The organism is Alkalihalobacillus alcalophilus ATCC 27647 = CGMCC 1.3604, from assembly GCF_000292245.2.
Classification (GTDB): domain Bacteria; phylum Bacillota; class Bacilli; order Bacillales; family Bacillaceae_D; genus Alkalihalobacillus; species Alkalihalobacillus alcalophilus.
On record NZ_ALPT02000013.1, the window covers coordinates 1 to 57,671 of the forward strand.

Sequence of the window (57,671 nt, forward strand, 5' to 3'; positions counted from 1 at the left end):
TAAAGCGGAGTCCGTTCGACCAGAAGCGAGAAAAAATACTGGGCGGCTTTTGAAGTCGCTCTTTGACTTCATAAAGACGAACCGATTTTTCTCGAGCTTCTAACGGACGCAGCTAGAATAATAATCCTACCTACTGCTCCAACAATAATTCAGTTAAAACATTCGCCAATATTTTCCCAGCTGTTTTAGGAGCGACAATTCCCGGAAGTCCTGGGACTAATTGAGCTCTTATTCCTCTTTTTTCAGCATAATCAAAATCGGTTCCACCCGGTTTTGAGGCTAAATCAATAATCAAGGAATGAGTTGGCATTTTGGCAATTACTTTTTCTGTTAAAACAAGGGCTGGGATCGTATTAACAAAAATATCAACATCCGAACATTGGTTTTCAAGTTCAGATATTGGAATTGGGGTTAACCCCATCTCTGTTACTCTCGCTAAAAGTTCAGTTTCTTTAGCCGCTACTTTTACCTTAGCTCCAATAGCTGAAAAAGTTCTAGCAATCGTCATCCCTGTTCGACCGAGTCCTAAAACGACGACATTTGCATTATGAAGCGTGATATCTGTATGCTGAATTGCAATCATTATCGCCCCTTCAGCTGTAGGAATCGAATTGTAAATCGCAACGTCATCTCGTTCCATCAGTTTAATTAATTTACGATTTGATTTTTTGATAATATCATTTAAATAGTCAGTGCTAATGCCACTATATACGACACAATGTTTAGGTGTTTGGTTTAAATGTTTGGCGCTAAGTATTACTTTTTCATTAGAAAAGATCGTTTCAACCGCTCCCTCATGATCGGTCCCACTAACAGGAAGAATAAGGGCATCTACTTTTTTCCAATCTAATTCATCCATAACTGCTTTGGAAGCACCGATAAAGCCATCATCTAGCTGTTCAAAACCGACTAATGAAATACGGGCATGAACTTGAGAAAGCTTTCTTATTATTTCAAGCTGCCGTGCATCACCGCCAATGATGACAATATGTTTTCCTTCAAGCATCTTAAATCGGTCTCCTTTCCTATCAATTTCTAATCTCTTTTTTCTATGAATAATGAAGCGATTAGGGATGAACGAAAGTGCTTCAACATAGCATATGTCTATAAATTCACGGTGGTGAATACAATAGCCTACTTCAAAAATTAGAAAAAAGCCTATTCCTCCTTAAGTTAAAGAAGAATAGGCTTTTACAATTATGGAACATTTTTTATGAATATAGAGTTCGCAATTACTCCATTCGTTCTAAATCAATAATAATCATATCTTGACCGATTTTTTTTATTTGCTGCCAATAAACGGTCACTTCATGTTCTTTTTTCCCAAAACCAAACCATTTCATCGTTGGAATCATAAAAGCATGAATGTCTCCTGTCTCTTCATCAATTAACAAATCCGTTTGACCTAAAATGCCTAATCGCTCCCCACGCTGAAAATCAATAATTTCTTTATTGCTCATTTCACTTAGACGCATAAGCTCACCCCGGTTGTCTAAATTAGTTGTCCTTAATTTACTTTATGAGAAAAAAACAAAAAAGACCTCCCACATTAAGTAGGAGGTTCAACTGACTAAAACATTATTATCCTTGTAAAGCTTCAGGCATCTCACCAGTTGCATTAATAAGAGAAATTGATGGATTGTTCGTCAAAATTAGTTTGGCAATCTTATTCACTTCATCTAACTGTACATCATTAATTTCTTGAATAATCTCATCTAAGCTACGATGTTGTTTTAATAATAGTTCATTTTTCCCATTACGGCTCATACGACTATTTGTGCTTTCAAGACTTAGCATTAAGTTTCCTTTTAATTGCTCTTTTCCATTTGCTAGTTCTTTTTCCGTCATCCCTTTTTCAGCAAGGTTAGCCGTTGTCATATGAACAGCCTCAATTAATTCATCCAGCTGCTTATGAGCCGTCCCTGCATATACCGTTAACATACCACTATCCTGATAGGAAGAATGATACGAGAAAACCGAATAACATAATCCTCTTTGCTCACGAATTTCTTGGAAAAGGCGACTACTCATACTACCTCCAAGCAAATTGTTTAATAGTACAAGACCGTAAACATCTTTATGCCCAATTTCTAGTCCCGGATAGCCTAAACATAAATGAGCTTGCTCGGTTTCTTTTTTTCGAATTATTTTTTCAGGAATAAAGACAGGTGCCTCACGCTTTAATTCATATGTTGTCGGTTTAACCGCCGAAAAAACTTCTTTAATTTGTTCAATAATTTCATCCGTAATATTACCGGCGATTGATACAACGACATAATCACCTGTATAAAAGCGGTCCATATAATCACGAAGATGCTCTTCGGTAAATGTTTCGAGTGTTTCAACCGTTCCTAAAATCGGATAACTTAAAGAGTGTTTGCCATAACTTGCCTCACTCAATAAATCATGAACGATATCATCTGGTGTATCGTCGACCATTTTGATTTCTTCTAATACAACATTTCTTTCTTTGGCTAGCTCTGTTTTTTCAAACAAAGAATTAAAAAACATATCCGATAAGACATCAATCGCTATTTTGCTATGATCATCTAACACTTTTGCATAATAACAAGTATACTCTTTTGACGTAAAGGCATTTACTTGACCACCAATACGATCAAATGTCTCGGCAATTTGAGCTGCCGACCTTGTTTTAGTCCCTTTAAAAAACATATGCTCTAAAAAGTGTGAAATTCCATTTTCCTCTTTATGTTCATTTCGTGAACCTGTTCCAATCCATACGCCCATTGAGACGGAACGCACATGTGGAATCGATTCTGCTAAAATTCTGACCCCATTATCTAATTCTATCTTTTGGATCACTCTTTTACCCCCTTAGTCCTGTTTAAGGGTTACACCAATATTTAATCGTTTTTCATCCATTAAGTCTGTCACCGTTCCAATTTGATAGTTCTTTTCTTTGATTCCGATGATCATTTGTTCCAAACCTTTTGTCGACGCCTCTGTTGGATGCATTAAAATCATCGCTCCATTATGAACTTTGCCGAGTACTCTTTCGCTCATTTCATTAGGGTTAGGGTTTCGCCAATCGATTGTATCCACCGACCATAAGATTGTCTGCATATCTAAATTAGCTGCACGGTCAACAACAGTTTGATTAAAACTTCCACTAGGAGGAGCAAACCATTTTGGTGTAACATTTAATGTTGCTTCAATCACATCATTTGTTTTCTGTAGTTCCTCATCAATCCTTTGTTGGGTTAATGAATTCATATCTGGGTGAGAATAAGCATGGCTTCCAATTTCATGTCCTTCTTCATAAATCATTAAAGCGATTTGTGGATTATTTTTCACCCAAGAGCCATCCAGAAAAAAGGTTGATTTGATCGAATGTTTATTTAGTGTTTTTAATATCTCTGGAATATATTCATTTCCCCATGCGACATTTATTAAAAAGGAAACCATTGGCTTCTCTTCATTACCACGATATATCGGCTGTGGCTCTAAATTCTCTAAATGAATGGATGGAGAGATTTCATTAAAAACGAGTCGATTTTCATCAAATAGGCCTACCTTCTTCATCTTATCATAGGACGCTTCTACGTCAACCTTTAAGCCATTATAACCAGGTACCGCCTTCCATACACGATCAACCCTTGCATCTATAGGTGCCACATTATATGACTCTGCCTTCGATTCTATTTCTTGCAACAGTGAATTAGACGGAGCCACGACCATTAAACTCTCCTCTTTCAAAGAATCAATATAATTCAATGAAAAAGGGTTGTGAACTACTGAAAATGATAAAAAAAGAATGCCAATAAAAAACATCGCGTGGATAATATACTTTTTCACGATCACTCCCCCTTACTCTCAACCTATGAAGATGAAGGACAGGTTAGAACTAAGGAGTGGACATGTTTTATATGTAGAGAAAGATTATCTTTCATTATTAGGTATGCATTTCTTCTTTTATGACGTTCTCGCTTTTCCTTTTTCATTTTTCACGTCGCTATTTGTAGTACTTAATGTAAAATGAAAAAAATGAGACTGGATTTCCCAGCCCCATTGTTATTTTTGATCTTGTTGCTCTTTTTGTTCTTTTAAAATCACTTTTCTTGATAAGTTAACTCTGCCTTGATTGTCGATTTCCGTTACACGGACTAAAATCTCATCGCCAATTTGAACGACATCTTCCACTTTGTTAATTCTCTCTTCTGCAAGTTGAGAAATGTGAACAAGTCCATCTTTCCCTTTAAATAACTCAACAAAAGCACCAAATTTTTCAATACGTTTAACTTTTCCAAGATAAGTTTGACCAATTTCAACTTCACGGACAATATCTTCAATAATGGAGCGTGCTTTTTTGTTCATTTCACTATCGACAGAGGAAATATACACAGTACCATCTTGTTCGATATCAATTTTAACACCTGTTTCTTCAATGATTTTATTAATCATTTTTCCACTTGGTCCAATGACATCACGAATCTTATCAGGGTTGATTTTCATTGTCATAATTTTTGGAGCAAATTCCGAAAGCTCTGTACGAGATTCGGCAATTGTAGCTAGCATACTATCTAGGATAATCATTCGACCTCTTTTGGCTTGCTCTAAGGCTTCTTCTAAAATTTCACGGTTAATACCAGAAATCTTAATATCCATTTGTAGTGCGGTTACTCCCTTTTTCGTTCCAGCGACTTTAAAGTCCATATCTCCAAGAGCATCTTCCATCCCTTGAATATCGGTTAACACACTAATATGCTCATCTTGTTTCACAAGACCCATTGCAATCCCAGCAACTGGTGCTTTAATTGGTACACCGGCATCCATCATTGCTAAAGTACTTGCACAAATACTCGCTTGTGAAGTTGAACCATTTGATTCTAATACTTCTGATACAAGTCGAATCGTATAAGGGAACGTATTCTCATCTGGAATAACTGGATCAAGTGCACGTTCACCTAACGCCCCGTGTCCAATCTCTCGACGACCTGGTCCACGAATTGGACCTGTTTCTCCTACACTAAATTGTGGGAAATTGTAATGATGCATAAAGCGTTTTGATTCTTCAATTCCTAAACCATCTAAGATTTGAACATCACCAAGAGCTCCTAATGTACAAATGCTTAATGCTTGTGTTTGACCACGGGTAAACAAACCAGAGCCATGTGTTCTTGGTAATAATTTTACTTGTGAAGAAAGCGGACGAATTTCATCAATAGCTCGCCCATCAGGTCTTACCTTTTCAACGGTAATTAAACGACGAACTTCTTCTTTTACAAGCTTTTGTAACATTTCTTTGACATCGCTGATTTTAATGCTCTCATCATCACGTTCCTCAAACTTTGCCAATGTTGCTTCAATAACGGAATCAATTGCTGCTTGTCTTGCATGTTTTTCTTGGACTTGAACAGCTTGTTTCATATCTGCTTCAGCGATTTCTCTTACTTCCTGATCAAGTTCAGGAGCAATTTGTTTTAAGATAACATCTTGTTTCTCTTTTCCAATTTGATGAACGATTTCTTCTTGGAAAGCGATAAGACGTTTAATCTCATCATGACCAAACATAATTGCTTCAAGCATGACTTCTTCTGGTACTTCATTTGCACCAGCTTCAACCATGTTAATGGCATCCTTAGTTCCTGCAACGACCAAGTTAAGGTCACTATTATCTAATTGCTCAGGTGTAGGATTAATGATAAATTGCCCTTCAGAATCACGACCAACTGTCACTCCAGCAATCGGACCATCAAATGGGATATTTGAGATAGAAAGAGCTAATGAAGAACCGAACATGGCAGCCATTTCAGATGAGCAATTTTGCTCAACACTCATCACGATGCTAATGACTTGCACTTCATTTCTAAATCCATCAGGGAATAAAGGGCGAATCGGTCTATCGATTAAACGACTTGCTAAAATCGCCTTTTCGCTTGGACGACCCTCTCTTTTAATAAAACCACCTGGAATCTTACCAGCTGCATATAAGCGCTCTTCGTAGTTAACGGTTAATGGGAAAAAGCTTACATCTTTCGGTTCCTTTGATGCTGTAGCTGTACTTAAAACAGCCGTGTCCCCATAACGAACAAGAACGGCACCGTTTGCTTGTTTAGCGAGTTGGCCTGTTTCAATCGAAAGCGTTCGACCGGCCCATTCCATTGTAAATACTTGTCTTTCCTGTTCCATTACGCGCGTACTCCTCTCGTACACAAAAATAATCAATCTGTTCTTATTATTGCCTATTTAACGAAAAAATAAAAGGATTAGTTCCTATTATGTATAAATCTTCTGCCTGAAAACATACCTTTTTAATCAATAAATGTCCTTAAAGAGCGAAAAAAGCGGGAATCCTCCCGCTTTCACTTAAAAACTATCGACGTAAGCCAAGCTTATCAACTAGATTACGGTAACGAGTTACATCTTTGTTACGTAAATAAGTTAACAAGTTACGACGTTGACCTACCATTTTTAAAAGACCACGACGTGAATGGTGATCCTTTTTATGAGTACGTAAATGCTCATTCAATGTGTTGATCTGCTCAGTAAGGATAGCGACTTGAACCTCTGGAGAACCAGTGTCCGTATCATGCACTTTAAACTCAGCGATTAATTCATTCTTGCGCTCTTGTGTTAATGCCATCCTGTTCACCTCCCTTTCATAATCTCCAATCCCTAGCAATCGTCGGTGAAATCGTATTGCCAAGAAAAGGATTAGTACTTAACGTACATTGTCTACTATACATGGGTTTTTATTAGAATGCAAGTTGATTCTCAGCAAAATACGTAATCGCTGTTTGTTTATCTGCTTCAATTTGAGTGACTAAGTCATTAAAGTCAGCAAATTTCTTTTCAGGTCGAATTCTGAAAATCCACTCCACTTCTAACTCCTCGCCATATAAATCGCCATCATATTGCAAGAGATGAACTTCGATACTCGGATCGGTTTTTTGTGTCTTATTAAAGGTTGGAGCATAACCTAGATTACAAACGCCAAAGTATTGAGATTGTCCATGGGTAACCCGTACCCCGTAAACCCCTATTCTCGGAGTAACATATCGTTTCTCCATTTGAATATTGGCTGTTGGAAACCCTAGCTTCCTCCCCCTTTTATCGCCATCAATCACGAGTCCTTTTAATTTATAATAACGATTTAGGTTGTTTGGAATTTCCTCAACCTCGCCACGCTCTAACAGCTCACGAATATGGCTTGAGCTAATTTTTAAATTTCCATATTCAAGCTTAGGAACAATCGTTTGTGAAAATTGACCTTTGGCGTGACCAGGTAAAGATTCCATATTCCCTCGGCCTAACGCACCGTATGTAAAATCAAAGCCCGCAACCGCATGTTTAACATTTAACCCGCTTAAATACTCGTCTACAAATTGTTCCGGTGATAATTTGGCAAACTCTTCGGTGAAAGAAATAATATAGATTCGCTCCACCCCTAACTTTTCCATATAAGTTAACTTATCTTCTAAAGGAGTAAGGTATCTCATCGGTTCTGATGATTTCCCAAGCACTTCTTTTGGGTGAGGGTGGAAGGTCATCACCGTTAATTGTAAATGATCCTCGATGGCAATAGCCGCGGCCGCTTTAATGACCTCTTGATGCCCTTTATGTACACCATCAAAATAACCTAATGCCATAACGTTAGGTTTTGTTTCGATTTTTTTTGGATCGATAGGGTGTCTTAAATAAATCGTTTCCATCTTCGGTCCCCCTTAAAACTATACTTTTATTCGTCAAGACTTGTCCAAATCATTTTTTCTGGTTTGATTAACCCAGCTTTTGTTGGATGTTGCTGATAGATCGCTAAACATTGACCTTCTTTATTATAGAACGTAAATCTATTTTCATCTATAAATTTATCTTGGGGTAAGACCGAGCCTACTTTTATTTTTGCTTCTAATTCTTCCGTAACCGTATACTTGGGAATATGGGCAATCGCTATTTCTAACGGCTTTAATTGCTGACATCTTTCTTCAATTGATTCCATTTGCTCAATTTCCTCAAAAGAAAGGCAATCTTCTAAAGTAAAAGGACCCGATGACACTCGTTGTAGCTTGGACATATGGGCTGGAAATCCGAGCTTTTTCCCAATATCAACGGCGAGCGTTCGAACATAAGTACCTTTAGAACATTTGACAAAAAGACGAAAACAAAGAGTCTGTTTGTCCTGATTCCATTGAACATCTCCGAGCCGATTGATTTCTTCAATTGTCACAATCCGACTTGGGCGATCGACTACTTCCCCTTTTCTAGCGTAATCGTACAATCGTCTCCCCTTTACTTTGACAGCTGAATACATCGGTGGTGTTTGGTTTATTTCTCCTAAAAAAGAGGCGAGAACCTCGTCAATCTTTTGTGAAGATATCGAGTTTGTGACCGCTTTTTCTTCAACGGTTTCTCCTGTTTGATCCTCTGTCGTTGTAGCAAAGCCTATCGTCACTTCTGCTTCATATGCTTTTGCATAATCGGACATATATTGAGCGACTTTTGTTGCTTTGCCAATACAAATCGGTAAAACTCCGGTTACAGCCGGATCAAGAGTACCTGTATGACCAATTTTTTTTGTTTGAAATAATCTTCTTAATTTCGCAACACAGTCATGAGACGTCATGCCAGCCGGTTTATATAATGATAAGACGCCAGCTTTATTCATAATATTCACTCACCTTAAAAACCAATTTTAATAAAGAAAGGATAGTGAACCCTTATGGCCCCTATCCTTTCCGATTTATTCTCCTGTTTTCGGCTCTTGATTGATTTTACTTAATAATGATTCAATTCGATTTCCGTATTCAATCGACTGATCAAATTCAAAAATGAGCTCAGGCGTTTTGCGTAACCGAATTCGTTTCCCAATTTCACTTCGCATAAAGCCTTTTGCTTTTGAAAGACCGAGTAGGGTTGCTTCCTTTTGCTCATCACTACCTAAAACTGTAATGTAGACTTTTGCTTGTTGCAAGTCACCTGTTACATCAACACCTGTTACTGTAACAAAACTTATTCTTGGGTCCTTTAATTCACGCATAATAATATCACTTAATTCTTTTTTCATTTGCTCACCAACACGGTGTGCACGAACATTACTCATAGTTGTTCACCTCTGGAAAATCTCTAAATTCTACTTATAACCATTCATAATCTGTTAACGTACGCTCTGCTCGCTCTTCACTATCGATGAGAGCTGTGGCACGCTGTAATTCCTTTTCACAAATGGTTCTTGTGTTTCCAACCGTGACAATAGACAATTCAGCCCGTTGCCAAACGTCTTGAAAATCGGTTTCCGCAACAGAAAGATTAAACCTTTGTTTCAAACGGGTTTGAACGCTTTTGAGAACAGAGCGCTTTTCTTTTAATGAGTGGACATTATAGATGAGGAGTTCACACCGAACGGAGCCGATGATCATTTACGCTCAATTTCCTCCATAATGTATGCTTCAATAATGTCGCCTTCTTTGACATCATTAAAGTTCTCAAGCGTAATTCCACACTCATAACCTGCTGCTACTTCTTTTGCATCATCTTTAAAGCGTTTCAGAGCATTAATCGCTCCTTCATAAATAACGACGCCATCACGAATTAAACGAACAGTCGAATCACGTGAAATCTTTCCTTCTGTTACATACGAACCAGCAATTGTACCAATTTTGGATACTTTAAATGTCGTACGGATTTCAACTTGACCGATGACCTTCTCTTCAAATTCAGGATCTAGCATCCCTTTCATTGCTGCTTCAATTTCGTCAATTGCATTATAAATAACACGGTGTAAACGAATGTCTACTTTTTCTGACTCAGCAACACGCTTTGCATTCACATCAGGACGGACACTAAAACCAATGACAATCGCATTTGAAGCAGATGCTAAAATAATGTCTGACTCTGTAATCGCCCCAACACCAGTATGAATGATATTAACCTTTACGCCAGCTACATCAATCTTCTCAAGTGAACCTCTCATCGCTTCCACAGAACCTTGAACATCAGCTTTAATAATGATGTTAATATCTTTGACATCACCTTGCTGGATTTGATTAAAGAGGTCATCTAAACTAACGCGAGAGTTTTCCGAACGATTCTCCTCACGTTGACGAGAAGAACGAGCCTCTCCAATTTGACGAGCTTTTTTCTCATCAGCAAATACTTGGAATTGATCACCTGCTAGTGGTACATCATTTAGCCCTGTAATTTCAACAGGTGTTGATGGACCTACTCGTTTCACACGACGTCCTAGGTCGTTAACCATGGCACGAACACGCCCAAATGAACTACCGACCACAATTGGGTCTCCAACATTTAATGAACCATTTTGGACAAGCAATGTCGCAACAGCTCCACGCCCTTTATCAAGCTCAGCTTCAATCACAGTCCCTTTTGCTTTAAGTGTTGGATCTGCTTTTAATTCAGCTACTTCAGAAACAAGAAGAACCATTTCTAATAGTTCATCAATTCCCGTACCTGATAACGCTGAAACATTAACAAAAATTGTGTCTCCTCCCCATGCTTCTGGAACGAGTTCAAATTCCGTTAACTCTTGCATAACTCGATCTGGATTGGCTGCTTCTTTATCGATTTTGTTAACTGCCACAATAATTGGTACTCCGGCTGCTTTTGCATGGCTAATCGCTTCTTTTGTTTGCGGCATAACACCATCATCAGCTGCGACAACTAAAATCGTAATATCCGTTACTTGAGCACCACGAGCACGCATTGTTGTAAAAGCTGCGTGTCCAGGAGTATCTAAGAACGTGATTTTTTTACCATCTGTTTCGATTTGGTAAGCACCAATATGTTGAGTGATACCACCTGCTTCACCCTCTGTCACCTTCGTTTGACGAATTGAATCAAGTAAAGTTGTTTTTCCGTGGTCAACGTGTCCCATAATCGTTACGACTGGTGGACGTTCAGCAAGATTTTCTTCATTGACAACTTCCACATACTCTTCAAAATCAATCTCATCAATGATGATCTCTTCTTCTACTTCAACACCATAATCACCAGCAATCAATTCAATCGTATCTTTGTCAAGTTCTTGATTAATTGTTGACATCACACCTAAGAACATCAACTTCTTGATTAGTTCAGATGGTTCCTTATGAAGAAGTTTCGCAAGCTCACCAACTGTTAAAGAGCCAGAGTACGTAATTTTTTCTGGTAATGGCTTTGGTTTAGGTGGTGTATGGTTTTGCTGAGTTTGATTTCGTTTATTTGGTCCTTTGTTTGAACGATTTTGCGGACCTTTGCCTTGCTTTGGTTTGTTCTTTTGATTTCTGTTTTGCGGTGCTTGGTTATTAGATTGGTTCGGTTTATTCGTACGGTTTTGTGCTTTGTTATCTTTTGATGCATCTGTTGCAGGTTTTTTCTGCTTAGAATCCCCATCTAATAAAGCGACCATCTTATCATCAATAACAGACATATGATTTGTTACATCCATATTTAATGACTTTAACTTATCAATCACTTCTTTGCTTGATACATTCTTTTCTTTTGCATATTCGTAGATTCTCATTTTTTTCATACACGTCCTCCACATTCATTGGTCAATGAATGCAGTCATTTTTTTGGCAAAACCGCTATCCTTAATCCCGATGACGACTCTTTCAGCCTTACCGATGGCACGACCGAGAGTTTCGCGATCCGCTACGAGACGGACCGTTACATTATAATGACTACATTTGTCCAAAATTTTTTTCTTTGTATTTTCTGAGGCATCTTGAGAAAGAAGTACAAGTTGCACTGACTGTGCCCGCACTTCCTTTGTGACAAGCTCCTCTCCAGTCACAATTTGTCTTGCTCTTGCTGCAAGTCCTAATAAGGATAACCACTTAGAATCGTTTAGGCTCATTTTTTGCTTCCACGCTCTCTTGCAAGCTCTAGTTCATCATATATTTCTGGACTAACTTGTACTTGTAATTGCTTTGAAAGAACATCCTTCTTTTTCGCCATTTCAAAACATTCTTTACTGTTGCTAAGATAAGCTCCTCGTCCATTCTTTTTCCCACTAAGATCTACTGATACTTCTCCTTCAGGGGAGCGAACAACGCGGATTAACTCTTGTTTTGGTTTCATTTCATTCGTGACAACACATTTACGAAGTGGAACTTTACGCTTTTTCATTTGGCCCCATCTCCCTTATTTTTAATCAAGTTTGGAATCTGAATCAACAGAATAAGCTGCTTCTTCATCATAAGATTCTTCGCTGATTAAATCATCGTTTTCAAGCAAGTCTGTTTCCGATAATAAGCCTAATTCTTTTGCTTCTGACTCACTCTTAATATCAATTTTCCAACCTGTTAACTTAGCCGCAAGTCTAGCGTTTTGGCCTCGTTTACCGATCGCTAATGAAAGTTGATAATCAGGGACGATGACTTGGGTCATCTTCTCTTCTTCATTGACATTCACTTGCACGACTTTTGAAGGGCTTAAAGCATTGGCTACATACTCAACTGGATCTTCTGACCAGCGAACGATATCAATTTTTTCCCCTTTTAATTCGTTGACAATCGTTTGAACACGTCCACCTTTTGGTCCAACACAGGCTCCTACTGGGTCTACTTCTGGATTATCTGCATGAACTGCAATTTTAGAACGATCACCAGCTTCACGAGAAACAGATTTAATCTCAACTGTCCCATCATAAATCTCTGGTACTTCAAGTTCAAATAAACGTTTAAGAAGACCAGGGTGTGTTCTAGAGATTAAAATTTGTGGACCTTTTGTCGTTTTTTCTACTTTTGTAATATACGCTTTTATTCGATCATTATGAGCATAGGTTTCATTTGGCATCTGTTCATTCACCGGTAATAAAGCCTCTACTTTTCCTAAGTCGACATAAATAAAACGGTGGTCTTGTCGTTGAACAATTCCTGTCATAATGTCTTCTTCACGATCGATAAAGTCAGCATAAATAATGCCACGTTCCGCTTCTCGAACACGTTGTGTAACAACTTGTTTAGCTGTTTGAGCTGCGATGCGCCCAAAGTCTTTTGGGGTTACTTCAATTTCAACAATGTCATCCACTTCATAACTTGGATGAATTTTCTTCGCTTCATCTAAAGCGATTTCTAATCTTGCATCAAAAACTTCCTCAACGACAGTTTTTCTCGCAAATACGCGGATACGCCCATTATCACGGTCAACATCAACACGAACATTTTGTGCAGAATTGAAGTTTCGCTTATAACCGGAAATTAATGCTGCTTCAATCGCTTCAATAATAACTTCCTTGCTAATCCCCTTTTCTTTTTCTAATGTTGTTAATGCATCCATAAATTCACTATTCATGGATTTCATTTCCCCCTTTCAAATAATCAGACTCTAACTTCTTCTTAAAATTTCTTTTCGAAAAAGACGTTCTTCATTTTTCATCTTGTCATTATAATTTGATTGCTAGCCTAACTTTTGCTACTTTTTCATAAGGAATTTCAATTTCTTTTTTACGTGTTTTAATTTTCATTTCAAGCAATAGGGTTCCCCCATCAAATGAAAGCAAATCACCTTCAAAAACTTTTTGGCCATCAAGCATTTCATAAGTTGAAACGTGAATGTATTTACCAATAGCTTTTTCAAGATCCTGTTTTGTTTTTAGTGGACGTTCAGCTCCGGGGGAAGACACTTCCAAAAAGTAAGCTTGTTCAATCGGATCCTTTTCGTCTAGAACTTCACTTAATTTTTCGCTTACAGCACTGCAATCCTCTAAATCAACACCTGTTTCAGAATCTATAAACACACGCAAAAACCAATTTGGTCCTTCTTTTTTAAACTCCACTTCAACTAACTCTAAATTTAAGTCTTCTAAAATAGGACTTACAAGTTCAGCAACAACATCTGTTACTTTGTTACTCACATCAAACCCTCCTTCTAAATCACAGTCAACATTCATAGCTCAAAAGGTGGGTTGCGTAACGCTAAAACATAACTTCCTCCGTAATAGAAACCCTACCTATTCTAACGTTTGGTTCTTTAATACTTAAAAATTGCCCCAACCAACAACGAAAGAGTGGGTTTCCCCACTCTTTCTCGGACCGTTATTCTAAGTATTACCATTATCAGAATATCATAATCCTTATCGCTTTGCAACTTGACACGACTAGTACCTCTTAGAATAAAGACAACTGATTAGAATCAGGTAAGCCTTCTAAACAACCATGATCGTCTAAACTCTCTAAAACAGTTTTTGTTAACTTACTTCGTTGTTGCAAATCTTCTTTTGATAAAAACTCTCGCTCTTGTCTCGCTTTGACAATATTAAGGGCCGCATTCGTACCAACACCTGTCATCGCATTAAAAGGTGGTAAAAGTTCCTTTCCATCGACGATAAATTCAGTTGCACTTGAACGATAAAGCTCTACCTTTTTAAAGGAATAACCTCGCTCGACCATTTCTAAAGCAAGTTCTAAGACAGTTAAAACGGCTTTTTCTTTTGGAGCGGCATCCAAACCTTTTTGATTAATTTCCTCAATTTTTGCTTTGATTGCGGCTGCACCTTTAATCATCGTATCCAAATCAAAATCATCGGCACGAACGGTAAAATAAGATGCATAGTATAAAATTGGATGATGAACTTTAAAATAAGCAATCCGAACAGCCATTAACACGTAGGCCGCGGCATGGGCTTTCGGGAACATATATTTAATCTTCAAACACGAACCAATATACCAATCTGGGACATTATTTTCTTTCATTGCTTCAATCCACTCAGGTTGAAGGCCTTTCCCTTTACGGACGGATTCCATAATTTTAAAAGCCAAAGAAGGTTCAAGCCCTTTATAAATTAAATAAACCATAATATCATCACGACAACCAATTACATCTTTCAATTCACATGTTCCATTATATATAAGCTCATTGGCATTATTTAACCAAACATCTGTCCCATGTGAAAGCCCTGAAATCTGCACGAGCTCTGAAAACGTACTAGGTTTCGTTTCTTCTAACATTTGTCGGACAAACCGTGTACCAAACTCTGGAATTCCGAGTGTTCCCGTTTTACATAAAATTTGCTCTTCTGTTACCCCTAACACTTCTGGACCGCTAAAAATCTTCATAACTTCAGGATCATCTGTTGGGATCGTTTTAGGATCGATGCCACTTAAATCTTGAAGCATTCGAATAACGGTCGGATCATCGTGTCCGAGAATATCAAGCTTTAATAAATTATCATGAATCGAATGGAAATCAAAATGAGTTGTTTTCCATTCTGCCTTTTGATCGTCAGCTGGGAATTGGATCGGGCAAAAATCATGAATATCCATATAATCCGGAACTACGATAATTCCACCAGGGTGTTGCCCAGTTGTTCTTTTCACCCCTGTACAACCTGAAACCAAGCGATCAATTTCAGCACCGCGCATATGGAGATCATGATCACCTTGATACCCCTTTACATAGCCGTAAGCGGTTTTTTCAGCGACCGTACCAATGGTCCCGGCACGATAAACATACTCTTCACCAAAAAGCTCTTTTGTATAATGATGAGCCCTTGGCTGGTACTCCCCCGAGAAGTTCAAATCAATATCCGGTACTTTATCCCCCTTAAAACCTAAAAATGTTTCAAATGGGATATCTTGTCCATCTTTGACATAGGCCGTCCCGCACTCAGGGCAATCTTTATCAGGTAAATCATATCCAGAACCTACTGACCCATCATTAAAAAAGTAAGAATGATGACAATTTGGACAGACATAATGTGGTGGTAGTGGATTAACCTCTGTTATTTCCGTCATCGTCGCAACAAAGGAGGAACCGACTGAACCACGAGAACCTACAAGATAGCCATCAATTAATGATTTTTTAACGAGCTTATGTGAAATTAAATAAATGACGGCAAATCCATGACCGATAATACTTTTTAATTCCTTTTCAATCCGTGCTTCAACGATTTCCGGCAACTCTTCCCCATAAATCATTCTCGCTCGATCATAACTCATTTGTCTAACTTCATCATCCGCCCCTTCAATTTTAGGTGTATATAATTCATCGGGAATCGGATGAATCTCTTCGATTTGCTCTGCCAATTGATTAGGTGTTTCAATCACAATTTTTTTGGCAATATCATTTCCTAAAAATTGAAATTCTTGAATCATTTCATCAGTTGTTCGGAAGTGAACCTGCGGCAAAGTTTGTTTATTAAGCGGATTGGCTCCACCTTGTGAAGCGATTAAAATTTTACGATAAATATAATCCTCTTCATCTAAATAATGAACATTTCCTGTGGCCACAACAGGTTTATTTAATTTCTCCCCGAGCTTTACGATGTTCTGTATGATTTCACGTAACGATGATTCATTTTTGACAAGTTCTCTCTCAATTAAATGCCGATAGTTTCCAAGAGGCTGTACTTCTAAATAATCATAAAATGCTGCAATCTCTTCAACCTCATCTGGAGATTTTTGCATCATCCCTTCAAAAACCTCACCTTTATCACAAGCTGATCCGATTAGTAAACCTTTTCTCAGCTTCTGCAATTGGGAACGAGGAATTCTAGGCGTTCGGAAATAATAGTTGACATGGGACATAGTAACGAGCTGATAGAGATTTTTTAAGCCTTCTTGCGTTTCTGCTAAAATAATACAATGAGAAGGACGTTGACGATGAAAATTCCCTTGCCCCATATGCTCATTAAGTTGGTTATGTTTAACAATCTCTTTCTCAACGGCATCACGAACCATTTTCCATAAAAGATATCCTGTCGCTTCCGCATCATAAATCGCACGGTGATGACTCACAAGTTCAATATCGAATTTTTTACATAACGTATTTAAGCGGTGATTTTTTAACTCTGGGTATAGGAATCGTCCAAGTTCAAGTGTATCGATGACCGGATTAGTTGCTTCCGGAAGTCCACTTTTTTGGTAACCGACATTTAAGAAGCCCATATCAAAGCTGGCGTTATGAGCGACGAGTACCGCCTCTCCAACCCATGCTTTAAACTTCTTTAGAACATCCTCTATTTCTGGTGCTCCTTTGACCATGTCATCCGTAATTCCTGTTAATTCAATGATCGTATTCGTTAACGGTTCATGTGGATCAGCAAATGATTCAAATCGATCAATAATCTCGCCATTTTTCACTTTAACGGCGGCTAGCTCAATAATTGTATTGTAAACAGCCGATAAACCCGTCGTTTCAACGTCAAACACGACATATTCAGCATCATACAACTCTAAATCATGTTCGTTATAAGCAATCGGTACTCCGTCATCAACAAGGTTTGCTTCTAATCCGTAGAGAATTTTAACCCCGTTCTTTTTTCCCGATGAATAAGCTTCTGGAAAAGATTGAACAACGCCATGATCGGTAATCGCGATCGCCTTATGACCCCATTTTGCTGCTTGCTCTACATAACGACCTGCTGAGACGATTCCATCCATTTGACTCATCGTCGTATGGACATGTAACTCCACTCGTTTTTGGCCATCTTCCCCTTGGTCGACTCTTTCAATCGGACTCACTTCGTTAATATCATTGGCGATCATAACTAAATCGCGAACGAACGTATCCATTTGAATGCCACCACGAACTTTGAGCCACATCCCTTTTTTAACCGATTGTAATAACGGAATATCTTCTTTATCGCGTGAGAAAATTTTAATTAAAATGGAATCCGTATAATCGGTTATTTTAAAAGTAAGTAATGTGCGCCCACTACGCAGTTCACGTGTTTCAGCGGCAAAGACATACCCTTGAACGGTTACACGACGCTCTTCATCCATAATTGACTCAAGTGGGATCGGTTCATCTTTAATCGGATATCCAAGTGTAAGTGCTTGTCCTTTAAGCTGATTTTCTGTTTCTTTTTCTTGTTTTTTCTTCTCAAGGATCGCCTCGACAACTTTAGAGTGATCTTCTTGTTCTCTTTGTTCAATAAAGCGTTCAAATTCTTTTTTGGATTCATTAATATGAGCATCAATTGTCACTTGAGGTAGCGAAAGTTGCTCTAATGTATCACGTAGAGGATCATTTAATTTCCTTTTTAAAGCAACGGCCTCTGTTTCGTTTCTGACGGTGATGACTAATCGTTTTCCATCAAATTTTGGTGTTTGATTTTGTAAAAGCTCTCTTAAGCCGTTTGAAATATTTTGTAGCCTCTCAACAATGAGTGGCCAATAACCACTCCACTCTTTATCGGCTAACTCGACTTGGTCATATTGAATGGAAAATGAAACGGTAGCAATATTTTGAAACGTATCGACTAATCGTCCCGCAAGAATTTGATACACATTTGCAGGTATTAATGAAGGGATATGAAAAAGAAAATGCCATTTTTTTTGTTCACGATAAATCGATAGTTTTTGAATTTGTCCATCTTTTAAATACATTTCAACTAACTGCTCAGGCAATTGAATTTGTTGCAATAACAATTGAAATCGTTCTTTTCTTATTTGTCCATCTGCTTGTACCATCATTCTTCTCCCTTCTTCCATTTCATAAGGGTCTTAAGGTATTGGTTGTTATTATTTGATTTGCGCCCCCACAACTCCAATGTGGACACCCAAAAACTATCCGATCATTAAATTGGTATACTCCGCTCGCTGCATGCCCTACGCGTTCCGCGGGTGAGTCGGGAGCCTCCAATGCTTAGTAAGCGGCTTTTAGAAAAGAGAGGGTACCTCATGCTCGTGAGATACCCTTCACTTCTGTATAATAAATCGGTTTAAGCCTAACCTTTTAATTCTAATACTTTATTGGAAATCAGTTCTTCAATCTCCGGAATAGCTACTTCGACCATTTCACCTGATTTTCTCATTTTTAACTCGACGATTCCTTCAGATGCACGTTTTCCTACCGCAATTCGGATCGGTAAACCGATTAAGTCAGAGTCTTTAAATTTGACTCCGGCTCTTTCAGGACGATCATCGTATAATACTTCATAGCCTTTGCTTTGGAGTAAAGTGTACAAATGATCAGCTAATTCTTTTTGCTGCGCATTTTTACTGTTCATCGCGAGTAAATGAATTTGGAATGGTGCCACTTCATATGGCCAAATGATTCCATTCTCATCATGGTGTTGTTCAATAATAGCAGCAACCGTACGAGATACACCAATACCATAACAACCCATTAAGATCGGTTTTGATTTACCATTTTCATCAAGTACACTTGCTCCCATACTTTCAGAATAAAAGGTTCCTAGTTTAAAGACTTGGCCAACTTCAATTCCTTGAGCAAATTGAATCGTTCCCTTACCGTCTGGTGAAGGCTCTCCTTCTTGAATAAAACGAAGATCAGCATATTGGCTAACTTGATAATCACGGCCTGCATTAACCCCAGTATAATGAGCTTCTTTTTCATTTGCTCCACAAACACTGTTTGCCATTGCTTTTACTGCATAATCCGCAACAACTTTTACGTTTGTACCAACTGGCCCAATATTCCCAGCTGCTACACCCATTACTTGTTCAACTTCGGCATCTGATGCAAAACGTATATCTTTTGCTTCTAAAGCATGCTTTAATTTAACTTCATTTAATTCGTGATCGCCACGAATGAGCACTAAAACCATTTCATCATCCACTTTAACAAGCAATGATTTTATAACCGATTTTGTTTCCACTTTTAATTCACTTACTACGGCTTCAATGGTTTTCGCTTCCCCTGTCTGAACCTTCACAAGCTCAACCATTTCAGCTACACTTGAAGGCTCTTCCACTTTAACTGCAGCCATTTCAATGTTGGCTGCATAATCAGAAGAATCCGAGTAGGCGATCGTATCTTCACCGACATCAGCAAGGGCCATAAACTCATGTGTATCTTTTCCACCCATTGCCCCAGAATCGGCAATTACTGGTCGAAAACTTAGACCCACTCTCGAAAAAACATTGGAATAAGCGTCATACATCGCTTGATACTCTTCATCTAACGACTCACTCGTTGTATGGAAAGAGTAAGCATCTTTCATAATAAATTCTCGGCCTCTTAATAACCCGAAACGTGGTCTTCTTTCATCACGAAATTTCGTTTGAATTTGGTAAAGATTAATCGGAAGTTTTTTATAAGACTGAATATAGTCTCGTACAATTGATGTAATTACTTCTTCATGTGTTGGACCAAGAGCAAAGTCACGATTATGACGGTCTTGTAGACGAATGAGTTCTCCACCCATTTTGTCCCAACGCCCTGTTTCTTGCCAAAGTTCTGAAGGGTGTAGAGTAGGCATTGTTAACTCTTGTGCTCCTGTTTTATTCATTTCTTCTCGAACGACATTTTCTACCTTTTGAATAACCCGCTTTGCTAAAGGTAAATAAGCATATACCCCAGCTGCAATTTGTTTCATCATTCCAGCTCGAAGCATTAATTGATGGCTTTTAACTTCGGCATCAGATGGAACATCCCTTAAAGTTGGCAATAAAAATGATGATTGTTTCATAAACAAAGTCCTTTCTAACCGTAAACTTTATCTTAATGTATAGCTAAATTATGCTTTAGAAGTATTACATAAATAAGCGATTAATATCATTCCATGTTACGACAATGACGAGTAAAAACAATAAAGCAAAACCGATAAAATGAACCATTCCTTCTTTTTGCGGGTCAATCGGCTTTCCTCTTAGAGCTTCTAGTCCTAAAAAGACAAGTCTTCCTCCGTCCATGGCTGGAATCGGTAAAAGGTTAATAATCCCTAAGTTAACACTTAACGCAGCTGACCAATTCATTAATACAAAAATCCCAAGAGCGGCTGCCTGACCTGTATAGTCATAAATTCCAATAGGCCCTGCGATATAATCCATCGAAAATTCCCCTGTAACAATGAGGCCAAGAACTTCAAATATCATTGTTGCAACTGTATAAGTTTGGGTTACACCGTATTGTAAGGCTCCTACAATAGAAAACTCTGTTGGCTGATGAATCCCAACTACTCCTTCAGGCTCTCCCTCAAGACTTTCACGAACTTGTGGTGTTACTGCGATCGTCTGTGTTTCTCCATCACGACTAATCACAAAGTCGATTTCTTGGTTAGGATTTGCTTGAATAACAGACGTCATCTCAGTCCAAGTATGGACAGGTGTACCATCAATAGACTGAACTTCATCCCCTTTTAAAAGGCCTGCTTCCCTCGCAACTCCATCCTCAGTTAATGTTCCAATTCTCGCTTCATCAACTGGCATTCCTTGCATTAAAGCAACTACAGAAAATAACACAAAGGCTAAGAGAAAGTTCATCATCGGTCCAGCAAAAATCGTTAACGCTCGTTTTCCGACTGACTTCGAGCCGAATTGGCGGTTCCAAGGAGCAATTTGTGTTGGGATCTCATCGTGAATAATCTTTGCTTTTTCATCAACTTCAAACGTTACTTTCTCTTCAAGCTCATTAAAAGCTTCAATAACTAAATCATGCTCCAAATCAATTCTTTCCACTTGAACAACCGTTGCTTCAGGATGTTTGGATTTGTTATTAATAATAATCTCTTTAACTTTGTTTTGTTCATTCAAAACAAGTCCAATATCATAGCCCGGCTTGATTTCAATCGTTTCGGGCTCCTCACCTGCCATTCGTACATACCCACCAAGTGGCAGCATACGAATCGTATAAACTGTTTCATTTCGTTCAAAAGAGAAGATTTTAGGACCAAATCCAATCGCAAACTCACGGCACAGAATACCTGCTCTTTTGGCAAAATACAGATGTCCCCATTCATGAATAAATACAAGTAAACCAAAAACTAATATAAAAGAAAGTAACGTTTCCAATTACTCGTTCTCCACCTTTCCTTAATCAATTTTAGAGTGGATAAAGTCTCTTGATTGTTGATCAATTTCAATAATCTCCTCAAGAGTTGGTTGCTTTATTCCTACATGATATTCCAATGCTTGTTCAATTAAACGTTCTATCTCTAAAAAGCTTATCCTTTTATTTAAAAAGGCTGCAACAGCTTCCTCATTCGCAGCATTTAATACGGTTGGAAAAGAGCCACCTTTCTTTCCCGCTTCATAAGCGTAAGCGATTGAGCGATAACGTTCAAAATCTAATTTGGCAAAATTCAATGTGCCTATATCCCATAAGTTTAACCTGTCTCCATTTAATCTTTCAAGTCTTTTGGGATAGGTTAACGCGTATTGAATTGGAACACGCATGTCGGGAGTTCCTAATTGAGCCATCACACTCTTATCATGAAACTCCACCATTGAGTGAATAATGCTTTCTTTATGTAAAAGGACATCAATTTGTTCATATGGTATGTTAAAAAGCCAGTGGGCTTCGATGACTTCTAGGCCTTTATTCATCATCGTCGCTGAATCGATCGTAATCTTTGCTCCCATTGACCAATTCGGGTGATTCAACGCTTGTTCAACCGTCACATTCTTTAAAGCGTCCCGCGTTAAATCACGAAAACTTCCACCTGAAGCTGTTAAAATGAGTCGTTCAATATCCATTGTTCGTTCCCCATTTAACGCTTGAAAAATAGCAGAATGCTCACTATCAACTGGTAAAAGAGTTACCCCATTTCGATTAGCCGCTTCTGTGACGAGATGGCCTGCTGTTACTAATGTTTCTTTATTCGCAATCGCGATTTGTTTTTTTTCTTCAATGGCTGCAAGCGTTGGTTTTAATCCGACACTTCCAATTACAGCATTGACTAGTACATCAACGTCTTCATGTACGGCCACTTCAACTAACCCTTCATGACCTGAAACGACCTCTACTTTATCACCAAATTCTAATTTCAACTTTTCCTTATCATTGTCCGATAAAACTGAAACAAGTTTTGGCTTAAATTCTTGTATTTGCTTTTTAGCTAAATCAATATTTTGACCAACAGACATCGAAATTAATAAAAACTGTTCTGGATGCTCACGAATGACATCTAATGTTTGCGTCCCGATCGAACCCGTTGAGCCAAGTAGTCCTATCTTCTTCACCATTATTCACCCTCAGTTCAAAATATCACATTTTATATTTAGATTAATTGGAGAAGATGTAAAATCGGCATTACATAAATTAAACTATCAAAGCGGTCTAAAATTCCACCATGTCCAGGTAATACCGTTCCTGAATCTTTGACCGAGTAATGTCGTTTTAAAGCAGATTCCACCAGATCCCCTAATTGTCCAAACGTGGAGGCAACTAACATAACAAATAGGGCAATAAAGTAGTGATCAAAGATCGGGAAGAACCAATAAAAAATAGTTCCTAACACAACCGCACTTATAATCCCACCAATTGCTCCTTCTACTGTCTTCTTTGGACTAATATCTGGCCATAACTTATGCTTTCCAAATGCCCGGCCAATAAAATAAGCTCCTGAATCGGTTGTCCAAATAATAATAAGAACAAAAAAGACTAACCACATACCAATATCGGCGATTTCTCTTGTCATTAATAAATAATGAAAACCAAAACCAACATAAACCGAAGATAATACGACAAACCCAACTTCATCAAAAGTGAATTTATTTTTCGAAAGAACTGTTAACATAAGCAAAAATAAAATTAAAAAACAAAGGTTTCAATTTTAGTAAATTGAATCGTTACGACTGTATCAAACCATGTGGATGGAATGAGCAACAGCCACATCGAACCTAAGCTAATTAATCCCATTACAGAGAATGGTGAAATTTTCTTCATTTTTAAAAGCTCTGTCATTGCAACAGATGCAACGATAAAAATAAACGTTGAAAAAAGCCAGCCTCCTGCAATAACTAAACTAATAAATAAAGCTCCACCAATAACTCCTGTAATGATTCTCTGTTTCATAAGTATTGCCGCCTCCTTTATTTACACGCCCCCGTAGCGCCTTGCTCTTTTTTGATAGACGGCAATCGCTTCTGTAAAGTGATGTTCATTAAAATCTGGCCATAAAACATCTGTAAACCATAATTCACTATAAGCTGCTTGCCAAAGCATAAAATTACTTAAGCGAATTTCTCCGCTTGTCCTAATTAATAAGTCGGGATCTGATAATTGCGCGGTCATTAAATAGTTTTGCATTAATTCTTCATTTATATCAGTTGATTCTAGCTTTCCTGCTTTAACTTCTTCACTAATTTGTTTAATTGCTTCAAGCATTTCAAAGCGGCTACCATAATTTAGTGCGAAGTTAAGGATTAGTCCGGTGTTATCTTTTGTTTCCTCAACCGCTTGCCTGACTGCACGTAATGTATAGTCCGGTAAATTATCAAGACTTCCCATTAAACGCACCCGCACATTTTCTTTTTTTAATGTGGGGAGCTCACTATTTAAATATCGTTCGGGTAATCGTAATAAAAAATCCACTTCTGTTTTGGGCCTTTTCCAATTTTCTGTTGAAAATGCATATAGCGTTAAGACTTTTACCCCTACATCATTGGCTTTACGTACAATTTTATTAACAACTTTCATCCCTTCACGATGCCCAGCAACGCGAGGAAGTCCCTTTTTCTTCGCCCATCTTCCATTTCCATCCATGATGATCGCGACATGCTCTGGAATGTTAACGTGTTCAAGCTGAGCCGCTGCTTCACTTGAATTCTTTTCCTTTGCTCTCCATTTAGAAAATCTATCAAGCATCCGTCTGCCCTCCATCTACGCGCAGCTGGATCACTGCCTCGCTTCTTTCCAAATCGTTCTATGAGAAAAAGTGTAAAAAACCCCCTAAAAAGAGGGTCTTTATTCTTCATCTAGTTTACAACTAATTTGCTTAGACTTCCATAATTTCTTTTTCTTTGTTTGCTGCAACAGCGTCCACTTTTTCAATCGTTTTATCTGTTAGCTTTTGAACCTCATCTGTCTCACGGCGTAAATCATCTTCAGTCATATCGCCATCTTTTTGAGATTTTTTCAGTTCATCATTAGCATCACGACGAACGTTACGAACAGCGACCTTCGCTTCTTCAGCTGAGCGTTTGACAAGTTTCACAAGCTCTTTACGACGCTCTTCTGTTAATGCAGGAATTTGAATACGAATAATTGTTCCATCATTAGAAGGTGTTAAACCTAAATCAGCTTTCATAATCGCTCTTTCAACATCATTAATAGATGACTTATCAAATGGTTGGATGACAAGCAAACGAGCTTCTGGTACTGAAATCGTCGCTAATTGATTAAGTGGTGTTTCCGCACCGTAATATTCAACAGTAACCCGATCTAATAAGGCTGGATTTGCACGTCCTGCACGTAATTTAGCAAGTTCACGATTTAAAGCATCAATCGCTTTTGTCATACGGCCTTCAGCATTTTTTAGAATTTCTTGTGACATCTTATTTCCCCCTAACTACTGTACCAATTTCTTCACCAAGTACAGCTCGTTTAATATTTCCTTCTTCCATAATGGAGAAGACAACTAATGGTATATTATTATCCATACATAATGATGAAGCGGTTGAGTCCATAACAGCCAACCCTTCTTTTAATACATCCATATATGTTAATGATGAATATTTTTTCGCGTTTTCATCAACCGATGGGTCAGCACTATAAACACCATCTACTTTATTTTTAGCCATCAAAATCACTTCTGCTTCGATTTCAGCCGCACGCAAGGCAGCTGTTGTATCTGTAGAGAAATAAGGATTCCCTGTTCCTGCCGCAAAAATAACGACACGTTTCTTTTCTAAATGACGAATCGCTTTTCGACGGATATAAGGTTCAGCTACTTGACGCATTTCGATCGATGTTTGCACACGGGATTCTACCTCGATATCTTCAAGACTATCTTGTAAGGCCAAGGAATTCATAACCGTTGCAAGCATCCCCATATAATCAGCGGTTGCTCGGTCCATCCCTTTTGCACTTCCCGCCATTCCACGCCAGATATTGCCGCCTCCAACAACAACAGCCACTTCCACATCTAACTCTACAATTTCCTTAATTTGTGAAGCGATCGATTGAATAACAGTTGGATCAATTCCATACCCTTGTTCTCCTGCCAATGCTTCACCACTTAATTTTAAAACAACTCGATTAAATTTTTGCATGATGACCTCCATAAAAATAACGAATAGAAAAGTGTAAAAGTGCGAAATAATTCGTACTAAAAATCTTTAATTACCTTGAAAAAAAGGGACACTAGCTAATGTGCCCCTTATCTTGAATTATTTCTTTACTTGAGACATAACTTCATCAGCGAAGTTCTCTTCTCTTTTCTCAAGACCTTCTCCTACTTCATAACGGATGAAAGATTGAACAGTAGCTCCTTTATTTTGAAGGAACTTGCCAACTTTTTGGTCACCGTCTTTAACGAAAGGTTGGTCAACTAAACATACTTGTTCAAAGAACTTGCTTAAACGACCTTCAACCATTTTTTCAACGATTTTTTCTGGTTTACCTTCGTTAAGTGCTTGTTGTTTTAAAATTTCACGCTCGTGGTTAACTGTTTCTTCAGATACAGCTGTACGATCTACGTAAGTTGGGTTGATTGCTGCCACATGCATCGCAATATCTTTTGCAAGGGCACTGTCAGTTGTTCCATTAAGAACCGTTAATACACCAATACGTCCACCCATGTGTAAGTACTCACCAAATGCATCTGCATCTGTTTTTTCTACGATAGTGAAACGACGTAGCGTAATTTTTTCTCCGATTTTTGCAACAGCTGAGTTGATATATTCTTCTAAAGAAGGACCATCACCTTTGAAAGCTTGAGTTAATGCTTCAGCCGCATCTGCAGGATTTTGTTCTAATACATGCTCTGCTAGTTCCTTAACTAATGTTTGGAACGCTTCGTTTTTTGCAACAAAGTCTGTTTCAGAGTTTACTTCAATAAGAACCGCTTTATTTCCTTCAGATTTAACAAATGTTAAACCTTCTGCTGCGATACGATCTGCTTTTTTAGCTGCTTTTGCAATTCCTTTTTCACGTAAAAGGTCAATCGCTTTATCCATATCACCATCAACTTCTGTTAATGCTTTTTTACAATCCATCATTCCTGCGCCTGTTTTTTCACGCAATTCTTTAACCATGCTAGCTGTAATTGCCATTCAAATACGCCTCCTCAAACTTAAGTATGTTCAACATTATTATGGTTCAAACATTTATAGCCGCTTTCCCCATATGTAATTCTCATTTTCAGGAAAATATAGCATATCGCTCATGCAAAAGCATACAATCACTATATCCCTGTAGAAATCTCATCGTTCTTACTCTCTGCTATCGATTCCTTTTAAAAAAAGGGCGGAAAAGGGTAACCCCCTTTACCACCCTTTAATCAAAGCAAATAAAATTAAGCAGTCGTTGTTTCTTCTACTTCAACTTCTTCCGCTTCTTCAGCAGTTGTTGCTTCAATCACAGCATCAGCCATTTTTGCAGTTAGAAGTTTAACGGCACGAATTGCATCATCGTTACCTGGGATTACATAATCAATTTCATCTGGATCACAGTTTGTATCTACAATCGCAACAATTGGAATGTTCAATTTGTGAGCTTCCGCAATTGCAATACGTTCTTTACGTGGGTCAATAACAAACAATGCATCAGGAACTCCTGGCATGTCTTTAATTCCACCTAAGAATTTCTCAAGACGATCCATTTCTTTGTTTAATAAGATAACTTCTTTTTTAGGAAGTACATCAAATGTACCATCTTCTTGCATTTTCTCAAGTTTTTTCAAACGCGTAATACGCTTTTGAATCGTTTCGAAGTTTGTTAATGTACCACCTAACCAACGTTGGTTGATGAAGTACATACCACAACGTTCAGCTTCTTCTTTCACTGAATCTTGTGCTTGTTTTTTTGTTCCAACGAAAAGGATTTTTCCTCCGTCAGCAGCTAAGTTACGAACAAAGTTATACGCTTCGTCAACTTTCTTAACTGTTTTTTGTAAATCGATAATGTAAATACCGTTACGCTCCGTGAAGATGTAGCGATCCATTTTTGGGTTCCAACGACGAGTTTGGTGACCGAAGTGTACCCCAGCTTCTAGTAATTGTTTCATGGAAATCACTGCCACATCAAACACCTCCTTATGATTGGTTTTTTATTTTCCTCCGCATCCTTCATATTTGAACAAAACTGTTAAAACAGCACCAATGTTCAAATCAGCATGCGTGTGTGATTAACACCGTCAATTAATATACCATAACGAACGTTCCCTTGCAAGTAAATGTTATCGATTAGCGATAAAAATTCAAAATAAGTTGAACTTCCCCTTTACCAACTTTTAATTGTTTGGCAATCTCTTCTACAGAGAGCCCTTGCTTGGATAAAGTTAAAACCTTCACTGTTAACGATTGCTCAAATACGACACCTTCACTCGTTGTATCAACAGGAGGTTCATAATCAGAATAGCTGCTTGCTTCTGCCTTATTTAATTCAGCTTTAAAAGAACTCTTTTTAGGGCTTTCTTTTAAAGGTTCCTGTTCGATGCTTTTATGTTGTACGGCCCCTGATTGTGCTGACTCAGCTAATTCTACATTTGAACGTTTTGATTTTTGCTCTTCTGATGTTACGGTATGATTGCTTAAGCTTTGGATAAGGGCTTCATTATCCTTTTTTATTTGGCTCGTATGCAAAATCAATGAATCTTGAATCTCGACTTTTAAATGATTCAACTTTTCGTTCTCTTGCTCTAAATGAGCGATTCTGTTTTTGAGTGATACTAGAATAAAGACAACTACAATATGAATGATAAAACTAACCGCTACTAAAAATGCCATCGTACTTCCTCTCAGCCCGAAAAGTCAATAAACTTCCCTTTATAGGGATGGTTCGATTGCTCTTTTCTTTCTTGTTGGTCTTCTCTTTTTTTCCTTTGTTGGTCAGATCTTTCATTTTGCTCCTTTTGACCTTTTTGTTCATCCCTAATTTTCGAATTGGTCGTTTCTTCAGACTGCGTAATCATCTTTCTTTTTTGTCGCAGTAGTTCTGCTTGCTCCTGGGCTAGCAAATCTTGCCGTGTTTGAAAACGCTGTTGCATTTGTTCTTGGATTTTTCCTGTTTTTTGTGAATGCGGATACGAACCTTGCATTTCGACCGGACGAAGGCTCATGTGTCACTCCTCCTCATTTTAACATCGAGATCGTAATCTCATTTTCCATTAAAGCAATTTGCGTTTTAGGGTAGGATGATGATAACTTACGACGATATTTGCCAAAATGGACATTTACATTAGGATAAATCATTTTCTCACATTTTATATACCCAAAAATTTGACCTTGAATATTTTCTTTTAATTCTAACAAATTTTCCTCTTGCTGGTCACGTTTTGTCATAGACTCTTTTAAAAAATGTAAAACCTTAAGTTTATGTAGCTTTTCTTTCCCTTGCAATGCACCAGATCTTTTTTCTTTTTCCACTAGCATTTTAAGCAATTTGGAAGATTTATTAATATTTTCATTCGTTTCTTTTATAAACAATTCCATTTCTTTTTGTTGCTTCACAGCCTTTTCAGATGGACCAACATAAAGCTCTGTTTTGGTATGCATCGCATTTCCAAATTCATTTGCATGGATCTTAAATCCAGCTGATGTACTTCCCCCCACGATGTTCCCTTTTCCTTTTATACAAACAATTTCCGAAAAGGCGTAACAATAACTATGTAAAATCGATTGAGTAACATAAATCGAATCCTCAACTTCAATATTTCCTTCATTAATAAAAGTCGTGTGGAGCGAACCTTTAGCTTTGATTTGACTTTTTTTCTGGCCAACAATACCAGCCCCGACATAAATCGAACCGCCCGCAACTAGTTCGGCTCCTTCTATCGTGCCAGAAATCCTAATATCTCCACCTGCAGTAATTTTAAACCCCGTAGGGACACTTCCACGAATGTGGACGTTTCCAATAAAGTGAATATTACCCGTTTTAGTTCCCACATCGCCTTTCACCTCATAAACCGGATAAACATGAACCGTTTTTTTCGTAAAAGAAACTTGTCCATCTACGATCGAAAAAAGGGTTTGAGTGTTCTCTTCAAGCCTCGTATTCTTACCTGTTCTGAGCTGAAAATCCTTTCCTCGTTTCGCTTGGACTTTATCCCCATAAACATTTATCCCATCGGTGCCTTTTGTAGCGGCAATTTTCTGGGCTAATTTGGCCCCGGCTTCAACGGCAGGAATTTCAAGAACGTCTTTTAGATCAACCGTATGCATATCTTGATTAGTTTCTACCGATTGTTCTTTTTTCGGGTTTAAAAATAAAGACAAGTAGGCATCTTTTCCATCTGTCGGTTCTTGACCTTTTGCAATTAATTGAGGTTCAAAATCGTTCATTTGATTTTCAATGACGTATTCGATCACTTGCTTATCTATTCCGAATTGAACTCTTTTTTTTAACAAAAAATCATTCAAATTTTCCTTATTTACCGTTTCACTTTTGCCAATTGGTTCTTTCTGATGGAGATAGGCTTCCATTTTATTTGGATTAACTTTAACTGAAAAATAAGGTTCCAAAGCGTGCAATGACATCAACTCCTCCTACCGAATATTCGAGACATTTCTAAAAATCCCATTATTAAACAATAGATGAATCCGAAAATTTCTTATCAATAGCTCTATTGATCATGCTGCTGTCTTTTAAAGGCTTGTTTTAATCTAAAAATGGCTTTGGAATGAATTTGTGATATTCTTGATGTCGATAATTCCATAATTTGACCAATTTCGGTTAACGTAAGCCCCTCATAATAAAACAAACTGATAACTAATTGTTCTTTCTCAGTTAATTTTTTAATCAATCGAATTAATTCTTTTTTCTTAAAGTCATCCATTAATGTTTGTTCTGGAGTTAGGGTCTTCTCATCAACGATCGTCGACATAAATGTATCTGATTTATCTTGCTCCTGTGTAAATTCATCAATTGATAACATATTAGCTGTAAATTGCTCCATTAATATTTGCGTCACTTCATCAACAGACATCTCTAAATGGGTTGCTACTTCTTCTGCTGTCACATTCCGACCATATAGTTGTTCTAACTTTTCGGTTGTTGCCTCTACCTTTTTTACCTTTTCACGCATCGATCGTGGTAACCAATCCGCTTTTCGCAAACCATCTAAAATAGCTCCACGAATGCGAAAGGAAGCATACGTATCAAACTTTAAATCCCGTTCAGGATTAAATTTCTCTAAAGCATCAAACAAACCAAAATGGCCATGGCTATATAAATCATCGCGGTTAACATTTTTAGGTAATCCGACGGCAATTCGTTGAACATGATACTGAACGAGCGGCAAGTATAATCTGACAAGGTCGTCACAGGCATCTCGGTCTTTATTTTTTAACCATTGTTCCCATAGTCTTTTATCGTCCTCTATGATTAATTGAGCCATTTATCTCTCTCCTTCGTATCATTATCCGTTTAAATTTCTTTTGTTCCCGCGTGCACGGTTCGAATTTGTAATTTTTTTGTTGTTGGGTTAAATTCAATCGTTCTCCCGCTTTTTCCCCCAACATCTTCTGCTTTTATCGGTATCTTATATTCAGCAAGAGTTCTTTTAACAGCTTCGACATTTCTAGGGCCAATTCGCATCATGTCGACCCCTTGGCTAAAAGTAAACATTTGCGCACCACCAGCAATTTTCGCGTACAATCGATTTACCTTGGCTCCAAGCTGAACCATTTGTTCAATTAAATCACTAATGGCTGTATCGGCATATTTGGCTCGATTTTGCGAATGACTAGTAGCTTGTGTCGAATCTGGAAGCATGATATGGGCCATACCAGCTACAAGTGTCCGTTCATCATATAAGACAATCCCTACGCAGGAACCAAGACCTAATGTACGAATCGTCTTTGGTGGTTCAACAGTGTTATAGTCGGCCATTCCGACTTTCGTTACATTATTCATGAATGGACACTCCTAATGAACGAAAAATCACTTCAAAAGACAATGGATCCGGAATAAAGAAAAATTGACCATTAATTGGCTGTTGTTTATTTTTCACATCGATCATATCGGTTTCTATTAAAATCGCATAATCGGCAACCTCTGATATCGTCAAGACCCCGTGATGTAAAATTGCTCCTGCCATATCGACACTCACTTGCGGGACTGTTGGCAGCAAACTAAGGTTCGTAAAATCAGAAAAGGCAGATAAATAAGAGCCAGCAAGGATATTCCCTAATTCATGTAAGGCAGAAATGCCGATTTCTTCAATTTCACTTTCACCTATTAAATGAAAAGGTTTGTGAATAAGCTTTGTCACAAATCTCTCAGCATCTAATATACTCGTTAAAAAGAACATACTTCCAGATGCATCTCCGCCAAACCTCAAAAAGATCGCCACGACTTCTGTCTCCGCACCACCTACTGTTTCCGGTAAATCTTGAAAGGAGACAAGGCGTGCAGCAGGAACATTCATTTCAATTTTTGTGTCGATTAGTTTTGATAATGCGGTGGCAGCATGTGCAGCACCTATATTTCCAACTTCTTTTAAAATATCAAAATGATGAGAACGTAACGAATCTAAAAAGGTCATCTTTTAAACTCCTTTTCTTCTAACAAAATGAATAATTTCATCTGACATACACTCTAAATCTATGACTTTATCAATAAGCTTCGATTTAATAGCGACTTTCGGCATTCCAAACACAACACATGTTTTTTCTGACTCTGCTAAGGCATAAACAGAATGACGCTTTTTCAATCCATAAAGTCCGTCTGTACCATCTGCTCCCATCCCCGTTAAAATAATCGCTAGAACTTGTAATTCATCTATTTTCGCGACCGAATGAAACAAACAATCAACAGCTGGCCTTAACCCTCGAATCGGGTCTTCTTTAGTTAAATGAGCACATAACTCTCCATTTATTCTTTTTACTTCTAAATGGGAGTCACCTGGAGCTATATAAGCGACCCCACCCTGTAGTTTCTCTCCTGGTTCTGCTTCTTTAACCTCGATCTCTGATAAAGAATTTAAACGGTTTGCTAAAGATTTTGTAAATCCTGCCGGCATATGCTGGACAACAAGAATTGGGTACGGATAGTCTTTTGGAAGAGCTGGAAGTACTTGCTTTAAGGCCTTTGGTCCACCTGTTGATGTTCCAATTAATACTAATTTTTTTACAAGTTCACTGCCCAAAGAATAGGTGACTTGTTTGGGTCTTACTTTTGGCACATCAATAGCGGGTGCTCTTAAGTTCCTTACCTTTGCCGCACACTTTACTTTCTCTCTAAGTTCAGCTTCAATCTTTTTTAAATCTAATGAAATAGGTCCAGATGTTTTGGCAACAAAATCGACGGCCCCATACTCCACCGCAAGCAACGTATTTTCGGCACCTTCACTCGTTGTACTACTTAACATAATAATCGGACAAGGGTTCGTTCTCATGATCTGCTTTAATGTTTCAAGCCCGTTCATAACAGGCATTTCCACATCAAGTGTCATCACATCTGGTTTCAATTGTTCTCTTTTTGAAAGAGCCTCATGTCCATTTCTAGCTGTACCAATTACGTTTATTTGCGGATCCGTATTTAACATTTCGCTAATGAGCCTTCTCATAAAAGCGGAATCATCAACGACTAGAACGTTAATTTTCCGATTCAATTGCACCACTTCCTACATGTCTTTTTATTTTGCGATAAACCACGATTGAATTTTTTGGACAAATCCAACCGATTTTACGGTTGATTTACCTCTCCCCAAATAAGTAGCGACAATTTTTTTTAGTGATTTACTAACCTTTGACTTTTGATCATATATGATAAAGGGAGTTTGCGCTTTAACGGCTTTACTCACCTGTGGATCATTTGGTAAGTAGCCAAGCATTTCAATTTCTTTGTTGAGAAATCGTTTCGCTACTTGCTGCAAGTTAAAGGCCGTTTGTTTCCCTTCTTTGTCAGAATCTACTTTATTAACTAAGAGATAAAGTGGTTTCTGTTCGTCTTTTGCTGTCAAATATTTAATCATCGAATACGCATCAGTGACAGCAGTGGGCTCTGGCGTTGTCACAACAAACACTTCATCAGCTGCTAAAATAAACCCAAAAGTCTCTTCGGTCAATCCCGCTCCTAAATCCAATATAATATAATCATTTGTTAAGCTTAACTCTGTTAACTGTTCACTGAATTTCTGTAGCTTTATTTCATTTAATTTCACTAGTTCTGATAGTCCCGTTCCGCCTGCTATAAAGTTTAGGTGACCTGGTCCTGCTTCTTTAATATCCGAAATTAATAAATCTCTCTCTAACATATCAACAATGCTATATTTAGCCGGCTTCCCAAGTAAAATTTCTAAATTACCCATTCCGATATCTAAATCAATCACGGTTACTTTTAATTGTTGCTGAATGAGCGAAAGAGCAAAATTTAAGGATACATTCGACTTCCCAACACCACCTTTTCCACTTATAACAGCTATCACTTTTGCATGTGACATTTGAGATTGTTGGACCATCATTCTTAATTTTTCGGCTTGATCAGTCATGCTTGGAACCTCTTAATACTTGTTCAACGATAAATGAAGCCGTTGGAGTAAATAAATCATCTGGCACATTTTGACCATTGCTTATATAAGCAATGCCAAGCTTTTTCTCAAGTGGAATATTCAATAACGCTCCAAGAGAGGCTGTTTCATCTAATTTCGTAAAAATAACTTGTTCCATTTGAACTAACGAAAACTGCTCAATGATTTTTTTCATGTCTTCATATTTAGAAGTTAATGAAAGAACAAGACAAGTTGTAGCTTCAGCTTGAAAGTCGATAACCTTTGATAATTCTTCTACATAAGCTTTATCCGTGAAATTTCGGCCAGCCGAATCGATCATAATTAGATCATACTCTTTAAATTTTTCTTTTGCTTTTTGTAAATCGTCTACCGTATAAGCAACTTCTAAAGGCAGTTCTAATATTTTCGCATATGTTTTTAATTGTTCAACAGCAGCAATTCGATACGTATCAGTCGTAATCAAGGCCACTTTTAATTGTTTCTTTAAGGTTGCTTCCGCCGCTAATTTAGCGATCGTTGTCGTTTTCCCAACACCGGTCGGTCCAACAAGCTGGAGAACTTGTTTATCGAATGATATCGCTTTAATTGGATATGGCTGTAATTCATTTAGTAAGAGCTCTTTTAATTGCTCTCTCCACGTTTCATTTTTAGACATGGAGGACGGCTGCTCATCTGTCAACACAAATTGTTCCATCAGCTTTTTCATAAGTCTGTAGCGAATTGCATCTGTCACACCATGTCCACCGAGCTCTTTAGACAGCTCATCGATTCCAGCCGGATATTCATTCGCTTGATAACCTGAGGACATCTGCTCAATCATTTCTTTTAGCACACTAATCTCCTCGCTAATGGCACTTGTAGTTTCTTTCTTTACCGAGACAATTGCTTGTGTGGCTTCTTGTTTCACTACTGGTGCCTCTATAGAGCGTTTCTTTTTTTGTGGTGGTTTCGGGTCAATGGCAGCAATAACTTCTAGTTTCTTTTTTGTAAAAAACCTAAAAACCCGCCTGTCTCAACTTCTTTCGAATGTAAGATAACCGCATCATGCCCTAATTCCGCTTGTATTTGGGCCCTTGCTTCGGCCATTGATGTGACCATGTATTTTTTTACTTTCATGACGGGTTCACCACTCCTACACTTTGTACTTCAACATTTGCTTCTAATTCATTATAAGAAAGAACCGGAATTTGCGGTAAATACCGTTCAAATAACTGTCTTACATACATACGAACAGCTGGTGAACATAAGATAACTGGCATCTGTCCCATTTGTGAAAGCCTTTCTGTTTCTTCTGCCGCTGCTTGTAGAATCATTTGAGAATCATTCGGATCCATTGAGACAAAATTGCCATGCTCGGTTTGCTGAATCGCATCGGCTATTTTCTTCTCTACGACACCACTTAAAGTTATTACATATAATGGTTCACCTGGGGTCGTCATTTGTTTCGTAATCTGCCTTGATAATGACTGCCTTACATATTCAGTAATTAAGCCCATATCTTTTGTCATTGGACCATAGTCAGCTAATGTTTCAAAGATAACAGGTAAATTTCGAATCGATATATTTTCTTTCAGTAAGTTCTTTAATACTTTTTGAATTTCACCAATTGATAAATGATTTGGAGTAATTTCCTCAACAAGGGCTGGATATGACTCTTTTAAATGATCAACTAGTTGCTTTGTTTCTTGACGTCCTAACAATTCAAAAGCATGACGTTTAATAATTTCCGTCAAATGAGTTGAAACGACCGAAGGAGGATCAACAACCGTATAGCCTGATAATTCAGCCTGCTCCTTCATTTCTTCACTAATCCAAATAGCCGGTAAACCAAAAGCGGGCTCAATCGTTTCAATCCCAACAATCGATTCATCATCAACACCTGGGCTCATCGCCATATAGTGATCAAGTAATAGCTCCCCTTTGGAGATTTCATTTCCTTTGATTTTGATGACATATTCATTTGGTTGGAGTTGGATATTATCGCGAATTCGTATGACAGGAACAACCATTCCAAGCTCTAGAGCAAGCTGACGGCGTATCATTACGACCCGATCTAACATATCCCCCCCTTGATTCGTATCAGCTAAAGGAATTAGACCATAACCAAATTCAAATTCAATCGGTTCTATTTGTAACAAACTCACCACACTTTCTGGTGATTTTATATCCTCTTCTGGCTCTGCTTCATCTGCCGCAGCTGTTTCTTCATGAAGTGTTTTCTTCTCTATTCGCGTTAATTGAAAAGCACCACCTGCAATCATTGCAGCGACTGTAAAGGTAATAAATTTATCAATTGGTGTAATAACTCCCAATAAAAAGATCGTGATAGCCGCAACATAGAGCATTTTGGGATAAGCAAAAAGTTGAGAAGTAATATCATCGCCTAAAGAACCGCTAGATGCCGCACGCGTCACAATTATACCGGTCGCAGTAGAGATTAGTAAGGCAGGAATTTGTGTAACAAGCCCATCACCAATCGTTAGAACCGTATACGTTTGAGCGGCTGTACCAAGATCCATGCCCATTTGCATCATCCCAATAATTAAACCAAAAATCATCGAGATAAAAACGATCACGATACTAGCAATGGCATCCCCTTTCACAAATTTACTCGCACCATCCATCGCCCCGTAAAAATCCGCTTCTTTCTCAATACGTTCACGACGAGCTTTAGCCTCTTGGTCGGAAATAAGACCCGCATTTAAATCTGCATCGATACTCATTTGTTTTCCTGGCATCGCATCTAAAGTGAAACGAGCTCCTACTTCCGAAACCCTTTCGGCCCCTTTTGTAATAACAATAAATTGAATCAAAACTAAAACCATAAATACAACAAACCCAACGAGGGTATTTCCACCAACAACATAATTCCCGAACGTATCAATAACATTTCCGGCATCCGCCTTTGATAAAATCGAACGAATCGTCGAGACACTTAAGCCGATTCGAAACAAAGTAACAAGTAATAGCAAGGTCGGAAAAATCGAGAACTGCAAAGAGTCCTTAGTACTCATCGCTACTAAAATAATGATAAGGGAGAGAGAAATATTTAAAATAATTAAAAAGTCAATAAGCCCTGTTGGGAGCGGAATAATTAACATAATGACAATAAAAATAACACCAATTAGTACAGATAATTCTTTTAGTTTCAAAACACGTCTCCCTACTTTCCAACCTGTTTATTTTTTAAGCGATAAACATAGGCTAATACTTCGGCAATGGCTTTAAATAAATCTTCAGGAACTTGGTCCCCAATTTCAGCTTGGCTATACAAAGCTCTTGCTAATGGTTTATTTTCAACTAAAGTGACTTCATGATCACTCGCAATGCTCTTGATTTTTTGAGCAACATAATCGACCCCTTTAGCGACGACAATCGGCGCATCGGAAATGGTTTCATCATATTTTAACGCAACAGCAAAATGCGTTGGGTTTGTAATAACAACGTCTGCTTTTGGTACTTCTTGCATCATTCTTTGCATCGCCATTTCCATCTGCTTCTGCTTTCGTTTAGACTTAATTCTCGGATCGCCTTCCATATTTTTATGCTCATCCTTAATATCCTTTTTCGACATTCGCATTTGTTTTTCTGTATCGTAACGTTGATACAAATAATCAGGAACCGACAAAAGCAATAAAAGCACAGCAACCGCCATTCCCATCTGAGCGGTTAAATTGGCGATTAAATAAAAGCCATTATCAACCGATTTTTGTGACAATAACATCACTTCATCTAGGTTAAACCAAATCATCAAAAAAACGATAAGGCCAACAAAACCAATTTTCAATAAAGATTTACTTAATTCCACTAAGGCACGTACTGAAAAGATACGCTTTGCTCCTTTTATTGGATCAATTTTAGTTAAATTGAACTTTAAGGGCTCTGTCGTAAACATTACTCCTACTTGAATAAAGCTAGCAAAAACGCCCGCAACGAGTGCCATTAACATAATCGGTAATAAAACAACCGCCACTTGAAAAATGATCTCTAAGAACATAACCTCTAAATTTTTAGCTGTGAGGTCCATTAACAAATACGTTTGGAAATTTTGCCTAAAGAAATCATACATAGCTTGCCCAAGCATACTGCCACCAAATAACCAAAGGAAAAGAAACACAGCAAGCAGAATAAAAGCCGTATTTACATCCGTACTTTTGGCCACTTGACCTTTTCTTCTAGAGTCTTGACGTTTTTTTGGGGTAGCTTTTTCTGTCTTCTCTTCCGCAAAATATTGAAGGTTTATTTTTACATAGAACAACCTTATCCCCCTCCTAGCATTTGCATCAGAGTTCTCATCGTGACAATAATTTCATTCATTAGTGCTTGTACTCCCATAAAGAAAACACCCATAAAAACCGTTAATAAAAGTAAACCAACAAGAATCTTTAAAGGCATCCCTACAACAAAGACATTCATTTGTGGAACCGTTCTAGATACCATCCCTAAAGCAACATCGACTAAAAAGAGCGAGCCCACAATTGGTAAAGCCATTTGAAAAGCAATCATAAACATCTTCGCAAAACTTTCGGCAACAAAATAAACAATCGCTTCATCACCAAACGGTAAAAATACTTGATCAAGTGGAATAAACTGATAACTATAAAAAACGCCATCTAACATTAAATGATGCCCGTTTATAAGCAACAAAAATAGAAGCGCAAATGTATATAAATAACTCCCAACTAATGGACTCTGGGCCCCTGTTTGGGGGTCAACGACGTTCGCAATTAAAAAACCCATATTCATATCAATAAAACCACCAGCGACTTGAATTGCATACATCATGATCATCGCAATTAAGCCGACCATTAAACCAACCAATACTTCCTTTATAATTAAAAGAAAATAAGTGCCATTAATCTCAACAACAGGATTATCAATCGTAAAAATCATCACCCAGGCCAAAAAGGCCGATAAGCCAATCTTATGTGTTACAGGTATCGTACGATGTCCGTATATCGGCAATATCGCAACAAAAGCCAGCACCCTCATAAAGACTAACAAAAATCCAGGTATTTCATTGATCCATTCCATCATTAACCTATAAACCGATACAAATTACTAAAAATATCTTGAGCAAAATCTGTTAACAGTGAAAGCATCCAAGGTCCAAAAATAATTAAGGCAAATAATACACCAACAATTTTCGGAATAAACGCTAATGTTTGTTCTTGAATTTGCGTAGTAGCTTGAAAAATACTGACGAATAACCCTAAACCTAAGGCAACTAGTAAAAGGGGGCCGGAAACAAGCAAGACGACCCATACGCCATTTTCAGCTAAACCTATAATAAATTCTTGGCTCATGAGAGCACCTTCCTTTTACCGAAAGCTTAATAATAATGATTCAACAATTAAATACCAGCCATCTACTAATACAAACAAAAGGATTTTAAATGGCAAAGCAATCATGACAGGGGGCAACATCATCATTCCCATCGACATTAAAACACTTGCAACGATCATATCAATGACTAAAAACGGTACAAAGATTAAAAAGCCAATTTGAAAGGCCGTTTTTAATTCGCTTATCGCAAAAGCTGGGATTAAAGAGGTGAGTGGGATATCATCTAATGATTCAGGCTGATCTAATCCAGCGTAGCCCATAAACAAAGCTAAATCCTTCTCTCTTGTATGTTTCGCCATAAATTCCTTCATTGGTATAGCCGCTTCTGCTAATGCTTCATCTTGCGTCATTTCATTATTTAAAAACGGCGTTAAGGCTCGATCATTTACTTCAGATAAAACCGGAGCCATTATAAAAAACGTAATAAACAAGGCGAGGCCAATTAAAACCTGATTAGGTGGCATTGACTGTGTCGCAAGTCCCTGTCTTACAAAAGATAGGACGATCACAATACGAGTAAAGGCAGTCATCATAATCAAGATTGCCGGAGCTAACGATAAGACCGTTAAAACAAGCAAAAGCTGAATTGTCGTTGCGACACTCGCTGGCTCGTCTGAGAAAAAATCAGGCTCAATGCCAGGTACAGTTATCAAATTGGGTGTCACAATCAGATCAATCATTACGGCCTCGCTCCTTCAATGAATCATATAACTTTTTTTGTGAACTTGAGACTTCCGTTAATTGGCTGTCTAAGACTTGCTTAAAGTCATCATGCTCACGGTTGTTTGACAACTTTTTAGAATGGAGAGCTCTTTCTCCAAACATCGTTTCTTTTAACCAATTAAACCCTTTCTCAACAGGAACGTCGGTTATCTTGTTTAATTGTTGTTCATGCTGCGAAATAATTTTCTCGATTTCCCCTTGATCTTCAATCTCTTTTAACAGCTGGATCGACTCACCTACTCCAACAATTAACAATTTGTCACCTACTCGGACTAACTGGATCGAACGGTTAGCACCTAACGACACACCACTCATATTTTGTAAATAGTGACTGGAGCGGAAGTTTTGTGTTCGTTTATTAATAAAGCGTAATCCAAAATAGATAATAAAGACGATAAATCCAAAGGCAAGAAACAATTTAAAAAAAGAAGCAAATAAATTTTGATCGGCAAACCCGACTAAAGGTTCTTCGTTTTCTGTTACTTCATATGGAGTTTGCTCTAGCGGCTCAGCCGCTTCCTCTGTGTCTTGATTTCGTACTTGTTGTTCATCATCTGGCGTTTGTTGCCTTTTTTCTAGTGCCTCCGTGACTTTAAGGTTCACTTCCTCCGCTTCGGCAAACGTAAACGAAGGAAAGAGGGCTAAGGCCAATAACACGAATAAGCAGCCTTTTACAATTTTACGAATCACAATGATGTGCACTCCTCATTTTCGATTAACCAAACGTTTTCTGGATGGCTTCAAGAACGCGATCAGATTGAAATGGTTTCACGATAAAATCTTTAGCTCCCGCTTGAATCGCGTCAATAACCATCGATTGTTGTCCCATCGCGGAACACATAATAACTTTAGCACTTGCATCAAGTTCCTTAATTTCTTTTAAAGCGGCAATTCCATCTTTTTCTGGCATTGTAATATCCATTGTCACAAGATCCGGTTTTAGCTCTTTAAATTTTTCAACAGCTTGCACACCATCTGCTGCTTCTCCGACGATGTTGTATCCACCTTTTGTTAAGATATCTTTAATCATCATTCTCATAAAAGCGGCATCATCCACGATTAAGATATTCTTTTTCATTTTCGTCATCCTTTCTATTGCTTGCTTATGTCAAATTTTTCACACGTTGTTCTTGACTAATAATATCGGTCACCCGAACACCAAAATTCTCATCAATGACAACAACCTCACCTTTTGCGACAAGTTTTTGATTGACTAAAATATCAACTGGTTCACCTGCTAGCTTGTCTAATTCAATGATAGAACCTTGTGTAAACCCTAATATATCTTTAATTGATTTTTTTGTTCTTCCTAATTCAACCGTTACTTGAAGCGGAATATCGAGTAGCATATTTAAATTATGAGACTCTGAATCTGGTAAGGCAGGTTGTCCAAAATCGGTAAAGACAGCCGGTTGAACATCGACTTCTCGATTTTGTATTTTTGTTCCGAGATGTTGCTGCTCACGTTTAGAAATGGGCTGATTCCACTCTTCCTTTGTACGATATGAAGATTCATTATCGATAGTATTTTTTGATTCCACTCGATTAATCGGCTCATCAAACAACTCCTTTTTCTCCTCCTTTAGATGAACACTTGGATTCATTAATTCCTCAATCATTTTTTTCGCAAACGATACCGTTACTAATTGCATGATGTTTGAATCAATTAAATCCCCAACCTTTAAACGAAAGGAAATCTTCACTAGCGTTTGTTCATCAGGTAATTGCTCCACTCCAACACCTTGTTTAACATCCATTAAATCGATACTTGGTGGTGAAATATCGACCTTTTTATTAAAGATCGTTGACATGGAAGTTGAGGCAGAACCCATCATTTGATTCATCGATTCCTGAACCGCACTTAAATGCATCTCCGTTAGATCAGAAGTTGAGGGCTTTCCTTCCCCGCCTAACATTAAATCAGCAATAATTGCTGCATCATTTGTATGAATCACTAATAGATTCATTCCTTCAAAACCTTCCGTATACTGAACGTGGACTGCCACATGCGGTTTTGGAAATTCTTCATTTAAATTCTTCCGTTCGATTAAACTCACTTTTGGAGTTGTAATGTCAACTTTTTGATTTAAAAGAGTTGAAAGTGCTGTCGCTGCACTGCCAAAAGAGATATTCCCTATTTCTCCAAGAGCATCCTCTTCAAGATCTGATAAATAATCCGATACATATAATGAAGAAGATTGATTGAAATCATCATTGTTTTTATCATCTGTCATGCCATTTAAAAGTGCGTTAATTTCTTCTTGGGAAAGCATGTCATCACTCATCATTTAGTGCCTCCTCAATCTGTTCGGTTACTTGAACAGCCATTTGTTTTTTTACTTTACCTGGTTGAGCATAAAATTTTGCTTCTCCACCAACATAAACAGTTAACGGTTCTGTAATCAATCGATCTAATTCAATCACATCACCATAATCTAATTGGAGAAATTCTTCAATCGTAATATTCGAGCGTCCTAATTCTGCTTGAACAAGCAAAGGAGCTTTTCTTACATTAGATTCAAGATTCATAAATTCACTTGGTTCTCGCTCTTTTTTCTTTTCTTGCATCCAATAATGTAGAGATAGTTTTGGTAGCACCTCTTCTAAGACGACATGGGGTAAACAAAGATTTATCATCCCTGATGTTTCCGCAATCGTTGTTGATAAGGAAATAACTACGACCGTCTCATTCGGTGAAACCATTTGTAAAAATTGAGGGTTTACTTCTAGGTCCTCCATTTCTGGTTCGAGTTCAACAATCGAAGTCCAAGCATCTTGAAAATTATCTAATGTTCGCTGAAACAACTGTGACATTATTTTTGTTTCTATTTCAGTCAAATTTTCAACTTTATTCACACTAACACCTTTACCACCTAACAAGCGGTCAAGCATTGCATAAGCAATCTGAGGATTAATCTCCATTATAAAACGCCCATCCAATGGCTTCGGTTGAAAAACATTTAAGATCGTCATCTTCGGAATGGAACGGACAAATTCCTCGTACGGAAGCTGATCCACAGAGGTTACTGAAATTTGTACATAAGTCCTCAATTGGGCGGAGAAAAACGTTGTTAGCAATCTAGCGAAGTTCTCATGGATTCTCGTAATACTACGAATCTGATCCTTTGAAAATCGTAAGGCCCGTTTAAAATCATATACTCTAATTCTTTTCTCTGACTCTTCTTTTTTTAATTCATCTGCATCCATCTCACCTGTCGAAATTGCCGATAATAAGGCATCAATTTCTCCTTGTGACAATACATCAGCCATGACATTCACCTCGCAATCCATCCAAACAAAGTTCGTTTAGTTCTTCGTTATTGGATAACCCAACTCGTTGTATAAACACGAACAACCTCACCAACACTTAACAATTGATTAATCTCTGTTTTTAGCTCTTTTTCGAGCTCTTCCATACCTTCTCTACCTTCTAGTTCACTTGCCGTTTTTTCAGATAATGTGTGTAAAATCAAATGATTTACTTGAAAATCTCTTTTTTCAAGTTCCTTTAATGAATCGTCTGAATCTAATTGAATAAAGAAGCTAACACGGATAAAATCATTTGATTTTAAATTCGTGACAATTTGTTCGGTTTCATAAGATACACTAATAATTTGTTCAATTGATGCTTCATCTGATGCTATCGCTGGTTGATTGAATTGATTCACAACAACTATCGCTATAACTCCAACCAATGTTAAAGCAATCAGTATAATCATAACGATCGTAAGAATTTTGTTCTTTTTCATTCTCGGTTCTCCATTTCTTTATGAAGACCAACTAGACCAATGGATTGATAAAGTTGATTGATTCGTTTCTGAACATCGTAAAAATCGTCTTTTACGATAATTTTTTTTCCACTTAGTAGTGTAATCGTCGTATCTGGAAAAGTTTCAATTTGCTCAATTTGTAATACATTTAATAAAAAAGGCTTTCCATTTAGGCGAATCAATTCAATCATCGTATTGTTATGGGCTAGAATTGAATCTAGCCCTTGCTCCTTCTCCATTTACTCATGTCTCCATTAACGTTTTAAATTAATTAATTCCTGTAAAATATCATCAGAAGTTGTAATAATTCTTGTATTGGCTTGGAATCCACGTTGAGCGACAATCATTTCGGTAAATTCTTCGGATAAATCAACATTGGACATTTCGAGTGTCCCTGCCACTAACGTACCCGTACCATTCGCACCTGGCGTCGTTAACTCAGCCGCAACACCCGAGTTAGGGGTCGTCACAAATAAGTTTTCACCTGCTTTGGCTAAACCTTCAGCATTCGGGAATTTTGCCAAACCTATTTGGACATCAGTTTCAATCAATTCCCCTTCCGCATTAATAATATTAATCGAACCATCTGCTCCAATCGAGAAACTCTTAATATTATCTAGATCACCCGCAATGTCGATAAAATTAATTGGGGCACGGTCTTCACCTAGTACCTGAAGCCCACTTGAATTCACTAAATTTCCAGCAGCATCTAAGTAAAAGTTACCTGCTCTTGTGTAATACTCCGCATCCCCATCTGTCACAACGAAATAACCATCTCCGGAAATCCCTAAATCTAGAGCACGACTTGTATTTTGTAAACTTCCTTGCGTATGAATCGTATCAATCGAGGCAAGCTGCATACCAAGCCCAACTTGTGTCGCATTAACCCCACCACGACCCCCAGCAACCGGTGCTGTTGCTCCTGATAATTCTTGAGAGACCATATCAGAAAATGTCGTTCTTCCTTTTTTAAAACCGAACGTATTGACATTTGCGATATTATTACCAATCGTATCTAATTTAATTTGCGAGTTTTTCATTCCAGAAATCCCAGAATACATTGAACGTAACATATTGACACTTCCTTTTTATTTGATTAGCTGTATCGCTCATTCAACAGCTATAAAGCTTCCTCATAGTAGGTCCAGCTTCTTCGTTCATTTAACGTCTATCATCTATTACAATTGTTCCATTTATGTTAGAGAAGATTTGCTCAGTTGCTTCTTCCCTTTTTAAAGCCGTAATAACTGTTTCATTTTTAGCACTAATAATTAAAGCCGCCTCATTCGTTAAAACAAGTGAGTCATTGATCCCCATTTTTTTAGCTTGTTGTACTTTATCGCTTATCTTTTGCCATGTCATTTCATTAATGGAAATGCCCCGTTCAAGCATGCGGCCTTCAGCATGTTTACTTACTTTTAATGGTGAAGTTGATTCAAGTTCTTTTTCTAAAAAGCTCCTAAACTCTCCTGAAGTGGAGCGCTTAGCTAAGTTCTTTTGCGAAAGCGAATGTGGATGGACCGTTTGTAAGGAAGCTAATATTGTCTTATCCATCCTTTTTATTCCACCTCGTTCTCCTTGTCATCATTACCATCATTTGAACCAGATTCTTCAGGTGGAGTTGAAACAGGTTCAACCTGTACTAATTGGAAATTGCTAATCCATGTATTATTGTCTAATAACAAACGCAAACTTCCATCTGTTTCAATTTTGACCGACTTCACAGCATTTTCTAAATATTGAACATCATGGCCGACACCATTTTCATTATCAATGAGCTGCATCCATTGCACGTTTTTACCAATTAGCTGACTATGAGTGACTAAACTTTGCGTAATTTGCATATCAACCATATATTGCATGGATTGATTGAGATTCGTCATTTGCTCAAGACTTGAAAACTGGGCCATTTGTGAAATGAATTCACGATCATCCATTGGGTTTGTTGGGTCTTGGTTTTGCATTTGGGTAATCAAAAGTTTCAAAAAGTCATCCTTCCCAAGCATATTAGAGCCACTTGATTGTGTCGGTTGATTTTGAATACTTGAGAGCCATAAATTATTGTTAATCGTCGTCATCTTATCCCTCCCCTACTTTACACTTGTTCATCAAACGAATAAGATTCTAACCATTCATAAAAACTAGCTTCATCCTCTTCATTTTCAAACATAGGCTTCTCTTTTTCTTGTTCTTTCTGCTGTGATGATTGTCCATTTTCTCGTTCAAACCGTTCCTTTTCTTCCGTTACTTCAATTCGATCCACTTGAAGTTGCTGCTGCTGTAAGGACTGACGCAATTGGTTAATTTGGGATTCAATTAACTCTCTGGCACTCCCCGTTTGAGCGGTAATTTTCGCGACTAAACTTCCTTCCTGTTGAACAATTTGAATGTCTAATCTCCCTAAATGTTCAGGATAAAGTCTCACTTGAATGGTGTTAGCTGCTCCATTTGTCGTACTCGATAACAATTGTCGTTGAAATATTTGTTCTAGTTGCTTCAAAAATTGCTTTTGCATCACTTCTGGCTCTTGATTCACACCAAGTCGAATCGTTGCTTGTTGTGCGTGTGACATTGTTTGAGAAAAAGGCATGTCTGAGATTTTATGGTCCGGACTCGCTTCTCCTCGATTTAATTGAGGCATATCGACAATCGTATGATGGGATTGATTTAAACGTTGAATTAAAGTTAGCTGTTCACCCTTTTGCTTCTCCATACTCGTTTGAGAAAAAGTCCTGTTTTCTTGTTTAGTTTGCAACAAGTGTTCTTTTATGTAAGTCAGCACTTGTTTAACATCTGTTGACTCTCTGTTAGCTGTTGACTGCTGAATAAACATAAGTGCACGCTCTAATCTTTCATTTGAACCACTTTCTAGTGACAATTGTGTTAGTTTTTTTTCAAGCATTGACCAATCTTTAGCCTCAAATTGACCAAAAGAAGCAACCAATTGAACCAAAGGTGGACGTTTATCATTCACTTCTTGGTTTGACTGTAAAAAAGCAAGCAGAATTTCTTCTGGAAAAAGCTCGATAAAATCAAGTAATAATGAACCATCCCGTTCGGATTCATTTACTAGAGGCTCATTTATGTCTTGTTCTGTGATTGGTTCGTTTGCTAATGAAAATAAATGAAGGAGCCAATTTGTCAGCTGTTCTTCTAGTTCAACCGTCTGCTCTAAACTTTCATTTCCACTAAAAATACGAACCATTTGTTCAAGTGAAAGCTCTTTTTCATTAACTGGCTCCTCTTTTAACCACTCTAAAAAGGTTTGGCTAGCAACAGTTAATAGCTCGGTAGAATCCACTAATTGAGTTGTCGGTTGTAATGTTTTATTTAACAGCTCTGCAAATGGTGATGAAGTTCCTTTTTCCCCTTGCTTTTCAAGAAGCTGAAACATTGAGTTTTGATTAGTAGGAGCTAGATTTACAACGTTCTGCACTGTCTCACCTCCTTTCGATTAAAAAGAACAGAAAAAATTAATTATCGGCAAGTCTTTTCATTATTTCTGCTGCCCTTTCACTCTCTAAGCGAGCAATAATATTCCCTCGCTGTTCAGGTGAGATTTGCATGAGATGAGCCATTGTGTCGTCAATTGAAAGCTCTGCAATGATCCGAGCGGCATTCTTCGCTGACATGTTTTCATAAATGTGACCAATTTCATTGACAGAATTGACTGAAGTGGCCTGTTCAGCTGTTTGTAATGGTTCTGTCATTTCTATTTCTTCCTGTAACTGTCCATTCTCTTGTTCAAGCTCTGTAATCAATATGTCCTTTTCTTCTATTGATTGATTAAGAACAGCTAGTTGCTGTTGTTGTTCGTTTAATTGGAGTTGCAATTGCTCGATTTGAGCATTCATTTCAGCTTCAGCTTCATTTGCGGTTAACTGTGAAATAACCGGTAATGAACGAGCCATATCCTTCATCCGATCAATTGTCGGGTGTTCTACGACCGTCATTAAGACGATAGCGACGGTTAACAATACGGCTGCAGGAATGATAAATACCATTAAAAACCATGTTCCTTTTCGTTGCTTTTTCGTTTCTTTCATTCGCCATCACCCTGTTTTACCTTTTGGAATACATCAAAACCGACATTTCATCCATTAAAACGTTCTCTAAATGGGTTTGTTCTTGTTCATACGCTGTTTGTTTGATTTCTTTCATTTTTTGGTATTTTTTATGTTCGATCGTTCGTTCTACTAGCTCTTGCTGTTTTTTTTGCATATTATTTCGAGCGATTTGAGTTTTAATTTGTTGTTTGTTAATCTCTTCTTGCAAACGCAAAAATTGAGATTGCTGCTGCTGAATATCACCAATCGTAATTCCTGTTTGAATTTGATTGCGAGCATTATCTTCTAAACTTTCTTTTGACTTTAATAAGTTATATAAAATCGTTGCCTTCTGCTCAAAATCATCGACTGCTTTTGAATAAATCGATTGCCCTTCTTTTTTTTCTCTTTCCTTTAATTCCATTACTTTTTGCAAAGAAAAGTGGAAGGCCATTTTACAACACCTCTTTACCAAACTGTTGAACTAATCGTTCGACCGAATCTGTTAATGAAACATTTTCTTCAGTCGTTTGTTGCAAAAATCGGATAATATCCGGATAAAGAGCGACTGCTTGATCGATATCTGGTGATGACCCTCTCTTATAAGCACCAATTTGAATTAAATCCTCGGCTTCTAAATAAGTAGAAAGAACCCCTCTAACCTTTTTAGCAATCTGTTTATGTTCCGTACTGACAATATCATCCATGACCCGACTAATGCTTTTTAAAACATTGATCGCTGGATAATGCCCTTTATTGGCAAGCTGTCTTTCTAAAACAAAATGACCATCTAAAATACCACGAACAGCATCTGCGATCGGTTCATTCATGTCATCACCATCAACTAATACTGTATAAAAAGCGGTAATACTTCCTGCTACACTCGTTCCAGAACGCTCCAATAATTTTGGTAACATCGCAAATACACTTGGTGTGTATCCCTTCGTTGTTGGAGGCTCACCAATAGCAAGTCCAATCTCACGTTGGGCCATAGCAAATCTTGTGACCGAATCCATCATTAAGTTGACATTTAAACCTTGCTCTCGAAAATATTCAGCAATCGCAGTTGCTGTCATCGCCCCTTTAATCCGCATTAATGCCGGTTGATCAGAGGTCGCGACAACCATAACCGTATTTTTCAGTCCATCCTCACCTAAATCACGTTCTATAAAATCCTTGACTTCACGTCCACGTTCACCAATGAGAGCAATAACATTAACATCAGCAGCTGATTTTTTAGCAATCATCGCCATTAGTGTACTTTTTCCGACACCACTTCCGGCAAAGATCCCCACACGTTGCCCTTTGCCGACTGTTAGAAATGTATCAATGGCCCGGACACCTAAACTCATTGTTTCTGTGATTCGTGGTCGTAACAACGGATTAGGAGGAGCACTTTCAGTCGGGAAAGACGCGAGCCCTTTAGGAAGTGACATTCCGTCTAATAATTCGCCACAACCGTCAATCACTTTCCCAATTAAAGAATAGCCGACTTTTACTTGTAATGGTTTTCCTGTTGCCTCGACAAGACAACCTGGTGAAATTTCTGATGTTGAATTTAAAGGCATTAATAATACATTTTCGTCACGAAAACCAACAACTTCAGCCTTCACTTTTTTATTAAACTTTTTACCAACAAGGATATAACACAGTTCACCGACTGATGCTTGAGGACCTTTGGCCTCAATCGTTAGTCCGACGACTCTCGTTACTTTTCCATACCACTTATAAGGAGATAATTCCATTATTTTGTCAGCAATAAGCTTCTTCATTTATGTAACCCCTCTAACATTTCTTGCAATTGATTTTTCAACTCTAGTAGCTGCCGATCAAGGGTCGCTTCCATTCTTCCTAAACGAGTTTCAACTACACAGCCATTCGTCGGCAAATTGAGATCAGGGTAAATAAATAAATTTTCTGTTCGACTTAAAAGTTGTTTTAATTCCTCTTTTTGTTTAACCGTATGCTCATACCAAGCTGGAGTCACATATAATTTCACTTCTTCATGCTCTCTTACTTCTCGCATCACTTGTTCTAACATTTGATTCCAATGTTCCGCATTTACTTCAAATCTTTCTCCTAAAACTCGATTTGCCAAAAGATGGGCGATATCAATCATTTGTGGTTCTGCTTCTGAAAGCATTTGCTCATAATCATGCTTGGCCACTTCCACAATATGAGAAGCTTCCGTTAATTTTTGCTCATACTGCCGAAAAGCTTCTTCTTTTCCTTGTTCAAAGCCACTTTGATAACCTGATTGAATTGCCTCTTCTTTAAGGAGTTCGATTTCTTCTAGTTGCTTTTGGCGCAAATTATTTAGTTGCTGTTGCATTTGTTCGATTTCTAATTGAGCTTGTTCTTTTAATCGTTTCGCCTCATCTTCTGCTTGTTGGAGCAAAGATTCGATTTCTTGTTTCTTTTGTTGTTCGTTTACACGCAATTCCGTCTTCCCTTCATTTAAGACAGGAATAAATTGCTCAAGGGGTAAAATCGAGATCTGTTTTCCTTCCGTTCCACTCGTCTGAGGTGACTTTATGACATTAGACAACGATATCATCTCCTCCACCACGAGCTATAACAATTTCACCCGCTTCTTCTAAGCGACGAATAATCGTAACAATACGTGATTGAGCTTCCTCCACATCTCGCAAGCGAACTGGACCCATGTATTCCATTTCTTCTTTAAAGGCTTCAGCCATTCGATTTGACATATTACTAAGGACAACATCTTTCACTTCATCACTCGCTACTTTTAAAGCAAGTTGTAAGTCATCATTTTCAACATCTCGAATCACTCGTTGAATCGAACGATTATCCAGGGTCACAATGTCTTCGAAAATAAACATACGTTTTTTGATTTCTTCAGCAAGCTCAGGATCTTGAATTTCTAATGCATCTAAAATCGTCCGTTCTGTACTTCGATCGACACTATTAAGTACATCGACAACAGACTCAATTCCACCCGCATCCGTATAATCTTGTGTAACGGTCGCGGATAGTTTTTGCTCCAAAATCAATTCGACTTCATTAATGATTTCTGGTGACGTTCGATCCATTAAGGCAATACGTTTAGCTACATCTGCTTGCACCTCATGAGATAATTCAGACAATATTTGTCCAGCTTGCTCACTTTCTAAATAAGATAAAATAAGAGCAATTGTTTGTGGGTGTTCATTTTGAATAAAGTTCAAAATTTGAGCAGGTTCTGCTTTTCTGGCAAAGTCAAATGGACGAACTTGTAAAGTTGAGGTTAATCGATTAATGATATCCATTGCTACCTGTTCACCAAGAGCTTTCTCTAATATGCTTTTGGCATAACCAATTCCACCTTGAGCAATATAATCCTGAGCCAATACTAAAGAATGGAATTGTTCCAAAACCTCTTCCTTTAATTCACCTTCCACTTTACGAACATTAGAAATTTCTAATGTCAATTGTTCAATTTCATCTTCTCTTAAATGTTTATAAACATTAGCTGCCACATCAGGTCCTAAGGAGATTAAGAGGACCGCAGCTTTTTGTTTTCCAGTTAAACCCTTTTTTGCTCTTGCCAAGGTCATACCCTCCTAGTCTTCCGAGAGCCAAGTTCGTAATAATTTCGAAAAGTCTTCTGGTTTTTCTTTAGCCATTTTTTCGAGTTGTCTACGTTTGGTTTCATGTTCACTAATGTCTTCATCTAATAATTCTTCTATGTCATAAGAAATAAGCTTTTCTTCTTCCTCTACTACTTCTTCCTTCTTTCTTCCTTTTAGTAATAAAAGAATTAAAGCGATAATAACAATAAGTACAATCGTTCCTGCTACATATAACCAAGTTGGAACAGCCATGTTAGGGACCTCTTCAAATACCAACTTCCCTTGAAACGGCTGAGAAGAGACAAAAATACGTTCACTAATCATCGCATCGCTCATTTCCTCTTCACCAACCGTTGGAAGCGATGTTCGTACAACCGTCGCTAAAATTTGTTCAATATCATTAATTTGTTGAATCGGTAGCTGCTCCATTCCTTCTGGTGGTTCAACCATTACTTGAATGCCGATGTCACGAATTTGATAAGGGCTTTCAACAATTTCACGATTTACCCGATTCACTTCCGTATTGATTCGTTCTTCTGTTCGTTCCCATTCAGATTCACCGGCTCCGTCTACACCTTCGTAATTCGGAATTTCATCACCTGTTCCGGCAATCCCTCCAACATTAGTACCAGAGCCACTATAAGCTTCTTCTACACGTTCAACACTGACGACAATACCTTCTATCGTTTCCTCATTGACCGGTGTCACTAATTGCTCCATTCGATTCTCTTGTGTAAAATCAATATCTGTCGTGACTGATACGAGCACTTTATCGCGGCCAACAATCGTTCCAAGCATTTGTTGTAAGCTTTGCGTAATATCTAGTTCAATATCTTTTTGAATTTTTCGTTGTTGCTCGAAAGCCGCTAGGACTGAAGAACTATTTTCATCTTCGTAAAAATAACTATTAAACATTTGATCGGATATGCCGATATTTTCTATAGGAAGATTCGGAACACTCCTTGATACTAAATGATAAAGAGCCCGTACTCGATTTTCATCTAACGAGTAGCCTGGTGCTACATTTAAGATAATTGCAGCAGTGGCACTTTGTTTTTCAGTGTTTAACCAAACACTATCTTCGGGTAATGTGATCATGACATTCGCATTTTGAATCCCGTCAATCGAACTGATCAAATTTTCTAGCTCAGTTTGGATCGCCGCCCGTTCGATCACTTTAAACTCATTATCCGTCATTCCAAAACCCATTTGATCTTGGATTGATGTATAATCAATATTTCCACTGTTCGGAATACCCTCAGCAGCAAGTTCCACTTTTAAATTGTCAACGATTGGTTCAGGCACCATGATCGTCGTACCATTATCACTCACCTTTGAAGATACGCCACGTGAATCCAATGTTGCTTTTATTTGACCTGTTTCTTGAACACTTAAATTGCTATATAAAGGAACAAATGTCGTTCTGGTCGTAAAGAAAACTAAAAGACTGATAAATATAATAAATCCAATTAGACCAATGACAAAAAAACGCTTATGTGTTTCTGTTTTCTCTGCCCAGTAACTTGTTATTTTATCTTTATATGTTAATAATTTCTCTTTCATGGCTCCTCCTACAATCAAAAGCAGTAGAGAATTTTGACTATCTTCATTTTTCTATTAAACTTGCATTCTCATAATTTCTTGATAAGCTTCAATGACTTTATTACGCACTTCTACAGTAGCTTGAAGGGTGACAGATGCTTTTTGGCCAGCGATCATGACCTCATGTAAATCATCAATTTGACCTGTTACAAGTTGCTGTGTTTTTTGTCCTGACTCTTGCTGCAATTGATTGACATTGTTTAAGGCATCTTTAAAGGCTGCTTTAAACGACGCTTCTGCCTGAGCAGGTGTTTTTAGAACCTTTTGACTATGCAAGTCATTTGTTTTCAGAACAAACGAGGATTGCATGTTATTTATTTCCATAATCTTCACATCCTATTTATTCAATTAGCCTTTTCCGATCTCTAAAGCTTTCATCAGCATATTCTTTGAAGCGTTCATTGTCGTCACATTCGCTTCATATGACCTAGATGCACTCATTAAATCGACCATTTCTCGAAGCGGATCGACATTTGGCAACGAAACATACCCTTCTTCATTCGCATCTGGATGTTCTGGTTGATAAATCAGCTTAAATGGAGACATATCATCAACCAATGCCGTTGCTTTTACACCTTGACCTATAGTACCACTTGAATTCATCGCTCTAGATAATTGAGCTGAAAAGGGGTTTTGATTTCCAGATTGTGGAGCTAATGAAACCATCTTTCGTCGATAAGGCTGCCATTCGCCATTAACATACTGACCTCGAGTTGTTTCCGCATTGGCCATATTTGCCGAGACAACATCCATTCGTAGACGTTGTGCTGTTAAGGCTGATGCACTAATATTCATACTATTAAAGATTGTCATTTAATTTAGCTGCCTCCTCTAATGACCATTTTTAAGTTTGAAAAATTCCCATTGATCCGGTCAATTAAACCATTATAATAAATTTGATTTTTCGCTAACTCTGACATTTCCAAATCAATATCAACATTGCCGCCATTATGGTTATAGGAACTATTCCCCTTTGTAAGAATAGGACTAGAAAAACTTGAACTTTTAAACTCAACATGTTTTTCATTTGTTCGGTGTGCTTCCAAATTTGAACGTGTAAGTTCCTGATTTAATAATTGCTCAAATGATACTCGCTGTGCCTTATAATTCGGTGTATCAACATTAGCGATATTTTGCGAAATCGCTTTATGCTGCATTTGAGCACCATTTAATCCTTGCTCTAACATTCGGAAAGTAGTTCCCGAAAATAAATTCACTTTTTTCACCTCAATCCTCTAAACACTTAACACGTTTCTTCTTATATTCCTATAATTCTACAAAATCCCACATACTACTCTCTATGAAAATTGTAATAAACATCAGGACAAATGTCTAACACCGTTTTACCTATTTGGACTTTTAGTAAAAACGGACTACCTGAAAAGATAGTCCTTCTTGCTCAAACCTAGTTAATTTGTCATTACTTATAGAACTTTTTTATTATATCATGACTTTTTCGAGACTTTTTAACCATTAATAAACTCGTCATAAAAGCGTCATATTCGATGATTAATCTTAGTAAATTCTAAATATTCTTTCATATTTTGCCGAAAAGTCATATTTTTCTCATAAAGTCACCTGAGTATTTTTTCCCCCTCAAACCAAAAACAGGACTACTGACGATAGCCAGTAGTCCTGTAAAATTTATACTTATTTAGTTTTTAATTTGTCTAGTTCAAATAAAAATTTGTCATTTAAAACTTTAATATATGTTCCCTTCATACCTAATGAACGAGATTCAATAACACCAGCACTTTCTAGTTTACGAAGAGCATTTACGATAACTGAACGAGTAATTCCGACACGATCCGCAATTTTACTCGCTACAAGTAAACCTTCTTTTCCATCAAGTTCGTTGAAGATATGTTCAACAGCTTCTAGCTCACTGTAAGAAAGTGAACTAATCGCCATTTGAACAACCGCCTTACTTCTTGCTTCCTCTTCGATTTCTTGTGTTTTCTCATGTAGAATTTCCATTCCTACTACAGTTGCCCCATACTCAGCTAAAATTAAATCATCATCATTAAACGAATCGCCTAGTCTTGATAAAACAAGTGTACCTAAACGCTGTCCTCCACCGATAATAGGAACAATTGTCGTAAGCCCTGATTGGAATAATTCTTTATTTTCAACAGGGAACGCTGTGTAATCACTTTCAATATCAAGATTAGCTGTTGTTTCTTCTACTTTAAATAGACCAGTTGTATACTCTTCTGGAAATTGGCGATCTTCAAACATTTTTTGCATTCTTTCGTTTTCAATCTCTTGACTAATCGCAAAGCCTAATAATTTACCACGACGGCTAACAACGAATACGTTCGCACTAATAGCATCACGTAATGTTTCGGCCATTTCACGGAAATTGACGTGTTGCCCACCTGTTTTTTGTAACATCTCATTAATTTTTCTTGTTCTTGATAATAAACTCATTAAAATATCCTCCTAATTTCTACTTCTTATAAAATAAATTGACTTAAATCTCGATTTTTAGCAATGGATGCTAATTTTTCTTCTACATATTCAGGGGTAATTAAAATTTCTTCTAAATTAATATCAGGTGCCTCGAATGACAAATCTTCAAGCAATCTTTCTAATAAAGTATGCAAACGTCTGGCTCCGATATTTTCCGTATCACGATTGACCTCTGTGGCAATTGTCGCAATCTTATGAACAGCTTCGTCCGAAAAGCGAACTTTTATACCTTCTGTTTCTAAAAGAGCTATATATTGTTTAAGTAAAGCATTATTTGGCTCAACCAAAATACGGACAAAGTCCTGAATAGTTAAATTTTCTAATTCAACCCGGATTGGAAAACGCCCTTGAAGCTCCGGGATTAAATCAGATGGTTTTGCGACATGGAACGCCCCAGCCGCAATAAAGAGAATATGGTCAGTTTTAACAGAGCCATATTTCGTAACAATCGTTGAACCTTCTACAATCGGAAGAATATCTCTTTGTACCCCTTCACGAGAAACATCAGCCGATTGTTGATTGCCTTTACCAGCTACCTTATCAATTTCATCGATAAAGATAATCCCTAGTTGTTCTGCTTTTGTTACGGCATCATGGGTCACTTCATCCATGTCAATTAACTTTTGGGCCTCTTCTTCAGTTAACACTTTTCTTGCTTCACTTACAGGCAAGCGACGTTTTTTCCGCTTTTTAGGCATCATTCCACCTAACATCTCTTGCATATTCATGCCCATCTGCTCCATACCTGCTCCTTGAAACATATCCATAAAACCTTGCTGTTGCTCTTCAACATCAATCGTAACGAGATAATCTTCCAATTCACCTAATGCAAGCTGGTGAGCCATTTGTTTTCTTTTTTGAGCAATTCCATGTTCTTCTTCTATTGGTGCCTCGGTTTGATCGGTTTCATTTTGTTGACCGAAAATCATTTCGAATGGATTCTTATAATTGGACTGCTTTTTCGCTTCGGGCACAAGTAATTGAACAAGCCTTTGATTGGCTTGATTTTCAGCTTGTCTTTTGACCGATTCCATTTTTTCTTGCTTAACCATTCGAACACTCGTTTCAACTAAATCACGGACCATTGATTCGACGTCACGACCAACATAGCCAACTTCTGTAAATTTAGTTGCCTCAACTTTAATAAAAGGAGCTCCGACTAATTTAGCTAAACGACGGGCAATCTCTGTTTTACCAACACCGGTTGGTCCAATCATTAAGATATTTTTGGGCGTTACCTCATCACGAAGCTTATCATCTAATAAACTACGCCGATGACGATTCCTTAAGGCAACAGCGACTGATTTTTTGGCTGACTCTTGACCGACAATAAATTGATTTAAACGCTCAACAATCTGACGTGGTGTTAAAGAAGTACTCATCTTTTATCGCTCCTCACTTTCGCTCAGTGCTGGTCATATTGGTAATAATAGATTAATCTTTATTACAATTCTTCAATCACGATTTGATCATTTGTATAAACACAAAGCTCTCCTGCTGTTTCTAAGGCCGCTTTGGCAATTTCTTTGGCACTTAATTGCGGAGCGTGTTTTTTTAATGCTCTTCCAGCTGCCAACGCATAGTTTCCACCTGAACCAATCGCTAAAATCCCATCATCAGGTTCAATCACTTCACCTGTTCCAGACACAAGTAATAAATGCTCCTTATTCATAACAATTAACATCGCTTCTAATTGTCGCAACATTTTATCACTTCGCCATTCTTTTGCTAGTTCAACCGCTGCTCTTTGTAAATTACCATTATACTCTTCTAAACGGCTTTCAAACTTTTCATACAAAGTGAAGGCATCAGCGACAGAACCAGCAAACCCAGCAATGACTTGATTGGAATAAAGACGCCGTACTTTTTTGGC

61 protein-coding genes and 1 pseudogene (1 of these 62 running past the window's edge) are annotated in these 57,671 nt (G+C 37.8%); all 62 read right to left on the reverse strand.

The window, feature by feature from the left end; genetic code table 11:
• Positions 1-130: 130 nt before the first annotated feature.
• Complete coding sequence (gene dpaA, locus BALCAV_RS05065) at positions 131-1,006, reverse strand: dipicolinic acid synthetase subunit A (protein ID WP_003323901.1); 876 nt, start codon at positions 1,004-1,006, stop codon at positions 131-133.
• A 226-nt stretch (positions 1,007-1,232) separates the two neighbouring features.
• Entirely contained in the window at positions 1,233-1,475 is a 243-nt protein-coding gene (locus tag BALCAV_RS05070) for a YlmC/YmxH family sporulation protein (protein WP_004428445.1), read from the reverse strand.
• 106 nt (positions 1,476-1,581) lie between these two features.
• Positions 1,582-2,823 (reverse strand): M16 family metallopeptidase, encoded by a 1,242-nt coding sequence (locus BALCAV_RS05075; protein ID WP_004428448.1) that lies wholly within the window; start codon positions 2,821-2,823, stop codon positions 1,582-1,584.
• Between the two features lie 12 nt (positions 2,824-2,835).
• The gene (locus BALCAV_RS05080) at positions 2,836-3,819 is read right to left on the reverse strand and encodes a polysaccharide deacetylase family protein (RefSeq protein ID WP_040323661.1); all 984 of its coding nucleotides are present in this window, start codon (positions 3,817-3,819) and stop codon (positions 2,836-2,838) included.
• A 213-nt stretch (positions 3,820-4,032) separates the two neighbouring features.
• Positions 4,033-6,150, reverse strand: coding sequence for a polyribonucleotide nucleotidyltransferase (gene pnp / locus BALCAV_RS05085; RefSeq protein ID WP_004428452.1), 2,118 nt, complete (start codon positions 6,148-6,150; stop codon positions 4,033-4,035).
• A 184-nt stretch (positions 6,151-6,334) separates the two neighbouring features.
• The gene (rpsO, locus tag BALCAV_RS05090) at positions 6,335-6,604 is read right to left on the reverse strand and encodes a 30S ribosomal protein S15 (RefSeq protein WP_004428454.1); all 270 of its coding nucleotides are present in this window, start codon (positions 6,602-6,604) and stop codon (positions 6,335-6,337) included.
• Between the two features lie 112 nt (positions 6,605-6,716).
• The gene (gene ribF, locus BALCAV_RS05095; protein ID WP_004428456.1) at positions 6,717-7,673 is read right to left on the reverse strand and encodes a riboflavin biosynthesis protein RibF; all 957 of its coding nucleotides are present in this window, start codon (positions 7,671-7,673) and stop codon (positions 6,717-6,719) included.
• 26 nt (positions 7,674-7,699) lie between these two features.
• Positions 7,700-8,626, reverse strand: a complete 927-nt coding sequence (gene truB / locus BALCAV_RS05100) for a tRNA pseudouridine(55) synthase TruB (protein ID WP_004428459.1) — start codon at positions 8,624-8,626, stop codon at positions 7,700-7,702.
• 75 nt (positions 8,627-8,701) lie between these two features.
• Entirely contained in the window at positions 8,702-9,061 is a 360-nt protein-coding gene (rbfA, locus tag BALCAV_RS05105) for a 30S ribosome-binding factor RbfA (RefSeq protein ID WP_004428461.1), read from the reverse strand.
• 34 nt (positions 9,062-9,095) lie between these two features.
• On the reverse strand, positions 9,096-9,377 hold the full coding sequence (locus BALCAV_RS05110; RefSeq protein ID WP_004428464.1) for a DUF503 domain-containing protein: 282 nt from the start codon (positions 9,375-9,377) through the stop codon (positions 9,096-9,098).
• A complete protein-coding gene (infB, locus tag BALCAV_RS05115) occupies positions 9,374-11,488 on the reverse strand; it encodes a translation initiation factor IF-2 (RefSeq protein ID WP_004428467.1) in 2,115 nt (704 codons plus the stop codon). The genes BALCAV_RS05110 and infB overlap by 4 nt, the downstream gene beginning before the upstream one ends.
• 15 nt (positions 11,489-11,503) lie before the next feature.
• Entirely contained in the window at positions 11,504-11,815 is a 312-nt protein-coding gene (locus BALCAV_RS05120; protein WP_004428470.1) for a YlxQ family RNA-binding protein, read from the reverse strand.
• Positions 11,812-12,087 (reverse strand): RNase P modulator RnpM, encoded by a 276-nt coding sequence (gene rnpM, locus BALCAV_RS05125; RefSeq protein ID WP_004428473.1) that lies wholly within the window; start codon positions 12,085-12,087, stop codon positions 11,812-11,814. The genes BALCAV_RS05120 and rnpM overlap by 4 nt, the downstream gene beginning before the upstream one ends.
• A gap of 21 nt (positions 12,088-12,108) precedes the next feature.
• Complete coding sequence (gene nusA / locus BALCAV_RS05130; protein WP_004428475.1) at positions 12,109-13,254, reverse strand: transcription termination factor NusA; 1,146 nt, start codon at positions 13,252-13,254, stop codon at positions 12,109-12,111.
• 91 nt (positions 13,255-13,345) lie between these two features.
• Positions 13,346-13,816 (reverse strand): ribosome maturation factor RimP, encoded by a 471-nt coding sequence (rimP, locus tag BALCAV_RS05135; RefSeq protein ID WP_004428478.1) that lies wholly within the window; start codon positions 13,814-13,816, stop codon positions 13,346-13,348.
• 253 nt (positions 13,817-14,069) lie between these two features.
• A complete protein-coding gene (locus tag BALCAV_RS05140) occupies positions 14,070-18,374 on the reverse strand; it encodes a PolC-type DNA polymerase III (protein WP_004428481.1) in 4,305 nt (1,434 codons plus the stop codon).
• 257 nt (positions 18,375-18,631) lie between these two features.
• Complete coding sequence (locus tag BALCAV_RS05145; protein WP_003320638.1) at positions 18,632-20,338, reverse strand: proline--tRNA ligase; 1,707 nt, start codon at positions 20,336-20,338, stop codon at positions 18,632-18,634.
• Positions 20,339-20,402: 64 nt separating this feature from the next.
• Positions 20,403-21,659 (reverse strand): RIP metalloprotease RseP, encoded by a 1,257-nt coding sequence (rseP, locus tag BALCAV_RS05150; protein ID WP_003320639.1) that lies wholly within the window; start codon positions 21,657-21,659, stop codon positions 20,403-20,405.
• A 21-nt stretch (positions 21,660-21,680) separates the two neighbouring features.
• Positions 21,681-22,829, reverse strand: a complete 1,149-nt coding sequence (dxr, locus tag BALCAV_RS05155; protein ID WP_003320641.1) for a 1-deoxy-D-xylulose-5-phosphate reductoisomerase — start codon at positions 22,827-22,829, stop codon at positions 21,681-21,683.
• A gap of 38 nt (positions 22,830-22,867) precedes the next feature.
• Positions 22,868-23,664: pseudogene (locus BALCAV_RS05160) on the reverse strand (phosphatidate cytidylyltransferase).
• A gap of 21 nt (positions 23,665-23,685) precedes the next feature.
• On the reverse strand, positions 23,686-24,456 hold the full coding sequence (locus tag BALCAV_RS05165; protein ID WP_003320643.1) for an isoprenyl transferase: 771 nt from the start codon (positions 24,454-24,456) through the stop codon (positions 23,686-23,688).
• 130 nt (positions 24,457-24,586) lie between these two features.
• On the reverse strand, positions 24,587-25,144 hold the full coding sequence (gene frr, locus BALCAV_RS05170) for a ribosome recycling factor (RefSeq protein ID WP_003320644.1): 558 nt from the start codon (positions 25,142-25,144) through the stop codon (positions 24,587-24,589).
• A gap of 1 nt (position 25,145) precedes the next feature.
• Positions 25,146-25,862: a UMP kinase gene (gene pyrH / locus BALCAV_RS05175; RefSeq protein ID WP_003320645.1), complete on the reverse strand. Its 717-nt coding sequence runs from the start codon at positions 25,860-25,862 to the stop codon at positions 25,146-25,148.
• Positions 25,863-25,979: 117 nt separating this feature from the next.
• A complete protein-coding gene (gene tsf / locus BALCAV_RS05180) occupies positions 25,980-26,864 on the reverse strand; it encodes a translation elongation factor Ts (RefSeq protein ID WP_003320646.1) in 885 nt (294 codons plus the stop codon).
• 242 nt (positions 26,865-27,106) lie between these two features.
• Positions 27,107-27,832 carry a 30S ribosomal protein S2 gene (rpsB, locus tag BALCAV_RS05185; protein ID WP_003320647.1) on the reverse strand — a complete coding sequence of 242 codons (726 nt, stop codon included), beginning with the start codon at positions 27,830-27,832 and terminating at the stop codon, positions 27,107-27,109.
• A gap of 163 nt (positions 27,833-27,995) precedes the next feature.
• Positions 27,996-28,538, reverse strand: coding sequence for a DUF6115 domain-containing protein (locus BALCAV_RS05190; protein WP_003320648.1), 543 nt, complete (start codon positions 28,536-28,538; stop codon positions 27,996-27,998).
• 11 nt (positions 28,539-28,549) lie between these two features.
• A complete protein-coding gene (locus BALCAV_RS05195) occupies positions 28,550-28,870 on the reverse strand; it encodes a hypothetical protein (RefSeq protein WP_003320649.1) in 321 nt (106 codons plus the stop codon).
• Positions 28,871-28,883: 13 nt separating this feature from the next.
• Positions 28,884-30,287 (reverse strand): DUF342 domain-containing protein, encoded by a 1,404-nt coding sequence (locus BALCAV_RS05200; RefSeq protein ID WP_003320651.1) that lies wholly within the window; start codon positions 30,285-30,287, stop codon positions 28,884-28,886.
• An 86-nt stretch (positions 30,288-30,373) separates the two neighbouring features.
• Positions 30,374-31,147 (reverse strand): FliA/WhiG family RNA polymerase sigma factor, encoded by a 774-nt coding sequence (locus BALCAV_RS05205; protein ID WP_003320652.1) that lies wholly within the window; start codon positions 31,145-31,147, stop codon positions 30,374-30,376.
• A gap of 29 nt (positions 31,148-31,176) precedes the next feature.
• A complete protein-coding gene (locus BALCAV_RS05210; protein WP_003320653.1) occupies positions 31,177-31,665 on the reverse strand; it encodes a chemotaxis protein CheD in 489 nt (162 codons plus the stop codon).
• Complete coding sequence (locus BALCAV_RS05215; RefSeq protein ID WP_003320654.1) at positions 31,658-32,296, reverse strand: chemotaxis protein CheC; 639 nt, start codon at positions 32,294-32,296, stop codon at positions 31,658-31,660. The genes BALCAV_RS05210 and BALCAV_RS05215 overlap by 8 nt, the downstream gene beginning before the upstream one ends.
• 3 nt (positions 32,297-32,299) lie before the next feature.
• On the reverse strand, positions 32,300-33,364 hold the full coding sequence (locus tag BALCAV_RS05220; RefSeq protein WP_003320655.1) for a protein-glutamate methylesterase/protein-glutamine glutaminase: 1,065 nt from the start codon (positions 33,362-33,364) through the stop codon (positions 32,300-32,302).
• Positions 33,365-33,388: 24 nt separating this feature from the next.
• A complete protein-coding gene (locus tag BALCAV_RS05225) occupies positions 33,389-34,243 on the reverse strand; it encodes a MinD/ParA family protein (protein ID WP_003320656.1) in 855 nt (284 codons plus the stop codon).
• Positions 34,236-35,231 carry a flagellar biosynthesis protein FlhF gene (locus BALCAV_RS05230; protein WP_326938291.1) on the reverse strand — a complete coding sequence of 332 codons (996 nt, stop codon included), beginning with the start codon at positions 35,229-35,231 and terminating at the stop codon, positions 34,236-34,238. The genes BALCAV_RS05225 and BALCAV_RS05230 overlap by 8 nt, the downstream gene beginning before the upstream one ends.
• A 5-nt stretch (positions 35,232-35,236) precedes the next feature.
• Positions 35,237-35,380, reverse strand: coding sequence for a hypothetical protein (locus BALCAV_RS22695; protein ID WP_040323657.1), 144 nt, complete (start codon positions 35,378-35,380; stop codon positions 35,237-35,239).
• Positions 35,377-37,416 (reverse strand): flagellar biosynthesis protein FlhA, encoded by a 2,040-nt coding sequence (gene flhA, locus BALCAV_RS05240; RefSeq protein ID WP_003320658.1) that lies wholly within the window; start codon positions 37,414-37,416, stop codon positions 35,377-35,379. The genes BALCAV_RS22695 and flhA overlap by 4 nt, the downstream gene beginning before the upstream one ends.
• A gap of 11 nt (positions 37,417-37,427) precedes the next feature.
• Positions 37,428-38,522 carry a flagellar biosynthesis protein FlhB gene (gene flhB, locus BALCAV_RS05245; RefSeq protein WP_003320660.1) on the reverse strand — a complete coding sequence of 365 codons (1,095 nt, stop codon included), beginning with the start codon at positions 38,520-38,522 and terminating at the stop codon, positions 37,428-37,430.
• 2 nt (positions 38,523-38,524) lie between these two features.
• The gene (gene fliR, locus BALCAV_RS05250; protein WP_003320661.1) at positions 38,525-39,301 is read right to left on the reverse strand and encodes a flagellar biosynthetic protein FliR; all 777 of its coding nucleotides are present in this window, start codon (positions 39,299-39,301) and stop codon (positions 38,525-38,527) included.
• Entirely contained in the window at positions 39,301-39,570 is a 270-nt protein-coding gene (gene fliQ, locus BALCAV_RS05255; protein ID WP_003320663.1) for a flagellar biosynthesis protein FliQ, read from the reverse strand. Before fliQ ends, fliR begins: the two co-directional genes overlap by 1 nt.
• A gap of 15 nt (positions 39,571-39,585) precedes the next feature.
• On the reverse strand, positions 39,586-40,290 hold the full coding sequence (fliP, locus tag BALCAV_RS05260; RefSeq protein WP_003320664.1) for a flagellar type III secretion system pore protein FliP: 705 nt from the start codon (positions 40,288-40,290) through the stop codon (positions 39,586-39,588).
• On the reverse strand, positions 40,283-41,023 hold the full coding sequence (locus tag BALCAV_RS05265) for a flagellar biosynthetic protein FliO (protein ID WP_003320665.1): 741 nt from the start codon (positions 41,021-41,023) through the stop codon (positions 40,283-40,285). Before BALCAV_RS05265 ends, fliP begins: the two co-directional genes overlap by 8 nt.
• 25 nt (positions 41,024-41,048) lie before the next feature.
• A complete protein-coding gene (locus BALCAV_RS05270; RefSeq protein WP_003320666.1) occupies positions 41,049-41,411 on the reverse strand; it encodes a response regulator in 363 nt (120 codons plus the stop codon).
• Between the two features lie 25 nt (positions 41,412-41,436).
• Positions 41,437-42,621 carry a flagellar motor switch phosphatase FliY gene (fliY, locus tag BALCAV_RS05275; RefSeq protein ID WP_040323658.1) on the reverse strand — a complete coding sequence of 395 codons (1,185 nt, stop codon included), beginning with the start codon at positions 42,619-42,621 and terminating at the stop codon, positions 41,437-41,439.
• Complete coding sequence (gene fliM, locus BALCAV_RS05280; protein WP_003320668.1) at positions 42,611-43,603, reverse strand: flagellar motor switch protein FliM; 993 nt, start codon at positions 43,601-43,603, stop codon at positions 42,611-42,613. The genes fliY and fliM overlap by 11 nt, the downstream gene beginning before the upstream one ends.
• A gap of 47 nt (positions 43,604-43,650) precedes the next feature.
• Entirely contained in the window at positions 43,651-44,082 is a 432-nt protein-coding gene (gene fliL / locus BALCAV_RS05285) for a flagellar basal body-associated protein FliL (protein WP_003320669.1), read from the reverse strand.
• Entirely contained in the window at positions 44,079-44,294 is a 216-nt protein-coding gene (locus BALCAV_RS05290) for a flagellar FlbD family protein (RefSeq protein ID WP_040323663.1), read from the reverse strand. The genes fliL and BALCAV_RS05290 overlap by 4 nt, the downstream gene beginning before the upstream one ends.
• 63 nt (positions 44,295-44,357) lie before the next feature.
• Positions 44,358-45,176 (reverse strand): flagellar basal body rod protein FlgG, encoded by an 819-nt coding sequence (gene flgG / locus BALCAV_RS05295; RefSeq protein WP_003320671.1) that lies wholly within the window; start codon positions 45,174-45,176, stop codon positions 44,358-44,360.
• 88 nt (positions 45,177-45,264) lie between these two features.
• A complete protein-coding gene (locus BALCAV_RS05300) occupies positions 45,265-45,657 on the reverse strand; it encodes a TIGR02530 family flagellar biosynthesis protein (protein WP_003320672.1) in 393 nt (130 codons plus the stop codon).
• 5 nt (positions 45,658-45,662) lie between these two features.
• Complete coding sequence (flgD, locus tag BALCAV_RS05305) at positions 45,663-46,181, reverse strand: flagellar hook assembly protein FlgD (protein WP_003320673.1); 519 nt, start codon at positions 46,179-46,181, stop codon at positions 45,663-45,665.
• Positions 46,182-46,198: 17 nt separating this feature from the next.
• Entirely contained in the window at positions 46,199-47,539 is a 1,341-nt protein-coding gene (locus BALCAV_RS05310; RefSeq protein WP_003320674.1) for a flagellar hook-length control protein FliK, read from the reverse strand.
• Positions 47,540-47,576: 37 nt separating this feature from the next.
• Positions 47,577-48,149, reverse strand: a complete 573-nt coding sequence (locus BALCAV_RS05315) for a magnesium transporter MgtE N-terminal domain-containing protein (protein WP_003320675.1) — start codon at positions 48,147-48,149, stop codon at positions 47,577-47,579.
• A gap of 16 nt (positions 48,150-48,165) precedes the next feature.
• On the reverse strand, positions 48,166-48,603 hold the full coding sequence (gene fliJ / locus BALCAV_RS05320) for a flagellar export protein FliJ (protein WP_003320676.1): 438 nt from the start codon (positions 48,601-48,603) through the stop codon (positions 48,166-48,168).
• 1 nt (position 48,604) lies between these two features.
• A complete protein-coding gene (fliI, locus tag BALCAV_RS05325; RefSeq protein WP_003320677.1) occupies positions 48,605-49,921 on the reverse strand; it encodes a flagellar protein export ATPase FliI in 1,317 nt (438 codons plus the stop codon).
• Positions 49,918-50,697, reverse strand: a complete 780-nt coding sequence (gene fliH, locus BALCAV_RS05330; protein WP_003320678.1) for a flagellar assembly protein FliH — start codon at positions 50,695-50,697, stop codon at positions 49,918-49,920. The genes fliI and fliH overlap by 4 nt, the downstream gene beginning before the upstream one ends.
• Entirely contained in the window at positions 50,690-51,703 is a 1,014-nt protein-coding gene (gene fliG / locus BALCAV_RS05335; protein WP_003320680.1) for a flagellar motor switch protein FliG, read from the reverse strand. Before fliG ends, fliH begins: the two co-directional genes overlap by 8 nt.
• Positions 51,704-51,715: 12 nt before the next feature.
• Positions 51,716-53,287: a flagellar basal-body MS-ring/collar protein FliF gene (fliF, locus tag BALCAV_RS05340; protein WP_003320681.1), complete on the reverse strand. Its 1,572-nt coding sequence runs from the start codon at positions 53,285-53,287 to the stop codon at positions 51,716-51,718.
• A gap of 54 nt (positions 53,288-53,341) precedes the next feature.
• Positions 53,342-53,650 carry a flagellar hook-basal body complex protein FliE gene (gene fliE, locus BALCAV_RS05345; protein ID WP_003320682.1) on the reverse strand — a complete coding sequence of 103 codons (309 nt, stop codon included), beginning with the start codon at positions 53,648-53,650 and terminating at the stop codon, positions 53,342-53,344.
• A 24-nt stretch (positions 53,651-53,674) separates the two neighbouring features.
• Positions 53,675-54,139: a flagellar basal body rod protein FlgC gene (gene flgC, locus BALCAV_RS05350; protein WP_003320683.1), complete on the reverse strand. Its 465-nt coding sequence runs from the start codon at positions 54,137-54,139 to the stop codon at positions 53,675-53,677.
• Between the two features lie 5 nt (positions 54,140-54,144).
• Entirely contained in the window at positions 54,145-54,543 is a 399-nt protein-coding gene (gene flgB / locus BALCAV_RS05355) for a flagellar basal body rod protein FlgB (protein ID WP_040323664.1), read from the reverse strand.
• 433 nt (positions 54,544-54,976) lie between these two features.
• Positions 54,977-55,756: a GTP-sensing pleiotropic transcriptional regulator CodY gene (codY, locus tag BALCAV_RS05360; RefSeq protein WP_003320685.1), complete on the reverse strand. Its 780-nt coding sequence runs from the start codon at positions 55,754-55,756 to the stop codon at positions 54,977-54,979.
• 26 nt (positions 55,757-55,782) lie between these two features.
• Entirely contained in the window at positions 55,783-57,180 is a 1,398-nt protein-coding gene (gene hslU / locus BALCAV_RS05365; RefSeq protein ID WP_003320686.1) for an ATP-dependent protease ATPase subunit HslU, read from the reverse strand.
• 62 nt (positions 57,181-57,242) lie between these two features.
• Positions 57,243-57,671, reverse strand: partial view of an ATP-dependent protease subunit HslV gene (gene hslV, locus BALCAV_RS05370; protein ID WP_003320689.1) — the 3' portion only. 111 nt of this gene lie beyond the right edge of the window; 429 of the gene's 540 nt are visible here — the last part of the coding sequence; the start codon falls outside the window, past its right edge; it ends in the stop codon at positions 57,243-57,245.

Bases quoted from the DNA above. Each gene is read 5' to 3' on its own strand.
- dpaA (WP_003323901.1), bottom strand. From the start codon at position 1,006: ATGCTTGAAGGAAAACATATTGTCATCATTGGCGGTGATGCACGGCAG.
- BALCAV_RS05070 (WP_004428445.1), bottom strand. From the start codon at position 1,475: ATGCGTCTAAGTGAAATGAGCAATAAAGAAATTATTGATTTTCAGCGT.
- pnp (WP_004428452.1), bottom strand. From the start codon at position 6,150: ATGGAACAGGAAAGACAAGTATTTACAATGGAATGGGCCGGTCGAACG.
- rpsO (WP_004428454.1), bottom strand. From the start codon at position 6,604: ATGGCATTAACACAAGAGCGCAAGAATGAATTAATCGCTGAGTTTAAA.
- ribF (WP_004428456.1), bottom strand. From the start codon at position 7,673: ATGGAAACGATTTATTTAAGACACCCTATCGATCCAAAAAAAATCGAA.
- truB (WP_004428459.1), bottom strand. From the start codon at position 8,626: ATGAATAAAGCTGGCGTCTTATCATTATATAAACCGGCTGGCATGACG.
- rbfA (WP_004428461.1), bottom strand. From the start codon at position 9,061: ATGAGTAATGTTCGTGCACACCGTGTTGGTGAGCAAATGAAAAAAGAA.
- BALCAV_RS05110 (WP_004428464.1), bottom strand. From the start codon at position 9,377: ATGATCATCGGCTCCGTTCGGTGTGAACTCCTCATCTATAATGTCCAC.
- infB (WP_004428467.1), bottom strand. From the start codon at position 11,488: ATGAAAAAAATGAGAATCTACGAATATGCAAAAGAAAAGAATGTATCA.
- BALCAV_RS05120 (WP_004428470.1), bottom strand. From the start codon at position 11,815: ATGAGCCTAAACGATTCTAAGTGGTTATCCTTATTAGGACTTGCAGCA.
- rnpM (WP_004428473.1), bottom strand. From the start codon at position 12,087: ATGAAAAAGCGTAAAGTTCCACTTCGTAAATGTGTTGTCACGAATGAA.
- nusA (WP_004428475.1), bottom strand. From the start codon at position 13,254: ATGAATAGTGAATTTATGGATGCATTAACAACATTAGAAAAAGAAAAG.
- BALCAV_RS05140 (WP_004428481.1), bottom strand. From the start codon at position 18,374: ATGGTACAAGCAGATGGACAAATAAGAAAAGAACGATTTCAATTGTTA.
- BALCAV_RS05145 (WP_003320638.1), bottom strand. From the start codon at position 20,338: ATGAAACAATCATCATTTTTATTGCCAACTTTAAGGGATGTTCCATCT.
- BALCAV_RS05165 (WP_003320643.1), bottom strand. From the start codon at position 24,456: ATGCTTGATAGATTTTCTAAATGGAGAGCAAAGGAAAAGAATTCAAGT.
- frr (WP_003320644.1), bottom strand. From the start codon at position 25,144: ATGTCACAAGAAATTCTAAAAAATGCTGAAGGCCGTATGACAAAAGCG.
- pyrH (WP_003320645.1), bottom strand. From the start codon at position 25,862: ATGCAAAAATTTAATCGAGTTGTTTTAAAATTAAGTGGTGAAGCATTG.
- tsf (WP_003320646.1), bottom strand. From the start codon at position 26,864: ATGGCAATTACAGCTAGCATGGTTAAAGAATTGCGTGAAAAAACAGGC.
- BALCAV_RS05190 (WP_003320648.1), bottom strand. From the start codon at position 28,538: ATGGCATTTTTAGTAGCGGTTAGTTTTATCATTCATATTGTAGTTGTC.
- BALCAV_RS05195 (WP_003320649.1), bottom strand. From the start codon at position 28,870: ATGAGCCTTCGTCCGGTCGAAATGCAAGGTTCGTATCCGCATTCACAA.
- BALCAV_RS05200 (WP_003320651.1), bottom strand. From the start codon at position 30,287: ATGTCATTGCACGCTTTGGAACCTTATTTTTCAGTTAAAGTTAATCCA.
- BALCAV_RS05205 (WP_003320652.1), bottom strand. From the start codon at position 31,147: ATGGCTCAATTAATCATAGAGGACGATAAAAGACTATGGGAACAATGG.
- BALCAV_RS05210 (WP_003320653.1), bottom strand. From the start codon at position 31,665: ATGAATAATGTAACGAAAGTCGGAATGGCCGACTATAACACTGTTGAA.
- BALCAV_RS05215 (WP_003320654.1), bottom strand. From the start codon at position 32,296: ATGACCTTTTTAGATTCGTTACGTTCTCATCATTTTGATATTTTAAAA.
- BALCAV_RS05225 (WP_003320656.1), bottom strand. From the start codon at position 34,243: ATGACTGATCAAGCCGAAAAATTAAGAATGATGGTCCAACAATCTCAA.
- BALCAV_RS22695 (WP_040323657.1), bottom strand. From the start codon at position 35,380: ATGAAAGTAAAAAAATACATGGTCACATCAATGGCCGAAGCAAGGGCC.
- fliR (WP_003320661.1), bottom strand. From the start codon at position 39,301: ATGATGGAATGGATCAATGAAATACCTGGATTTTTGTTAGTCTTTATG.
- fliQ (WP_003320663.1), bottom strand. From the start codon at position 39,570: ATGAGCCAAGAATTTATTATAGGTTTAGCTGAAAATGGCGTATGGGTC.
- fliP (WP_003320664.1), bottom strand. From the start codon at position 40,290: ATGATTGATCTGATTGTGACACCCAATTTGATAACTGTACCTGGCATT.
- BALCAV_RS05270 (WP_003320666.1), bottom strand. From the start codon at position 41,411: ATGAAAAAGAATATCTTAATCGTGGATGATGCCGCTTTTATGAGAATG.
- fliY (WP_040323658.1), bottom strand. From the start codon at position 42,621: ATGATGAGTGATGACATGCTTTCCCAAGAAGAAATTAACGCACTTTTA.
- fliM (WP_003320668.1), bottom strand. From the start codon at position 43,603: ATGGCTGATGTATTGTCACAAGGAGAAATTGATGCCTTATTATCGGCA.
- fliL (WP_003320669.1), bottom strand. From the start codon at position 44,082: ATGAAAAAGAACAAAATTCTTACGATCGTTATGATTATACTGATTGCT.
- BALCAV_RS05290 (WP_040323663.1), bottom strand. From the start codon at position 44,294: ATGATTGAATTGATTCGCCTAAATGGAAAGCCTTTTTTATTAAATGTA.
- flgG (WP_003320671.1), bottom strand. From the start codon at position 45,176: ATGTTACGTTCAATGTATTCTGGGATTTCTGGAATGAAAAACTCGCAA.
- BALCAV_RS05300 (WP_003320672.1), bottom strand. From the start codon at position 45,657: ATGGATAAGACAATATTAGCTTCCTTACAAACGGTCCATCCACATTCG.
- flgD (WP_003320673.1), bottom strand. From the start codon at position 46,181: ATGACGACGATTAACAATAATTTATGGCTCTCAAGTATTCAAAATCAA.
- BALCAV_RS05315 (WP_003320675.1), bottom strand. From the start codon at position 48,149: ATGAAAGAAACGAAAAAGCAACGAAAAGGAACATGGTTTTTAATGGTA.
- fliJ (WP_003320676.1), bottom strand. From the start codon at position 48,603: ATGGCCTTCCACTTTTCTTTGCAAAAAGTAATGGAATTAAAGGAAAGA.
- fliI (WP_003320677.1), bottom strand. From the start codon at position 49,921: ATGAAGAAGCTTATTGCTGACAAAATAATGGAATTATCTCCTTATAAG.
- fliF (WP_003320681.1), bottom strand. From the start codon at position 53,287: ATGAAAGAGAAATTATTAACATATAAAGATAAAATAACAAGTTACTGG.
- fliE (WP_003320682.1), bottom strand. From the start codon at position 53,650: ATGGAAATAAATAACATGCAATCCTCGTTTGTTCTGAAAACAAATGAC.
- flgC (WP_003320683.1), bottom strand. From the start codon at position 54,139: ATGACAATCTTTAATAGTATGAATATTAGTGCATCAGCCTTAACAGCA.
- codY (WP_003320685.1), bottom strand. From the start codon at position 55,756: ATGAGTTTATTATCAAGAACAAGAAAAATTAATGAGATGTTACAAAAA.
- hslU (WP_003320686.1), bottom strand. From the start codon at position 57,180: ATGAGTACTTCTTTAACACCACGTCAGATTGTTGAGCGTTTAAATCAA.